The sequence below is a fragment of the Olleya sp. AS48 genome (assembly GCF_038900355.1).
Lineage (GTDB): Bacteria > Bacteroidota > Bacteroidia > Flavobacteriales > Flavobacteriaceae > Olleya.
Map to the genome: position 1 here is coordinate 111,858 of NZ_JBBMRD010000005.1, position 57,671 is coordinate 169,528.

The following is a 57,671-nucleotide window of genomic DNA, read 5'->3' on the forward strand; positions in this document are numbered from 1 at the left end:
TTGTAATGTAAGAGGCAACATTATCTAATATTTTTTTGCTTTCAGCTGTGATTTCAGATTTACTCAATTCAAAATAAATTAAAACAGCTTTTGGTTTAGATGTTATATTTGTTTGATTAATATCAGCTTCAGGAGGACAACCATTATTGGTGTTTAGTCCTTTAACAGAGGGACATTTGTCAAATTTGTCTGGTACACCATCATTATCGGTATCAGGTAAAGGACAACCGTTATTAGTTTTGTCTCCAGCAAAATTTGGACATTTGTCATATGGGTCTGCAACACCATCGTTATCAGCGTCTGGACAACCATTTAAAGTTCCAGCGATATCTGGACAATTATCTTCTTGATCCATTATACCATCTTTATCTGTATCTGGGCAACCATTAAACATTGCTAAACCAAATACATTAGGACAATTATCTTCTTTATTAATTATACCGTCGTTGTCGTTATCTGTTCCACCAAATTTAAAAATTATACCAACAGAATGTTGGAAGTGGCTTATACCATAATCATCCAATGCATGTTTATATATGGATTGACCTGTCAATCCAAAATTATAAGTCAACCAAACATTTAATCCAACACCAGCATTTGCTGTAAGTGATTTACCTAGTGTATCAACCCAAGTTAATCCACCTCCTATAGCAACATAAGGGTTTACATTAAAATTATTTATAACGTTATATTTAGCTAGACCATCTAAAGCTATTAATGAAAACTTTTTGTCAACATCAATATAGTTTTGTTTGATTCCTGTCAATGTTACAGAACCTTCCAAAGATAAATTACCTGTTAGGTGTCTAGAAATTGCGCCTTTAAAACCAGCAGCTTCCCAATTCCAAGTTTTAAAACGTCCTAAATTATTGGGTGCTTTTAATACAGGATTATTAATTGCATTAGTGCTTAAACTGGCTGTCCATGGAGAATACACATCTTGCGCTTGTAAATTTTGAGATACAGATAGTAGCAGGACAACAGTTAGTAGTAAAACTAATCGTTTCATTTTTTTTAGAATATTGGTTAATAGCATGACCAATATAGTTTAAATAATAATAATATTAAAACTAATAAGATTAACGGTTAGCTTAGGCAGATTAACTAGTATAAGTCGTTTGTTAAATCCAATTTTGATAATTATTATAGTTTAAGGTCTTAGGTTTATTTTATAAAAACTAATTTTGCTTTTTAAATTTACTATGTTTTACATTATAGATATTTTAGGAACAATTGCTTTTGCAATTTCAGGTGTGTTGGTAGCGCTAAATAAGCGTATGGATGCTTTTGGTATTTTAATTATCGCATTTGTTACAGCTGTTGGAGGAGGTACTTTAAGAGATGTTTTAATTGGCGAAACACCTGTTAGCTGGATGAAGGATATGACTTTTATTTACGTTGTTATAGCATCTACTATTTTTGCTGTTGTTTTTAGATCTAAAATTGATTATTTACGTAAATCCTTGTTTTTATTTGATACTATTGGTATTGGATTGTATACAGTTGTTGGCGTTGAAAAAGGAATTTCGGCTGGATTACATCCTATTATTTGCATTTTTTTAGGTACAATGAGTGCTTGTTTTGGAGGTGTAATTAGAGATATTTTATGTAATGAAATTCCTGTGATTTTTAGAAAAGAAGTGTATGCAACAGCTTGTATTTTGGGTGGAGCGACCTATTTTGTTGTCATTAAATTACCCATAGCATCAGATTTTGTTTTTGTAATTGCTGGAGCAGTAGTAATAACCGTAAGACTTATTGCTGTAAGGTTTAAAATTAGTTTACCTAATTTATATAAAGACTAATTAGCAACTACTTTTAATCCTACTATAGATATTATTAAAGTGGATATAAAAAATAGTCTCCAAAAAGTTGCAGGCTCATCAAAAACTACAATCCCTAAAATAACTGTCCCAATAGCTCCAATACCTGTCCATACAGCATAGGCTGTCCCTATAGGCAGTTGTTTGGTAGCTTTTAACAGTAATAACATACTTATAGCTAGACATATTATAAATCCAATATACCAATAGGTAGCTATTGTACCACTAGACTCTTTTGCTTTACCAAGACAGGCAGCAAAAGCTACTTCAAATAATCCAGCAATGATTAAAATAATCCAATTCATATATTTAGCAGAGTTATTTAATTTTAACCAAAAATAAAGTATTTAAATAGATTTAATATAACAAAGGATGATTGAATGAGGGAAACAACAATAGAGTTATAAAGTATCAATTCTGTCTTAAAATTTTATCCATTTTACGACCTCTAGCCAATTCATCGACCAATTTATCTAAGTACCTTACTTGCTGTGTTAAAGGAAACGTTATGTCCTCAATACGATAACCACAAATTACACCTTTAATAAGGTTAGCATTTGGGTTAAGTGTCGCCTCTTCAAAAAAGGTTTTAAATGATACTTTTTTGTCAATTAAGGTTTCAATTGTTTTAAAATTGTAGCCTGTCAACCACTGGATGACTTGATGTAATTCCTCAATTGAACGTCCTTTTTTTTCTACTTTAGTAACATAATGTGGATATACGGAAGCAAAAGTCATTTTAGCAATTCTTTCATCTTGTTTAGCAGTAACTATCATATTGTTAAAATGTTTGAAAGCTTCAATAGGTATCTTTAAAAAAATAATAACCCTATAAATAAGTTTTAGAAATTATAAATAGGGCTATTTTATTAAACTATAATAAATTATTAATTTGTTGTAACCGGAAAACCTCTATCACGCATTAAAGCTTCAATTTTAGCACCTCGACCTCTAAATAAATTATAAGCTTCGGCTGGATCCATACTATTTCTTGGTGCAAATAAGTACTTAACTAATTTATCTGCTAAAGCTTTATCATAAAAGCCATCAGGCGCATCTTTAAATGCTTCTGAAGCATCGCTAGTTAGGACATCTGCCCACATATAACCATAATAAGCTGTAGCATACCCTTCGCCAGAAAACACGTGACCAAAATGTGGTGTTCTGTGACGCATTGGTAACTCTTTTGGCATGTTAAGTGACGCTAAAGTTTCTGTTTCAAACTTAGCAATATCAATATCTGTTGGGTCTGCTAAATGTAATTTCATATCCATTAAGGCAGATGCTAGATATTCTGTAGTAGCAAAACCTTGATTAAATGTTGCTGCTTTTTTGATTTTAGCAACAAGTGTCTCAGGAATTGGTTCTCCTGTTTTATAATGCACTAAAAACTGATTAATAACTTCATCTGTAGATAACCAACGTTCTAATAATTGACTCTGAAACTCAGTATAATCTCTAACACCTCCATTTAATGTTGGGTATTTTACATTAGATGAAAAGAAGTGTAATGCGTGTCCAAATTCATGAAAGAAAGTTTCGGCATCATCCCAAGATATTAAAACAGCTTCGCCTGGAGCAGCTTTTACAAAGTTAGAGTTGTTAGATGCTAATACTGTTTTTGGACCATCAAAAGTGGTATGACTTCTATAGGTTGTAGCCCACGCACCAGATCGTTTTCCTGGTCTAGCAAATGGATCTAAATACCATAGTCCAATGTGTTTTCCAGAATCTAAATCAGTAACTTCCCAAACTTTAACGTCTTCATGAAAAACAGGTACTTTTCCTTCTTCCACTGGAGTGAATTTATAATTAAATAAACGTCCAGCTGTATAAAATAAGGCTTGTGTTAATTTGTCTAATTGTAAGTATTGTTTGACCTGGTCACTATCTAAATCGTATTTTTTTTGACGTACTTTTTCAGCGTAAAAACGATAATCCCAAGGTGCAATTTCTATATTTTTACCAGCAGCATCAGCTACAGCTTGCATATCTGCAACTTCTTCTTTTACTCTTGCAATAGCTGCAGGCCACACAGCTTCCATTAATGCCATAGCGTTTTCTGGTGTTTTTGCCATACGATCTTGCAAACGCCATTCGGCATAATTAGAGTAGCCTAATAATTTTACACGCTCTCTTCTAAGTTTTAAAATTTCTGCGATAAGCGCTTTATTATCATAAGCATCTCCATTATCTCCTCTAGAGTAGTAGTTGGTCCAAACTTGCTCGCGCAATTGACGTTTAGTACTATAAGTCAAAAATGGATCCATTGAAGATCTTGTATTTGTGATAGCATACATGCCATCCTTACCATTATCTGTTGCTATTTTTGCTGCAGATTTTATAAAACCATCACTTAATCCGTCAAGTTGGTCTTTAGTTAAATATGTGATATAGTTTTCTTCGTCATGTAAAACGTTATCTCCAAATTTGTTATATAGTGTGGATAATTCTTTATTTATTTCAGCATAACGTTTTTTCTTAGCGTCGTCTAATTCGGCTCCATTCATCTCAAAACGCTTGTAAACCAGTTCTGTAACACGTTGCTGGTCTGCAGGAAGCGGGTTGGTTTGTGAGGCATCATAAACAGCTTTTACACGTTTAAATAAAGCTTCGTTTTGATTAATTTTAGTAGTATAATCAGATAATTTAGGAGCTAAAGCACTTTGCACATCTCTAAATTCTGGACTACTCATATTGCTACTAAAAATACCATAATACGTAAATACATTATCTAGGCTATGACCTGCACGTTCCATAGCTTCAATAGTATTTTTAAAAGATGGTGCTTCCTTATTATTTGCAATAGTCTCAATATCAATTAGACCTTCTTCAATGCCTTCTAAAACAGCAGGTTGGATTTGGTCAACTTTCATTTGGTCAAAAGCAGGAACACCACCATAAGGTCCTGTAAAGTCTTTAAGTAATAGGTTGTCACTCATAGGTTTAGAATTGTTGTTGGTTGTAGCATCTTTTTTACAACTAGTACTTAGTAAAATGATAGTACAAGTTAGGATGCAGTAAATTGCATTTGTTTTCATAGTTTAGTTAATTATAGCTTAAAAATACTTAAAAGTAAGTCACTATTCTAGAATTTTGACTGTTTTAATATAGATATTGGTAAGTGGCCAATCAGACTCGTCAACAGTTACTGCATTAATCTTATCAACAACATCCAAACCATTGATGACTTCTCCAAAAATAGTAAAGTCACCATCTAAATGAAACGCATCTTGTTGAGTAATAAAAAACTCGTAAGGAGAGGCTAATTTATGTGGATTTTCAATATCACTACTAGGCATAGAGATTACACCTCTTTTATGTGTAAATCCACGTTTGGTATCTGTTGGTAATAGATAGTGACCAATTTTACCACGTTTGGCAGCAACTTTTACATTGTCTGTATTACCACCTTGAATGATAAAGTTTTTAACCACACGATGAAATTGCGTATTGTCAAACGCACCTTGTTTAGTCAGAAAAATAAAATTGGCACGATGAAACTTTGTAATGTCATGCAATAAAATATCAATATTACCCATGCTTGTTACCAACCGCACTTTGTTTTCTTTGTTTTTAGTCTCGTATTCTAAAAAAAAGTCCATTGCGTTATCCTCTGTCAAGTAAGGATATTTACGCGTTGGAGTGGTGTCTTTCTTTATAGTATCAATAGTTGTTTTAGATAAGTTTGTTGTCGATTTAGATTTGGATTGTTTATCTTCACAATTAAGAAAGATTAAACAAAAACCAACCAATAATAATACGCGCATTTTTAAAATGAATTTTAATGAATTTGTCATAGCGTTACCAAAAATAAAAAATATACCATTGCCAGCCGAAGCATCACAGCTTAAAATGGTGCCACCATACAGGCAAGATTTAGTCAAGCAACAAGGTGATAATATCAAAAATGCCAGACAAAGTGCAGTTTTAGCCTTGTTTTATCCGGATTTGGAAGCGCAAACTAAACTTATTTTAATTTTAAGAAAAACGTATAAAGGAGTTCACTCAGGACAAGTTGGTTTTCCGGGTGGAAAAGTAGAGTTAGAGGATAAGGATTTGATGCATACAGCATTACGCGAAACGCATGAAGAAGTTGGTGTACATCCAGAATTAGTTACGGTCTATAAAAAACTAACACAAGTTTACATTCCGCCAAGTAATTTTTATGTTCAACCGTTTATTGGATTGGCTTCTCAAACACCAATATTTACTAAACAAGATACAGAAGTAGAGGATTTGTTAGAGGTTTATCTAACGGATTTGTTAAGCGATGGTAATTTAACTTCCAAAAAAGTTAAGACTAGTTATGGTGCTGAGGTTGAGGTGCCTGCCTTTAATTTGAGTAATCATTTGGTTTGGGGAGCAACAGCTATGATGCTTAGCGAAGTCAAAGACTTGTTAAAAGCAACCCTTTAACGTAAAGGTTTTTCTATATTTGTATTTACTAAATGTAAAATAAAACTATGGGTTTATTTAAAAAAAATCCTTTCGGACATATACTTTTTGTTAAAAAATGGTTGATTAGAATCCTTGGTGTCTTAACACATAGACGTTATAGAGGGTTTAATGAGTTACAAATTGAAGGGTCTGATATTATAAGAAACTTACCAGATACAAATGTATTATTTATATCTAATCACCAAACGTACTTTGCAGATGTAATTGCAATGTTTCATGTCTTTAATGCAGCATTAAGTGATAGACAGGACACGATTAAAAATGTGGGTTATTTATGGAATCCAAAATTAAATTTTTATTACGTTGCAGCTAAAGAGACAATGAAGGCTGGATTATTACCTAAAATATTTGCATACACAGGATCTATTAGTATTGAGCGTACTTGGCGTAGCGAAGGTAAAGACGTTAATAGACAAGTTAAAATGTCTGACATTTCGGCTATTAAAAAAGCATTGGATGATGGATGGGTAGTTACATTCCCACAAGGGACAACCACACCCTTTAAACCAATTCGTAAAGGAACAGCACACATTATAAAACGTCATAAACCAATAGTCGTACCTATAGTAATTGATGGGTTTAGACGTAGTTTTGACAAAAAAGGATTACGTATTAAAAAGAAAAATGTTTATCAATCTTTTGAGATTAAAGAACCCTTAAAAATTGATTACGAAAACGACTCTATTGCTGATATTGTAGAGCAAATTGAATATGCTATTGAGCAACATCCATCGTTTTTAAAAGTGATACCTCAAGCAGAATTATTAGCACAGGAAGAGCTAAATAAACAACGTGAATTTTTAGGGTAATAGTAGTTAGGTTAAATACAGCTTTCAGACGTTTTTACATCCATAACCTGACCTTCAGCTTTTGCTTTTTTGTCCTTTTCGGATCCTAAAGCCATACCAATTACCATACCTATTAGTAGCCCAAAAGTTAAGCTTAATGGTCCTAAAGCCATACCAAACACTAATCCAAGACACATACCTATTGGCATGTAGGTGTTGGCGTAATGACCAATAGTAATTAAATTAAATTTCTGTTTTAAATAAGCTAATAACTGTTGTAATTTTTTAGACAAAACCTTAGTGTTTGTGTCAGATTGTAAGTTAATTAGCTCCAGCTCATTATGTATCGATTTTAATTCTGCATCGTTAAAATCACGCAGATTTAAATCGTTAAATACTCTAATAAAGTTGTCGTATATACGACGTTCCTTTTTTGTAGATAATTCAGTTTTTAAGCCTTTAAAAAAAGTAATGTAGTTATCAAAAGTCTGCATTATACTTCTATTTTTTTAAGCTCGTTGTAGTTTCTATTTAATCGTTTTAATAAAATACCATAGATTAATTTATAAAACAACCAGATTATAGTAACAAAAATAACTGTAACTAAAGTAAACACACCAACCATGACCATAAATTGCGTATTATTAAAATGCTCAATTTTTTCAACTAATTTGGGATCATGTTTACTAGAGTAATAAAAACCAAATATCATAGATACAGATGCCATGATTAGATTGTACAGCACATAATACTTAATTACCTTTCTAGTTTTAATAATGCTTTTCATTAAACGTCTAGCATTATCAGTCACAGATATAGATTTGTATGACTTATATAATAAATACACAAATAGTATAATAATAGCGTAGGATAGGACACTTAAAATTATAAACAAATTACTGCTATATAATTCTTCATGTTTAGCACGATACGTATCAGACATTACAAACGGTAACGCATTTATAACAATCCAAAAAACTAGTTCGGCAACACTTATATAAAATAGCGTCTTAACAATACTAGACGACTTTTTTAACAACATAGGGTAGATTTGCGAGGCAGATTTTTTTTCAAATTTAGCATCACTTTTAACCCAATCCTTCTTCAATAATTCTAATTCATCCATAGGTTACGGATTTAAAATGGTTTTTAATTTAGTTTTCACTCGGTTCATTTTCACTCTAGCATTAACTTCAGTAATACCCATTGTTTCACTTATTTCTTTATAATTTTTGTCCTCTAGATATAAAAAAACTAATGCTTTTTCAATATCATTTAGTTGGTGGACAGCATTATATAATAATTTTAATTGGTCCTCTTCTGTACTGTCATACTCTTCAGCACTAATTTTAAACTGTACAGTATCAAATTGCTGAGTATTAATAGTCCGTTTAGACTTGCGATATAGCGTAATTGCAGTATTTAATCCCACACGATACATCCAAGTACTAAACTTACTATCACCTCTAAATTTCGGGAAAGCCTTCCATAATTGGATGGTTATTTCCTGAAACAAATCATTGTGCGCATCATAATTATTGGTATAAAGTCTACAAACTTTATGCACAATGTTTTGATGCTGCTCAAGCAATTCGACAAAATTTTGTTCTAGTGGTTTACTCAATGGTTATTTGGTTGGTTTAACTATTAGTAGTTAAAAATATAAAGATGTTACACAAATTTAAAATTATTTTTTTGGGCGTTACCACAAGGGTCGCGTTTTCCGTTTAAATCTTTTTTTTGCCATATATGGCAGCAAAAAAAAGGATACCACTACAACCGCTAACGCAACTCATCCTTAAAAATCAACACTTCGGGATTATTTTATTTTAAATCAAGAGCCATCCAGACATCTTTGTACCATCAAACAATCAAAACTCGAACTAAATATTATGAAACCTTTTATTACCATAGTAATCCTATTAATCAGTTTAATCACGCAAGCACAAACCACAATTTTTGGTACAGTAACAGATGTAAACAAACAACCCATACTTGGAGCTAATGTCTACCTAAAAGGCACTTATGATGGAGCCAGCACATTGGCAGATGGTAGTTTTAGTTTTACAACAAGTAACACAGGACAGCAAAGTTTAGTCATCTCTTTTGTGTCTTTTGAGACGTTTATTATAACCAAAGAGGTTGCAGCATTACAAGATTTAAAAATTGTATTAAAAGACGATGTTAATACTTTGGACGCTGTAGTACTATCTGCAGGTACCTTTGCTGCAGGAGATAATAGTAAAATATCAGTATTAAAACCATTAGATGTAGTTACTACTGCAAGTGCATTAGGCGATTTTGTTGGCGCATTACAAACACTTCCAGGCACAACAACAGTGTCAGAAGATGGACGCTTATTTGTGCGTGGTGGAGACGCGGAAGAGACTCAAATATTTATCGATGGTATTCGTGTGTTTACACCATACGCTCCAACCACAAATAATATTCCAACACGTGGTCGCTATTCCCCGTTTTTGTTTGACGGAATTACATTTTCTACAGGAGGTTATAGTGCAGAATATGGACAAGCTTTATCAAGTGTATTAGAGCTTAATACTATTAATCAACCAGATCAAGAAAAAACAGATATTGGTATCATGAGTGTTGGAGCTAGTTTAGGAAATACCCAAATTTGGGGTAAAAATAGCCTAAGCGTTAATGCGTCTTACATTAATTTATCGCCTTATTTACAAGTGTTTGATGATCGTAACGATTGGAAAAAACCTTTCGAAACCTTTTCTGGAGAAGCGGTTTTTAGACATAAAACAGACAATGGATTACTTAAACTTTATGGTGCATTTGATACTTCAGATTTTAGTCTAAATCAAGAAGATATAAATCTTGAGGATGGTTTACCATTAACTTTAAATAACAAGAATTTTTATTTTAATGGTTCATATAACCAAGTTTTAAATAGCAATTGGACATTAGCCAGTGGGTTTAGTTATACGTACGCAAAAGGAAAAATTAATATTTTAGATAGTAAAATTCAGTCAACTGAAAATTCCGTACACGCAAAAATCAAACTTAAACACCATATTAGTAATCGGTTTAAATTAAATTTTGGTGCAGAACAGTTTGCGTCGCAATTCAGCGAAGACTATAACGATGCGATAATTAATAACGTCACTTATGGTTATAACAATAACCTAACTGCAGCCTATACTGAGGCTGATATTTTCTTCTCTAAAAATTTAGCATTAAAAGCAGGTTTTCGTGCAGAGTATAGTGCCTTATTTGATAAAGCTACATTATCTCCAAGAGCGTCCTTAGCTTATAAAACAGGCAGTAAAAGTCAGTTGTCATTAGCGTATGGTAACTTTTTTCAGCAACCAAATAGTGCTATTTTAAAGTTTAATCAAAACCTAGAAGCACAACAAGCCCAACATTATATTTTAAATTATCAGTTTAATGCAGATGGTAAAATATTTAGAGCCGAAACCTATTACAAAAAGTATAGTGATTTGGTAAAATATGATACTGACTTTACAACTTTTGAAACTAACTTTAATAACTCTGGTAGTGGATATGCTAAAGGTTTAGACTTATTTTTTAGAGATAATAAAAGTATCAAAAATATTGATTATTGGGTAAGTTATTCTTTATTGGATACTAAACGAGATTATAAAAATTTTCCAACAGCTGCACAACCTAATTTTGCTAACACACATAATCTGTCTGTAGTTGGAAAGTATTGGATTGACAGCTGGAAAAGTCAAGTAGGACTTAGTTATAATTTTGCTTCAGGTAGATCGTATACAGATCCAAATCTGATAGGTTTTTTAAACCAAAAAACAAAAGCTTATAATAGTTTAAGTGTTAATTGGGCTTACCTTTTAAGTCCTCAAAAAATCCTGTATTTTTCAGTTAATAATGCCTTAGGGTTTACAAATGTTAATGGTTATCAATATTCAAATACACCAAATATAAATGGTCAGTTTAATAGACGTGCCTTGCGTCCAGCTGCAGATCAGTTTTTCTTTGTAGGTTTCTTTTGGACAATAAGTGAAAAAGGTACAGATAATCAGTTAGATAATTTGTAGGTATATCACATCGGTTCCAGTGCTTCGACTTTAGAAGAAATGTATTAAGAATTGTAACAGTGTGAATAACTTCTCGATAAAATTTGTTCGTACATCACTAACCACTCGAAGTGATGTTGAGGAAGTGTGATATTTTAGTTAGTATTTTTTTTATTAATTTACAGCATGAAATTATTTGTCAAACTATTTATCATTCTATTTATTATAGATATAGCATTAGGGTTTTCAATAAGTTATCTAGCAGAACACGTCTTGCAACCCAATAGTATTATAATACGCTTAATTGATGAAGCTATTTCGTTTCCGTTAACCTTATTTAATCGTTTGTTTCCAGAACATGGCATTTATAGATCAAGCACAAACTCGTTTTGGCTGGTTGTAATAGTTAACGCATTAATGCAAGCCTTAATAGCGTTTATAGTTATTAAATTAATAAAAAAAGCACGCGCTTAGTTACGTTTTGTAATCTAAAATAAAGGTAGAGACTCAAACTGAGCAATTAAAAACAATTTACCACACGCTCTAGCGTCTGACAAAGCATCATGATGCTTTAAAGGAATATTGTGCACTTTACAACAAGCATCTAATTTAGCAGGTTTATAACCTTTATTGCGATATAGTTTTAAAGTACATTCCCAACGCTGTTCCATGACTAAATCAGCATGCGGAATATTATAATCGCTCATCGTTTTTAGTAAAACCGTTCTGTCAAAAGACTCGTTGTGAGCTACAGTTGTAATTCCCGAAATTCTTTTTTTAATCTCAGGATAAATAGCTTTGAATTTAGGCGAAAATCTAGTGTCATCCTCTGTAATACCATGTACTTGTACGTTGTGGTAGTTGTATTCGTTTTTAGGCGGTTGTATTAATGCATGAAACTCTTCTATAATTTCACCATCTTTAAACGTTACAATTCCAACAGAACAAATATGATGACTTTTAGCAGTTTCAAAATCTATTGCAGCAAAGGTCATGTATTAGGTTTTTTGTAAAGTTAAATTATATAATTTAATTTATTTACTCAAAGCTTTTAAAATGCGTTCTTCATTAATAACAATGTCTCTAAACAAGACATGAGGAAACTCTTTGTGTTTTGATGTTTTAAAAAAGTCGAAGATATTTGATAAAGTAGAAGCTGTAATCAATGATAAATTCATTTCAGTATCCATTTCACAATCTGTAACAAAATCATCACTAAACTCAGGAGCGACAAGTAATATTTTGACAATTCTTAAATTATTTTTAAGAGCTAAATTTTGATAAGATTTAAGTTGTCTAGAAACAGAGCTAAATTTATTGTATCCTCTTTCTTTACTGGTTTTACATTCAACAATAATGATTTCGTCATTACCTAAGTTTAAAAGAATATCCATCATATCCTTTTTGGTATTCAATTTATTTTTGAAAGTATCATCTGCATTAAAACCTAAACTAGTGAAAATTGTTTTAGTTAATTCTTCAAATTTTTGACCTAGTTCACTTTCCTTAATAATAATTCCATTTTCTTTCAACAAGTTTAAGTTTCTATAGGCTACATTTTCATAATTTTCTAAATATAAATTTTCGACATCTTTATAATGTTCTAAAATATTTAAAATGTCATCTCCTCGCTGTTTAACTCCATTGTCTTTAATAAACTTAGTCAAATCATCTTTGATAATTAAATCTAAAATGTCTCTAGGTTTTATATTATAATCTAGTAAAAAGTCTGCTTTTAAAACATACTCTTCTTGTAATTCAAATTGATCTTTTATTTGTTTATTTAATTTAGGTAATGACTGATTTAATTCTGATAATAACTTATCAAACCCATCTAACGAAATACCAACTTTTTCATCACGTTCAACATTATCAAAATATTCAATTAAACTGCTTATTTTTTCATCTAAAGTACTTCCTTTTAAACTACTAATATTTAAACCTTTTTCACATAGTTCGTTTAAGGTTTTTTTCTTTTCAGTTAATGTGCTTCCTGTTTTGTAAATCCCTTCTAAAAGGAGATTAGTAAACGAGACGCCTTCTTTAATTATTTCTTCAATAATTATTTCTTCAATTTTTTCAGAGTAATTAAGCTTTCTATCAATATTATGGTCTCTACAAATTTGATTTATGATTGGTTCTCTTAATAATTTTAATGTTCTTCTGTAAAATTTTTCGCCTACTTCTTTTTCTCTTATATTTCTTAATATTCTGACCATTTCATCAGCAACATAAATAGTGTTTTCTTTATTTGAAAAAAAGATAACACCAATATTTTTCAACCCTTTGATTACATCTTGTATATCAAGCTTTTTGATTGGTAGAATAGAGTAATTTATTAATTTAATTTCTTCTTGAGAAAGTCCAAGTTGTTTTGAAAGTGTCAGTATGATTGAAAGTTCATCCGAAGAAACTTTTGCTTCTCTATTATTAGCTATATCATTGTTATACGCTGTATGTAAACAAGATTTGTAGATTTTATAATCCCTTTTTCTAAGAATACTCAATTCAGATTTATCATCTTCAAAATCTGCATTTAATCCTTTAATTTTAGTTTTTAATTGCTTGACTTCAGTTTCGTAAAGACGGGAAAACCAATCTTGTTTCATTATACAGTTACCATCTCTAATAATTATATCAATTAAAATATCTAATTGAGAAGTGATTTCTTGAAATTCACATTTAATATATTCTTGAAATTCATTTTCAGTTAATGCAAAAATCTTCGATATATTTTGATTGTCTACAGATTTTAACCCTTTGTCTGTGGAACTTAGAATTGTGTTAATCTCTTTTATTTGTTTAGGATTTTTAGATATAATGGTATCTATTATCTTAATAAACGAGTTCTTTTCTATCGAACCCATTCTGTCTAATATGTTTTCTAATTTCATAATTAAGGTAACTGAGGTTAAAAGTTTACTTTCTTATATCAAAACAAAGCTTTTTTTACCAAAAAGATTACGGGAAACCGTAACCTCATTTAACCTTATCTTAAAGTATAAACTTACGACTATAAGCTATTATATAAAATACGTAGAACTACGTAAATTACACGCATTACAATTCAGCCTAAAAATATAACAGTTGGGTGATTCCCTTTTTTAAAAGATGGGTTTATACAAGATATTTGTCCTGTAACAATAAAACACTTTAAAATGTATAAACTAGCCATTATTATCGCATTATTAGTATCAAGTATGCTTCAAGCACAAACCACTTATGAAAGCGGAATGACCAATGCATTTCAGCTTTGGAAACAAGGTGAAATCGCGCAAGCCTCAAACATGTTTGAGCGTATTGCAACTGCTGAAACAGACAATTGGTTGCCATCCTATTATGCTGCACAAGTATTAATCTTGGATGGATTTTCTAAACTAAAGCAAAAGGATGTTTTAGAGGCTCAGTTAAAAAAAGCACAGGGTTTTGTGGATGATGCCAACGCAATATCTAAAGATAATCCCGAAATAATGGTATTGCAAGCCATGTTGCATATGGTTTATGTGGTTAGCGATGGTGCAACTTATGGAATGACCTTATCAGGTAAAATAAACACATTATACGCACAAGCATATAAATTAGCTCCTGATAATCCTAGAGTTATGCTAAGTAAGGCAGAATGGGATATGGGAACTGCCAAATATTTTGGAAAAGATACTAAGCCATTTTGTGAGCAAATAGAAAAATCTCTGCAACTTTTTGCTAACTTTAAACCAGAAACTGCGTTTGATCCAAATTGGGGACAAGAGCGTGCAGAACAATTAACTAAAGACTGTAACGAATAATAATGTCAAAATTTTTTAAAGAATTAGGTAAAGCATTTATAGTAGGTGTGCTTGTGTTTTTGGTTAGAATCGTGATTATGTATCTTAACGGTTCTACAATTCAAGCCAATCAAGAGTTGCTACTAGATTTTGTGTACAATCAAATGTATGCTTTAGTGTTGCACTTGTCTAACGCTTATTTTGTAACGTATATGCTGCAAAAGCATAAAGCAAATCTGTTTAAAATTAAAAACTTAATTCTAGCAGCTTTAGCGTCTGTAGTTATATCTGTTGTTGCCATTTTCTTTTTAAGATTATTTATTAATGTTGTCATATATGGTGGAGCATTAATGGACTTTTTAAAGGAAGATAAGTTAGTGTATTATTGGTTTTCGTTAACCATAGCTATAACAGTAACTGCAGGATATTACATCTTTTTTTACTTAAAGCATTTGCAAGAAAATAAAGTAAAAGAACAAAAAGTAATTGCAGGTACTGCAAGCGCAAAGTTTGATGCATTAAAAAACCAATTAGATCCTCATTTTTTGTTTAATAGCTTAAATGTATTAACTAGTTTAATTGAAGAAAACCCAAATAGCGCTCAAAAGTTTACCACTAGTTTATCTAAAGTTTACCGTTACGTTTTAGAACAAAAAAACAAAGAATTAGTAACCGTTGATGAAGAGTTGCAATTTGCTAAAACCTATATGTCTTTGCTTAAAATGCGATTTGAAGACAGTATTATTTTTGATATACCAGATCAAGCTAAGGATCCAGAAAGTAAAGTCGTACCACTAGCATTGCAGTTATTGCTAGAAAATGCAGTAAAACATAATATTGTAACTAGTAGTAAACCGTTACATATTAAAATTTATGAAACCGATCAAAACCTAGTTGTAGAAAACAATTTACAACCTAAACAAATAGTAAAAAAGAGTAGTGGTGTGGGATTAGAAAACATCAAACAACGCTACCAATTATTAACCAATAAACGCGTAAGTATTAGCCAGAATACAGCTAGCTTTATAGTAGCAATACCTATGCTAAGTAAAGAAGTATCAGTTATGAAACCAATACCAAAACAACAATTAGACGACTCATATGTAAGAGCACGTAAACATGTGGAAGAGTTAAAAGAATTTTATTACAACCTAATTTCATATTGTATAGTCATCCCGTTTTTAATATTTATAAATTATAAAACCAGTTGGGACTACAAATGGTTTTTCTTTCCAATGTTTGGTTGGGCAGTAGGACTATCATTTCATGCTTATAAAGTCTTTGTAAACGATGGTGTGTTAGGTAAATCTTGGGAAGACAAAAAGATTAAAAAGTTTATGGAAGAAGACAACCAACAACGTTGGAACTAAAATATATTACAATGAAAAATGATATTGATACGTATCTAGAAGAAAACCAACAGGCTAGATATGAAAAGGAAGAAGCTTACTTAAGAGCAAAGAAAAAAGTAGAAAAAATTGTTGGCTTTTATTGGCATTTAGCCATTTATATTGTGGTTAATATTTTTATAATGTTACTAATATATAAGCAATCTGGGCAACCGTTTTTAAGTATGGCAGTTTGGTCTACTCCAATATTTTGGGGAATTGGTTTAATATTTCATTTTTTAGGTGTTTTTGGTACAGATTATTTGTTTGGTAAAAACTGGGAACAACGTAAAATTGAAAAGTATATGAACAAAGAAAAAGAAAATAAACGTTGGGAATAACCAATTATTAGTCAATAAACAACACTTAATATCAACTAACCAACCAAATTATAGTACCAATGAAAGTGATAATTATAGAAGACGAAAAACCATCTGCAAGACGTTTAAAACGTATGCTAGAAAGTATTGATATTACTACCGAAACGATGTTGCATTCCGTAGAAGAATCGATCCAATGGTTTAATACCAATCCACATCCTGATTTAATATTTTTGGACATACAGCTTAGCGATGGGTTGTCTTTTGAAATCTTTGATCAAGTTGAGGTAAAGTCGGCTATTATTTTTACAACTGCCTATGACGAGTATGCTTTGCAAGCGTTTAAGTTAAACAGTATTGATTACTTGTTAAAACCTATTGATGATGAGGATTTAGAAACTGCTGTTGCAAAATATAAAACTAGGCTTCCGCAGAAAACTAATATCGCCTTAGACTTTGAGGATATCAAAAAACTATTGGTTAATCCAATTGATAGGGTTTACAAAAAACGATTTTCTGTTAAAGTAGGACAACATTTAAAATTGGTGAACATTGATGATGTAGAGTGCTTTTACAGCGAAAACAAAGGAACCTATTTATATACTACTGAAGGTCGAAATTACCTTTTAGATACAACCCTTGAGGCATTAGAAAACGAATTAGAACCTGAGACCTTTTTTAGGACAAACCGAAAGTTTTTTATAAATATTAATGCTATTAAAGACATTATTAGCTACACCAACTCGCGTTTACAAATTAAACTTAATCACTATAATGAAGATGAGGTTATTGTAGCCAGAGAGCGTGTAAAGGATTTTAAAGATTGGTTGGAGTAGTGGTTACTCTTCTTCGTCTTCAATCCTATTATCATCAAAAGCGCTTGGTAATAATTTAGGGATAAATTTAACGACTAAAGGCAACAGTAGTGCACCACCAGGTAATATAAAAATGGCTAGACTTGGTATAGATTTAAAAACATCTAAAAGTTGATCTTGTACTTTTTTTTGTTCGTCCTTAGTCAAATCTCTTACTGTAGACTGTGTAAGTAAAATTAGTAATTCTTTACTTTCTAAAAGCTCTTGTGTTAGTTTTTTACTGTTTCGTTTAATTAACTTTAATACCATATTGGTAGAGTTATCATAAAACGTTTTTACGATATTTTTAGAGCCTAAAAGTGGTACTTTCTCTCGGTAGTTTTTGTAAAAGTCTTCAATAGTTTTTGAAGCTTCATCTGTTTGATGTTGTGTTAAATTAAGTTTTTCACCTAAAGTATTTAAAAAAGATTCTTCCTCATTATCTAATTTGGCATCAGTCCACGTAGCCATAGCAGCTAGATCCAAACAGTAGCGTGCAAATAAATTGGTATCGACTAAGTTTGTAGCTTCACTATAAAGTAAGACACTGTCGCGTTGGTAACGCAAAGACTGCTCAAACAAATTAATTAAACTTTTATCGTAATCGGATTTTACTTTTTTACTATTTAAAGTGTTTAAAACAATACTTTCTATAATCGCTTCATATTGTTTAATAACATCATCATCAACTTTTCCAGTTTTTAAATAGGTTCTAAAAGCCAAAACGTCAACAAATAGTAAGGCATTAGTTATAAAGTAATTAAAACTTTTGTCTATTAGATTATCATCTATTTGTACGCGTTTATTTATAATACGTTCTGCTTGATCTTTTACATCCTTAGATCCAATAATTCCTTGTAAAAAAGAGATTCTTTCTTTATTAATAGTATTATAAAAATTAGCAACTTCGGTATAAAAATCGTTGGTCGTATTGTGGTTAGTGTAGGTAATTAATAAAGCAATAACCAAATTTATTTTACAAATTTCGTCGGAACTATAATCTTTATTTTTAGTCCAATTATTTACAACAGTTACATTACTTCCGTATATAAAACCACAGTCTCTAAAGTGTCTGTAATACACTTCTAAGTCGTTGTCTTTAAAGAGCTCATGAGGTTTTAGCTCGTTAATAAGTTTTTTAATCCAGCCTGAAGCAGATGGGTTCATGGTTCTATTTAATTATGGTGCCAAAGATACTTTTTTAAAATTATTTTATGTCTTTTTTTCTCTTTTACAGAAAATTTATAAAACCAACATTACAAAAGTTGCGTAAGTGTCTGCGAGAACCAAAAATAATAATTAACAAAAAATCTCAAAAACATTATGAAAAATTTCAAATTTATTTTAGGAGTAGGTGTATTTGCAGCAGCAAGTTTCTTCTTCTTATCAGCGGATCACATTGATGCTCCAGCTGTACAAGGTGGTACAAGTGATATCACAGATTTTTACGCTTTTCAGGGAGAAAACACAGACAACTTAGTATTTGTTGCCAATGTACAAGGTCTTTTAAGTCCAGCAGCAACAGGAAGTGCTAGTTTTGACGAAAACGTAATGATTGAATTTAACATTGACAACACAGGAGACAATGTTGAAGATTTAGTAATCCAAGCTTTACCAAGAGATGGTAAAATGTACTTTTTTGGACCAGTTGCTCCAGGTACAACAGGATTAAGTAGTACAGTTATTGGATCAGGACCACAAACAATAGTAGATATTACATCTTACGGTACGTCTCCAATAGTGCAAACTACTGCAGGGATTTCTGCTTTTGCAGGACCAAGAGATGACCCATTTTTCTTCGATTTTAATCAGTACACAGCAATTATTGGTGGTACAGCTCCAGGATTTAATAATCCAGGAACAGACACATTTGCTGGAACTAATGTAATGTCAATTGTAGTTGAGGTACCAAAATCTATGATTGGTGGATCAGGAACAATTAATACTTGGGTAGAATCTAAGTCTAAATAATAACAAACTTTTAAAACTTACAAATTATGAAAAATTTAAAAAATATATTTACTGTGCTTCTTGTAACCTTAGTAGCCTTTAATTGCTCTAATGATGACGATGCTGCTGTAGTAGGACCAACAGGACCTTCTGGACCTGACTTTACAGGAGTTTACACTCAACAAGATCAAATGGGACGTCCTGCTGTAAATACAGTATTTGTGTCTTCAGGATCTAAAGATATGTTTAACACAACAGTACCAAGTAGCCAAAATGCAGCGTTTCAAAGTATGTTTGAGACTAACTTAACAGGATTAAGTCCAGCTTATGCTAACCCAGGAGATGCAAATGCACTAGGTTTAGATGCACCATCTTTTACAGGTTTACTTGCAACAGATGTACTTAATGTGTCTTTAGACGGAACAACAACTTTTTATGATGGTACAAATGTTTTAACAGGACGTACTTTAGCAGATGATGTTATTACTGTAGAATTATTATTAATCTTTGGTGGTGAGGATTTTAGTGAAAACCCAACACTATCTAATGATAATGTAGATGCAAATGATAAAGCATTTTCTACATCTTTCCCTTATTTAGCGTCTCCTTGGTAGACTAAAATTTAACCTAGAGTATTATAAATAGTACTCTAGGTTTTTTATTTTCGCCAATTCCCTTTTCAAACAAACAAAACAATAAAACAACACGATTATGAACACTAAACTATACATGCTGCTACTTGTTATAATTATGGCAACTAGTTGTTCAGAAAAAACAAAAACAATAACTAATCCAGAGGATTACAATCAGTTTTTAACTTTACAAACTAATACAGAAACCGTTAATGCAACTTCAGATTATAATTTCTGGACTAAAAAATTAGAGGCTACTCCAAATCAATTCTCTTACTTATCTCAAATTGCAGGAGCAGAATCAAGATTGTTTAAATCTACAGGAAACATCAAACATTTAAAATCTGCAGAGCAATCACTAATTGCATTAAATGAACAAACACAATATAATTCGGCTGGACATTTAAGAGCCTTAGCACGTAATTATATTTCACAACATAAATTTAAGCAAGCTTTAGAATTGCTTATTAAAGCTGAAGAAAACGGTCAAAATCTAAATGGTACTAAAAAAATGCTTTTTGATGTACATATGGAGTTAGGAGATTTTGGTATCGCCAAAAATTATCTAGAGGACGTTAAGGATTTAAACGATTTTGGATACCTAATCAGATTGTCAAAATGGAGCGATTATAAAGGCGACTTAGCTTCAGCAATTAATTATTTAGAGCGTGCAACGTTAAAAGCAGAGTCTTCTAAATTGGATAATTTAATGGAATGGTCTTATACTAACCTTGCCGATTTTTATGGTCATGATGGTCAAATAGAAAAATCGTATAACTATTATTTAAAATCTTTAGCCTTAAATCCTGATGATGCTTATGCTAAAAAAGGTATTGCTTGGATTGTGTATTCTCACGAAAAAAATGCTTCAGAAGCTAACCGTATTTTAGATGCTATCACGCAATTACATAATGCTCCAGACTATTTATTGTTTAAAGCAGAAATTGCAGAATATGAAAATAATATAGACGCTAAAAACAAGTATTTAGCTAGTTATTTTGAAGCTATTGATAATAAGGATTATGGCGATATGTATAATGTGTATTCTTCAAAAATATTAGCAGATACTAAAAACGAAAAAGCCATTACTTTAGCTAAAATTGAAGTAGAAAATAGACCAACGCCATTATCTTATGATCTACTAGCTTGGAGTTATTATAACAATGGTGACGTTAAAAAAGCATTAACAATAGCAGAGCAATACGTTTTAGGACAAACTTTTGAGCCAGAAGCACAATACCATATTGCAGCAATATATAAAGCTAATGGTAAATTAAAAGAAGTAGCTGAACTTAAAAAAGAATTACAAGAAAGTAGTTATGAGTTAGGTCCATTAACCACCAAAGTAGTAAACCAATTATAGTATTTAGATAATGAAAAGTATAATCACTTATTTAGCATTTTTAGGTGTTGTTTTAACAGCAAATGCACAAACAGTTAAAGGGTATGTTATGGATAATAACCAACCTTTAGAAACTGCTTATGTGTATAATCAAACCTCAAAAGAACACGCACATACCAATCAATTTGGACAGTTTGTAATCAATAAAACAAAAGTAGGTGATAGCCTAATGGTTGGTTTACTAGGTTATCAAAAGAAAACACTTGTTTTAACGCAATCACTTTTAGACAATACATTTACAATAAATTTAGAGGCTAAAGCATTTGTTTTAGACGAGTTAGTTTTGTCAGAGCCAATAGATGTAATGAATAGTATGATTAAAATAGATTTGGCAACAAGTCCAATTAACTCATCACAAGAAATTTTAAGAAAAGTACCAGGTTTAATCATTGGTCAACATGCAGGTGGTGGTAAAGCAGAACAAATATTTTTAAGAGGTTTTGATGTCGACCATGGTACAGATGTTGGTTTGTCAGTAGATGGTATGCCAGTAAACATGGTATCTCATGCACATGGTCAAGGCTATAGTGACTTGCATTTTTTAATTCCAGAAACTATAAACACCATCAATTTTGGTAAAGGTCCATATTATGCAAATCATGGTGATTTTAATACAGCTGGATTTGTAGATTTTAAAACAAAAGATAAGTTAGAGGATAACTTAATTAGTTTTTCAGCAGGTCAATTTAATTCGTTAAGAACTTTAGGAATGTTTAATCTTCTAGAAAACAAATCCTCTCAGAATGCATATGTAGCTGTAGAGTATATTGAGACTGATGGACCTTTTGAATCGCCTCAAAATTTTGATAGATTAAATATTGTAAGTAAGTATAATGCCTATTTAAATAATGATTCTAAAATAGGAGTAACCCTTAGTCACTTTACAAGTCAATGGGATGCTTCAGGTCAAATCCCTCAACGATTAGTGGATAACGGAACGCTTTCCAATTTTGGAGCTGTGGACGATACAGAAGGAGGTAACACCAATCGTACTAACCTTAATGTGCAATACAGTACAATATTAGATAACGACGTGTCTATGCAGACTAATGCTTTTTACTCTAACTACAATTTTGAGCTATATTCTAACTTCACTTTCTTTTTAGAAGACCCAATAAATGGAGATCAAATAAAGCAAAAAGAAGCGCGTAATATTTTTGGATTTAATACACAGTTTAAAAAAAATAAAAACTACGATACGTTTGATATTACTTATAATTCTGGTGTTGGTTTAAGATATGACGATGTTAGTGATATTGAGTTATCGCGTACTTTAAATAGAAAACAAACCTTAGAAAATATTCAATTGGGTAATGTTAATCAACGTAATTTATATGGGTTTTTTAATGCTGAAATTGATTTAGGTAAAGTTAAAATTACACCAGCTTTACGTCTAGAATATATTAAATTTCAGTACCAAGACCAATTAAGTCCAACATACTCTAACCTTACTGATAGTGAAGTCGCTATTTTACCAAAATTAAGTATTGAGTATAATCAAAATAATAATGTGCAATGGTTTGTTAAATCCGGAATTGGATTTCACTCAAACGATTCTAGAGTGGTTTTAAATCAAGAAATAGATAACGCTTTACCAAAAGCTTATGGATTAGATTTAGGAAACATTTGGAAACCAACAGAAAAGTTAGTTATTAATACAGCTTTATGGTACTTGTTTTCTGAAGAAGAATTTGTTTACGTTGGAGATGCAGGAATTATTGAGCCTAGCGGAAAATCTGAACGTTATGGAGTAGATTTTGGGGTTAGATACCAATTAACAGATAATATTTACTTTAATACAGACGCTACACTTACCAGAGCAAGAAGTTTGGAAGAAGACAACGGAAACGATTATATACCATTAGCACCAGATTTTACATTAGTAGGAGGTTTATCTTTTAAAGATTTAAATAATTTTTCAGGAGGAATTAACTACAGATACGTAGATGATAGACCTGCAAATGAAGATAATAGTGTGCAAGCAGAAGGCTATTTTGTAACAGATTTAAATGTTAACTATGCGTTTAACAAACACTGGAGATTAGGTGTTAGTATTGAAAATGTATTGGATACAGATTGGAAAGAAACTCAATTTTTAACCGAGTCAAGATTACAAAATGAAGTTGATCCAGTGGAAGAGATTCACTTTACACCTGGAACACCTTTTAACTTTAAAACGACATTAAGTTACACGTTTTAAAAATAAATAAAACCTTACTCATAAAAATTACGTAAGTATAGTTGCAATCAGTTTAAGGGAAACAATTAATTGCACAACTAACATTAATTTAAATGCTATGAAAAAGTAAGGTTTGTTTTTTGTTAGTTTGTTTTGAAAGCGTTTGATAATTTATTATCAAACGCTTTCTTTTTTATATCATGTTTATAATTCATCTAAATAGAACATTATGTTTAAAGTATTAGGGATTACTAATTACTAGAGTAGTGGTTTACGTAATTCATTATTAAAAGTAATAGATTATGCCTAAACTGTAAGCAATGTTACTTAGACATAGATTTATCACATTAAGGCTTTATATTTAATTATTAAACATTGAAATTAGGCGCTTATTTAGGGCATTTAAAATCACAAAAGCTTATATCTGTTTGCTTATGTTTCATTAGATTATTATTTATTAGCAAATGGCTATCATTTTTAAATAACAAACAAGCTCAAGTGTATGATACTGTATAAATTAGTTTGATATAGTAAAGCAAAAAAAAAGACACCTAATAGGTGTCTTTTTTGTAAGTGATTTATAATCTTATAAGGATGCCAAAGCACCTAAAGTATATAACTGCTCTAATGTTGGAGAAGGACTTCCTCCAGCTGGCTCTAACGTTATACCAAATGCTTGTGATTGATTAGCATTTTTAAGTTTAAAAATCTTATTGTCATCTTGTATAAAATCGTCAATAGTACCTAAACTAGTTGGTGTTAGAGGATTTAAAGTTAAAGACCAGACTTGGTATACTTTACCTTCTGGAGGCTCTGGTAAACCTTGTAAGTCTAAATAGACTGTGTCATCTTTTTTGTCCCAATACACATTAGCAAAAGCTCCAGGAGCTGCAGCTTGACCTTCTAATGGTATATTAATAATGCTCTTATCTCTAATTATATTTAATAAGTTTTTAGTTTCTGCTAAATCAGTTTTAGAAGTTTCCATTTGGATTTCTAAAAAGTCTTTTTCAGTGTTAACCGTTTGTATTTGGTTTTCTAAATCAGATTTTTGATTTATTGTCCAAATTAATCCACCTGCTAAAACAACAGCAGCTGCCCAACCAGAATAATTTAACCATTGGGTTTTAGGTCTGTTTAAACTAATAACCTTACTATCTGTATTGTTGTTTAATCTACCTTTTATAGTATTAAAAGCGATATCTTTTTTTGGAGAGACACTTGCAGTTAATTTAACTATAGCAGCCTCTATCTCTAAAACTTCTTTTAGGACTTCGGGATGTTTCAACATTAGATCATATACTTCACTACTTTCTTTTTCAGAAAGCTGTCCAGCAACGTACAGTTCTAATATTCCTGAGTTTATATAGTCGTTAATGTTCATATTATAGTACAGCTTCTCTTAATTCTTTAATACAATTTCTATTCCTAGTCTTAATCGTCCCAATTGGCATGTCTAACTCTTCTGAGGCTTCTTTTTGTGTAAACCCTTTAAAGTATAATAGCTCAATCACTTCAATGCACTTTTTAGCTAATTTATCTACAAATTTCTTGATGCCTATAGCATCAGTACTATCGTCTAAACTATCATGCGACTGGATAATATCTACGAAAAAATCAGAGTTAAGGTTTTTACCCGAGTTTTTAAAGGACTTAGATCTAGTTTTATCTATTGCTGCATTTCTAGCAATATTTATTAACCAAGTAAAGAAACGACCTTTTTTAACGTCATAACTATCGGCTTTATGCCAAGCTTTGATAAATACGTCTTGCATGATTTCTTCCGCAATGTCATTATCTCTAACTATATTATAAATTACACCATGCATACTATCTTTGTACATATCGTATAATTTTTCAAAAGCCTTTTCGTCTTTCTTCTTAAATTGAACTACTAAATTATCTATATCCATATAAAAATATCTTGAACTAAAGTATAATAAAAAACATAAAAAAATCGCTTAAAAGCGATTTTTTTTAATCTATTGCTATTGTGGATTACTTAATGATCCCTCCACAACTTACACGTCCACCAGCATCTCCTGTTGGTTGTGTTGTAAAGTCATCTGTACCAGCATGTACAATTATTGCTTTACCTAATATGTCTTTGTTCTCGTCACCACATCCAATACACCACTCATCTGTTTTTAGCATTATTGTTGCATGACCATTAGCGTCTGCTTGTAAATTACCAATGTCGCCTTTATGGTATCCAGCTTTACTTCCCCATTTTCCGTGAGGTGCTCCTGTAGGATTCCAGTGTCCACCTGTAGATTTTCCGTCATCCGAAGAACAATCTGCTTTTTCATGAATATGGATAGCGTGTATTCCTGGCTCTAAACCACTAAGCATTGCGGTAAATTTAATTTGGTCATCTTCTTCTGTAAATACAGCATTACCTGTAACATTGCTTCCGCTTTTAGATTCTAATTTTAGTTTAACCTTTTTTGCTGTTTCGGCTACGGTTTTTTCAGTTTCAGGTTGTGTTTTGTCTTCTTTACAGCTTATAAATACTGCAAAAGTTAACACTAATAGTAGTAATGATATTTTTTTCATTTTATTTAGATTTTTAAGTTAAGTAGCTCTGTCAAACTGCTTTTTTACTAATATAATAAAATACTATTAGTTTTTTCTTAAAAAAGTGTTGATTTCTATTGAAACGTCTTCCCATGTTTTACTAACACCATCTGCACCTTTGTGTAAATCAAAACAAACTTTATTTAAAATACTTAAAGCACCTAAGGCATCCCAATCTTTTAATTGCATTGTCGCAGACATGGCTACACGTCTTTCATCCGTGATTTTTACTTCTAATGGTAAGTCATTAGTGACACCATTCATGGTAATAGAAGCAATGTATTTGTTATCTATATGTTTAATCGTTCCTTTTATAAATTCAGGATTTAACATCTCTCCAAAAAATGAAGTTTTTAACTTTAAATCTCTTGCGTCGTTGTCTGTAAATAATCCACTAATTGGAATAGAAAAGTTTAAATTGTTTAATGCATCCTGTGGAGAATCTCCAGCTTTTTCATCAAAATTTAAAGTGACAAACTGTCCACCAACAGGAACTTTTTCAGTCGTTTTGTAAGCAGTCCATTTTACTGTTGTTCCTTCTGGTTTTACAACAAATTTTTCAGTTTTTGCTACAGACTCAGTTGTTTCTTTTTTAGTATCAGAAGTTTTAGTGTCGTCTATACAACTTACAGCAAAAACAAGAGATAATGCCAATACTAATTTTGTTATTTTTTTCATTTTAAAAATTTATTTTTTTCGTAATTATTATAATGTCAGATACATAATTTTACTGTTGTAATTTACAAACAATTAATCTAAACTAAAGGTTTTAATTTCATCTATCCCTTTGGTCATATTAATTTTAATAATGCTTTGATAATAAGGTTTAAAGTTAGTATTAAAAAAGGTGTTTGTTTTTTCTAACGCTAATTTTAAATCTTCTTTAGCATGTTGTAACAAGGTGGTTTCTGTACTAGTTAAACCATTTTGTCTTGTTGCTATATACCAAGATGCAGTACCTATTCTGTTATTTACACTAACATCTAAAGTTTTAGTTATTCCTTGGCGTTTATCTTGTTTGCCAATGTAAATATCTAATAATTCATCAATTTGTTTAATTATGTCTTTGGAGGCTTTTATTTCATCTTTATATTTTTCTTTATCTAAATCTGTTAATTCTGCTTTGTATTTTTCAGCTAACTTTTTATTTTCGGCTAATTGCTTAGTGGCATCAGCAGCTATTTGACGGATATTTTCAATCTCTTTTAAAGCAGCATAGACAGCATCTGTATTTTTGGTAGAAACTTCTAGTCTTGGATCTGACGCTACAGTAATCATGGTTTCTGAAGTTTGGTCACCATATTCTAAAATAGCTTTGTAGTTACCTGGTTTTACATCTACACCTCCAGATTCTCTAGAGCTTTTTCTAACGGTTCTTGATGGTCTGTCGCCACCTTTTTCGTCCATATACCAAGTCCATTTATGTAATCCTTTACCTTCTGGAACCTTACGTTTTAAGGTTCTAATTAACTTATCTCCATTGTATATTTTTAATGAAATAGAATCCCATTTAATTTCATTTTTATCGTCATCAGCATCAGAATCATTTGCTTTATCATCATCGTCTTCATTTTTCTCTTCTTTTGAAGCTTTTACAGGATTAACCAAATACGTAAATTGCGCACCACGACCTCTGTTATCTCCATTAAACATAGCATCTGCACCAAATCGACTTCCTGTTGGTTGTTGGTAAGCTGCTTGATAGGCAATAGGAGGAGAGAATAGGGTTATTTTACTGTCTATAACTTGTTTGTTTTTTGCTATAGCACGTAATGGTCTAATATCGTCCAAAACCCAAGCAGCACGTCCAAAAGTCCCAATTACTAAATCATGCTCTCTAGGATGGATTACTAAGTCTTTTACAGAAACAGTAGGGAAACCTTCCGTCCATTTAGTCCAATTATTACCTGCGTTTATAGATACGTATAAACCATCATCTGTACCTAAAAATAGTAAGTTTGGTTCTTCTAGATCTTCAATAATTGATAAGGTGTAACTTTTAACATCATTTTCGTCTACAATACGCTCCCATGTTTTACCGTAGTTAGTTGTTTTATAAGCGTAAGGTGTGTAGTTAAAACGTCTGTAATCATTCGCGATAAGCAAAGCTTCACCTTTATTTTTATTACTAGCTTTTATTTGTGCAATCCAACTACCTTTAGGTAATCCTTTTAGATTATTTGACACGTCGTTATAGCTTTCTCCTCCATTTGTGGTAACATGCACGCGACCATCATCTGTACCAACCCAAAAGACATCTTTTTCTGCAGGAGAAGGTTCTATTACTAAAATAGTACAGTGGTTTTCTGCTCCTGTAGCATCCATAGTTAAGCCACCACTTTCATGTTGTTTTAATTTTTCAGGATCGTTAGTAGTTAAATCAGGTGAGATGACTTTCCATGTTAATCCTTTGTCTGTAGATTTATGTACAAACTGACTTCCAAAATAAATAGTATTATTGCTAAAAGGGTCAATATTTATTGCGCTATTCCAATTAAATCTTAAGGTAACATCTTTATCTGGATGTGTTGGTTGTATAGTATAATTATTACCTGTTTGCCAATCATATCTGCTAACAGAGCCTTGTTGACTCATGGTCCAACCGTAACGCGAATCGTCTTTATCTGGTACCACATCAAAACCATCTCCAAAACTAATCTCTTGCCAATAGCTGTTACGTATACCTTGTGCACGCCAAACATAAGCAGGACCTCTCCATGATCCGTTATCTTGCATACCTCCATACACATTATATGGATATTCATTATCTACATTAATATGGTAAAATTGAGCAACAGGAAGGTTACCAACAAAACGCCAGTTTTTACCACCATCTTTAGTAATATTTAATCCACCATCATTACCATCAATCATAAAATTACCATTTGTAGGATGTATCCACCAAGCATGATGGTCAGGATGGACTCCATTGTTTGCACCATAAGCAGGCATTAACTGTGTAAAGTTTTTACCACCATCTTCACTAACATTAATATAAGTGTAAACGGAATATACTCTGTTTTCGTTTTGTGGATCAACATATATTTCAGAATAGTAAAAGGGTCTATTACCAATATCACTTTTATCATTTATTTTTTTCCATTTAAACCCACCATCATCACTTCTGTAAAGTGCATTTTTTTTTGCTTCAACCAAGGCATAGATAATATTAGGTTTGTTAGCAGCTATTGCGACACCAATACGCCCTAATTCCCCTTTAGGGAAACCTTCTTTTTCTGTAACTTTAGTCCAATTTTCTCCACCATCGTGTGTAATATGCAATCCAGATCCTGTTCCTCCAGATTTAAAAAACCAAGGCTCACGTTTATGCTCCCAAAGTGTAGCAATTAATTTGTTTGGATTGGTTGGATCCATAACAAGATCTGCAGCTCCTGTTTTGTTATTGGCAAATAATATTTTTTTCCATGATTTACCACCATCTGTAGTTTTAAAAATACCACGTTCTGGATGTTCTCCCCATGGACTACCAATTGCAGCAGCATACACTATATTAGGATTTGTAGGATCTATAACCACACGATGTATGTGTCTGGTGTTTTCTAAACCCATAAGCATCCATGATTTTCCAGCGTCTAAAGATTTATAGATTCCATAACCACCATTTAAGCTATTTCTAGGATTACCTTCTCCAGTACCTACCCAAATCACACTTGGATTAGATTGTTGTATGGCAACTGCACCAACAGATGCTGTGACTTCTTTTTCAAATATAGGTTCCCATTTTATACCTCCAGAAGTCGATTTCCATAAACCACCAGAAGCAGTACCAACATACATAATATCTGGATTAGCGTGAACAGCATCTATTGCTGTAACACGACCAGACATTCCGCCTGGACCAATGTTTCTTGGTTTCATGTTTTTAACTAAATCCATAGAGAATTCTTGCGAAAACGCTGTAATACAGAAGAGTAATAAGAGGGTAAAGGATAGTTTTTTCATTTTTGGTCGATTAGTTTGCATAAAGTTAAACAACATAATCTTAAAAAGCTGTTAAGACGTTTATTTTGATGTTAAAATGTCGTATTTTTATACTGCATGAAAAACAAAAATAACAACAGAAAAGGCTTTGTATTTAAACCATACGAAGCACCTTCGCAATCCCCTTTTGAGAAGCTTTTTGATATTTTTAAAGAATTAATTACGCATACTTCTGGAGATTTTGACGAAGCTATAGATTGGCTTCGCGAATTAGATAAAGAATATAAATTAACCACTCCAGAATATTCAATTGACGATTTTATTGAAGATCTTAAAGAAAAAGGTTACATACGTGAAGAAATTAAACCAGATGGAAACAAAGGGAATGCTATTACAGCAAAGACTGAGCGTGCCATTAGACAATCTGCATTGGATCAAATATTTGGTAACATCAAACGTAGTGGTTCTGGAAACCATAAAAGTAAAGGTGTTGGAATAGGAGATGAGCATACAGGCGATTTTAGAAACTACCAATTTGGCGACAGTTTGGATAAAGTCTCTATGACGGAAAGTCTAAGAAACGCACAAATTAACAACGGAATTGGCGATTTTAATTTAACCGAAGACGATTTAGTGGTCGAAGAAACCACACATAAGTCACAAATGAGTACGGTTTTAATGATAGACATTAGCCACAGTATGATTTTGTATGGAGAGGACAGAATAACACCTGCTAAAAAAGTAGCGATGGCTTTAGCCGAATTAATTACAACACGCTACCCAAAAGATACCTTAGACATATTAGTTTTCGGTAACGATGCTTGGCCAATAAAAATTAAAGATTTACCCTATTTAAACGTTGGTCCATATCATACAAATACGGTTGCTGGACTACAATTAGCAATGGATTTATTGCGTCGTAAACGTAATACTAATAAGCAAATTTTTATGATAACAGATGGTAAACCAAGTTGCTTGCGTTTGCCAGACGGAACCTATTATAAAGATAGTAATGGTTTAAACCCATACATTACTAATAAATGCTATGCACAAGCACAACAAGCCAGAAAATTGCATATTCCTATTACAACTTTTATGATTGCTCAAGACCCTTATTTAATGCAATTTGTAGAAGAATTTACGCATGCCAATCAAGGAAAAGCTTTTTATACAGGCTTGAAAGGACTAGGTGAAATGATTTTTGAAGATTACGAAACAAATAGAAAAAAAAGAATTAAAGGATAAAAAAAGCTAAGAGTTATAAGTGAAAAATTTTCACGCTCGAATGAAAAAGATTTAAAAGAACTATGGAAATAAAAAATATTAAAACTTTAGGCGAATTAAAAAAAGCTGGATACAAAAGCAAGTCTATTAAAGATGAATTAAGAGATAATTTAATTGAAAAAATAAAAAATAAAACAACCGTTTTTGAAGGCGTACATGGTTACGAAAACACTGTGATTCCAGAGTTAGAACGTGCCATTTTATCACGTCATAATATCAACTTTTTAGGATTACGTGGTCAAGCAAAAACACGTTTAGCACGTTTAATGCTTAATTTGTTAGACGAGTATATTCCTGTGGTTGATGGTTCCGAAATTAATGACGATCCTTTACAACCCATTTCACGTTTTGCAACCGAATTGATTACAGAAAAAGGAGACGACACACCAATTACTTGGATGCATAGAAGCGAGCGTTTTGCCGAAAAATTAGCAACTCCAGATGTTACTGTTGCAGATATTATTGGTGATGTGGATCCAATAAAAGCAGCAAACTTAAAGTTGAGTTATGCAGATGACAGAGTAATACATTACGGAATGATTCCGCGTGTAAACCGTTGTATTTTTGTTATTAATGAATTACCAGATTTACAAGCTAGAATACAAGTGGCTTTATTTAATATTTTACAAGAAGGTGATATACAGATTAGAGGATTTAAATTACGTTTACCTTTAGATATGCAGTTTATTTTTACTGCAAACCCTGAAGATTATACTAATAGAGGAAGCATTGTAACACCTTTAAAAGATAGAATTGGATCGCAAATTTTAACGCATTATCCAACAGATATTGAAACAGCAAAAACCATTACGCAACAAGAAGCGAAATCCGATGGACGCCAAAAAGAAAGTATTCATGTGCCGGAATTAGCAAAAGATTTGTTAGAACAAATTGTATTTGAAGCACGTGATAGTGATTTTATTGACGAAAAAAGTGGCGTAAGTGCACGTTTAAGTATTACCGCATTTGAAAACTTATTAAGTACAGCAGAGCTTAGAGGATTAAAAAATGGAGATGATACTACAACTATTAGATTATCAGACTTTTTAGGAATTATTCCTGCTATTACTGGTAAAGTTGAGTTGGTTTATGAAGGTGAACAAGAAGGTGCTGCACAAGTGGCTTATAACTTAATAGGTGAAGCGGTTAAAAGTTTATTTCCTGAGTTTTTCCCTAAGATAGAAAAATTAAAAAAACAAGAAGATGTAAGTCCTTATGATGACATTGTCTCTTGGTTTTTCAATGCTTCTGAAGGTTTTGAGTTATTAGACGGTTTACGAGACAAGGAGTATAAAAATCTATTAGATGCAGTTTCTCCTTTAGATGATTTATTAGCAGAACACCAACCAAAATTAACAAAACAAGAAAGTTATTTTGTAAAAGAGTTTGTGCTTTGGGCTTTAGTGGAATATAAACAATTAAGTAAACACAGATTTACTGAAGGGATTCAGTTTAAAGATCCTTACGGAAGTTTTATTAGTGGTTTATAATTTTGAAACTTAAAACAATAAAAAAGCGCATCATTTTAATGATGCGCTTTTTTATTTAAACCAGTGTGGTAGCCACTTCTATATCGCTATGTAACGTTTTATGCACTGGACATTTATCTGCAATTTGAAGAATACGTTGTATCTGTTTTTCGTCTAAATTACCTTTTAGTTTAATCTCTCTATTAAACGTGTCTACTTTCATTTCTTTTTGTTCGCCATTTTCAACAACTTGTTTTGATACTTTAGTATGTGAAGTGTGGACTTCAATATTTTGTAAATCCCATCCTTTTCGTTTAACATACATTTGAACAGTCATTGCAGTACAAGCAGATAATCCAGCTGAGACAAACTCATATGGCGAAGGTCCAAAATCATTGCCACCAAAATTTGTAGGCTCATCAGCCATCATAGTATGACTTCCAACAGTCATTTGTGTGGTAAAACCATCTTTAGCATCTAAACTTGCAACTGCTTGATGTGTTGTCTTTACTATTTCTGTTCTAGGTATGGTAATATAGCGTTTTGCCCAAGTAGCAATCACACTTCCTACGTAAACAGAATCCTCTTTTTTCATTAATAAATGATCCGCTCCATCTAGCGTTACAAAACTTTTTGGATGTCTTGCTGCGATATAAATTTCTTCAGCATTTTCAATACCTACGGTTGTGTCTTGAGGCGAATGCATGACTAATAAGGCTTTCCGTAAATTTTTAGCAACGTCTGGTAGTGACTTAGTTTCAATATCTTCTAAAAATTGTTTTTTAATTGTAAATGGTCTTCCTCCAATATTCACATTTGCTTTTCCTGTTGCCTTAATTTCTTCAACACTACTTTGTATTAAATGCTTGACGTGTTTTGGATTAGAAGGTGCTCCAATGGTTGCAACCGCTTTAACAGATTCTATTGTAGAGGCAGCAAATATAACAGCAGCTCCACCTAAGGAATGTCCAATTAATAGGGAAGGAGCAGTATAGTTTTCTTTCAAATAATTAGAAGCGCTAATTAAATCTTCTACATTTCCTGAAAAATTGGTGTTTTCAAAATCACCTTCACTTTCCCCTAAACCAGTAAAATCAAAACGTAATACTCCAAAGCCATTTGATGTTAATTCGCGAGAAATATTTTTTACTGCAGATAAGTTTTTATTACAAGTAAAACAATGTGCGAAAATGGCAAAATTATGAGGATGTTGATTTATTGGCAGCTCTAAACGACCAACTAATTGTTGACCTTCTGCATTAGTGAAATTTATTTTTTGAATATTCATTGTGTTGAGGTTTTATATTAAGTCGAAAAAAAGTGAAAGCCTTTCAATATTTAGTCATTACCACGTATCTCTAGACTTAATATTGGCTTCGCAAAATTTAATAATCTCTGTAATTCTCTTTTCTTTTGTAGCTTCCCGTTTGGCTTGGTTTAGCCAATACAAATAACTTTTTCTGTATGAAGGCGCAAAATTGTTATAGTTTTTAAAAGCTTTCGGGTTTGCATTAAAGGCTAATTGTAATGCTTCGGGAATTATACCTTTTTCAACGTCATCTAAAGCAGTCCAACTTCCGTTTTGCTTTCCTGTTTTAATTATTTCTAAACCTTTTGGATGCATTAAGTCTTCTGCAAGTAAAGCTTTAACGTGTCTTTTGTTAAGTGCGCTCCAAACACTTTTTGGATTACGTTTACAAAAATATTGTCTGCGTTTTCCATCTCCTAAACTTTTAACAGTACTATCGATCCAACCATAACACAAGGCTACTTTTACAGCTTCTTCCCAACGCATACTTTCGTTTTTGTGGTCTACTTTGTAAAAGATGAGGTAGACACCATCATCGCTGTCGTGATTGATGTGTAACCATTCTCGCCATTCAGTGTCAGATTTAAAATAGTACTCGTCAGTAGTCATTTTAAAGCGCTTTTACATTTACATAAAAATTACTATCTACTTTTATTTTGGCATCTTTAAATTTTAATTTAAGCGTTTGATTGTTTTTTGAAGGTGTAATCCATTGATTAACACCATTGACTTCAATTTGAATTGGCATTATAAAGTCATCAACTATATTAGTCCATTTGTAGTGTAATTTTTTACCTTCCACTTGATATTCTAAAACAGGAATTTTAGTAGTACGCAAATATTGATTAAAAATCCCTTTTAAATCCAAACCAGATTCTTCAGCTAAACAGTTTTCAATTTGTTGTGTTGTTACGGTTTGATGATAGAATTTTGAATTTAAAGTACGTAATATTTGTCTCCATTTTTCGTCATCTTTAACCAATTGACGAATGGTATGAAGCATGTTTGCACCTTTGTAATACATGTCGCCAGAACCTTCATTATTAACATTATAATGTCCAATTAACGGTCTGTCATTTTGAATACCTCTTCTTGTACCAATAACGTATTCTGATGAGGCTTGTTTACCGTAATAATAATCTAAAAATAAGCTTTCAGAATAAGCAGTAAAACTTTCGTGAATCCACATATCTGCAATATCTACATTGGTAATATTGTTTGCAAACCACTCGTGTCCAGCTTCGTGAATAATAATAAAATCAAATTTTAAACCCCAACCTGTTCCAGATAAATCGCTACCCAAATAGCCATTCATATATTTGTTTCCGTAAGTTACAGAACTTTGGTGTTCCATACCTAAATAAGGAACTTCTACCAGTTTAAAACTATCTTCGTAAAACGGATAAGGACCAAACCAATGTTCAAAAGCTTTCATCATTTTTGGTGCATCTTTAAAATGGGTTTTTGCTTTTCCAAGGTTGTCTTTTAAGACGTAATAATTCATGTCTAAATCGCCTTTTTCGCCTTTAAAAACTTCAGAAAAGTTAGCATAATCACCAATATTAATATTTACACCATAGTTGTTAATTGGGTTTGCTACATGCCAATTAGTTGTAATTGTTTCATCTTTATTATCAATAATATTTTTAAGTCTTCCGTTAGACACATTCATTAGCCCTTTTGGGATAGTAACGCTAATATCCATACTATCTACTTCGTCATACATGTGGTCTTTATTAGGCCACCAAACACTTGCGCCAAGTCCTTGACAGGATGAAGCTATGAAATGATTTCCGTTTTTGTCTTTTTTCCAAGAAATTCCGCCATCCCAAGGTGCTCTAACAGCTTCACGAGGTTTCCCTTCGTAATAAGCAATTACACTATTTGTTTCACCTATATATTGTTGATCTTTAAGCATTACAAAGTGTGCATTTCCATCGTGTTTTATTTCTAGTTCTTTATTGTTTTGAGTCACTTTAGTCAATACTAATGGTTCTTGCAAATCAATTTGTAATACTTGGTTTGGTTTTAAAACGGTATACTGAATTGTATTTGTTCCAGAAATTGTTTTATGTTCTGGATTAACTTTAATATCTAAATGATAATAGGTTAAATCCCACCATTCGCGCTCTGGAGTGATACTACCACGAAGCGTGTCTTGTCTAGTAAAGTTGTTTTTTTCTTGTAGTAAACCTTGGGCTTTTAAGTTTGAATATCCAGTTAGAATTAATATTAAACTTGCTATTAGAGTTTTATTCATTTTTTATTCTTTTAAAATTAAAGTCCCAAAAACAGAAGCATCAATCCAGCCTCTATTTTTATCTTCTCCTTCAATAATTTCTGATCCTATAAAATTTTCGCGTTCAGTACTTGAATCATTATCACAATATGCTATGGCAAATCCTATCTTTTTATTAGAGAACAAATTAGTAGGTGAGTTATGTCCTCCATCAATATAATTAGCTTTATAAATATGTATTTTTAGTTCCCAAATAGAAGTGTTACCCGAAGTAATTCTCTTAGATTCTACGTGGTTGTTATAAAGAGTTGGTTTTTCGCCAGGAGCAATATCAACGACGTTTCCATCTAGTGCAACATGATAAGCAAATGCGTTGTGATTATATTGATGCTCACCACCACTATTATCCTCGTCAATAAAGACTTCAACACAATCATCATCCCACCATAATTTTAATGGGTCTTTATATTGATCATAAAGTGAATCGTCTTGAATTTTGACTAAAGCAAAAAGAGCTTGTTCGTTCCAAGTTAGTTTGTATTGTCCTTTAAAGTCTTCATCATTATAATTCTCTCCTAACCAATTTTGGTCTATGGCATGCCATTTGGCATTAATCCAAGCATCTTCAGTTGCTCTACCGTCTACTAATATTTGATCTTGTGCTTTTAATACTACAGTCGGTGGTTTTTCGGGTTTAAAAATTTGTTTCTGATTATTATTACAGCTTAAAAGTAGCAAAGCGCTAGTAAAAAATAGGAAGTGTTTAATCATTTACTTTTAATTTTTTACTAAAGTAACAAAATTAAAAAAGCTGTTTCATTACAAAACAGCTTTTTAGGGTAATTAAAACTAAAACTTAATTTTTAGAAGCAGTATTTTCCTTCTGCTTTTACTTTTTCTGCAATCTCGATACGTAAATCTACGATATCTGGATAATTAGCATATTTTGTAAAACGCTTAAGACCCATTAACATCATGCGTTGTTCGTCTCCTTCAGCAAAAGAAATAATACTTTCTTTTCCTTTTTCTTCAACGATATCTACAGCGTGATATAAATATAATTTAGCCATTGCGATTTGAGCAGATTGCTCAGCTTCGCTAGTACGCTTAACGTTTTTCTCTGTTCTTAAAATTGCAGACTCTGCCATATAGATTTCAATTAAGATATCTGCAGCTGCAATTAATAATTGTTGGTGATCTTCTAATTGAGGACCATATTTTTGAACAGCACCACCTGCAACCATTAAGAATGTCTTTTTAAGTTTCTTAATCATTTCTTTTTCTTCTGAAAATAACTCAGAGTAATCTGGTGTTTCAAAAGATGGTATTCCCATTAATTCTTCTTGTACTTTAGAAGCAGGACCTAATAAGTCAACATGACCTTTCATTGCCTTTTTAACTAACATACCAACCGCTAACATTCTGTTAATCTCGTTAGTTCCTTCGTATATACGTGCAATTCTAGCATCTCTCCAAGCAGATTCCATAGGAGTTTCTTCAGAGAATCCCATTCCACCAAAAATTTGGATTCCTTCATCTGCACAATTTTGTACATCTTCAGATACCGCAACTTTTAATATAGAACATTCAATTGCATATTCTTCAACACCTTTAAGCTCTGCTTCTTGGTGTGTATTTCCAGCAGCTTCACGCATCGCGATTCTGTCTTCAATATTTTTAGCAGCTCTATAAGTAGCAGATTCACCAGCATAAGCACTTGCAGCCATTTCGGCTAACTTTACTTTAATTGCTCCAAAATCTGCAATAGGTGTTTTAAATTGCTTACGTTCTTTAGCATAGTTTACAGCAGTAGTTAAGATACGTCTTTGAGAATCTAAGCATGCAGCAGCTAATTTAATACGACCAACGTTAAGAGCATTCATCGCAATTTTAAAACCTTCACCACGACCAGCTAACATATTTTCAGCAGGAACAACAGTGTCGTTAAAAAATACTTGACGCGTAGAAGACGCACGAATACCTAATTTATGTTCTTCTTCACCTAAAGTAATTCCGTTAGGATTTTCACCATCATATTCAACGATAAATCCAGTAATGTTTTTATCATCTTCAATACGAGCAAAAACAATCATCACACTACAGAATCCTGCATTTGAGATCCACATTTTTTGACCGTTAATTTTGTATGATTTTCCATCTGCAGAAAGCTCAGCAGTTGTTTTTCCAGAATTTGCATCAGATCCAGCTCCAGGCTCTGTTAAACAGTAAGCTCCAAACCACTCTCCAGAAGCTAATTTTGGTACGTATTTTTGTTTTTGTTCATCAGTACCATAAAGAGTAATTGGCATAGTACCAATACCTGTATGTGCACCAAAAGCAGTACTAAATGATCCTGTTCCAGAAGAAATGTAATCACATGTTAATACTGTCGAAACAAATCCCATTCCCATTCCGCCAAAAGCTTCAGGTACAGCTACACTTAAAAAACCCATATCTCCAGCTTTACGCATAACTTCCTCAGTTAGTGCATAGTCTTTAGCTTCAAAACGTGCTTTATGTGGTATAATTTCACGGTCATTAAATTCCATTACAGAATCTTTCATCATTGCTTGTTCTTCTGAAAAATCTTCAGGAGTAAACACATCGTCACAATTTGTTTCTTTTACTAAGAATTGACCACCTCTTAAGATGTCTTTTTCTAAATCTGCCATTTTATAGTATTGTATTAAGTTCTTTGATTAATTTAAAAATTCGAATATTCCACAAGCACCTTGACCTGTACCAACACACATAGTAACTGCACCATATTTACCTTTCATGTCTTGCTTACGCATTTCATCAAAAAGTTGTACAGATAGTTTTGCTCCTGTACATCCTAATGGATGACCCAATGCAATTGCACCACCATTTACGTTAATAATATCTGGATTAAGGTTTAATTCTCTGATTACTGCTAAAGATTGAGAAGCAAAAGCTTCATTTAACTCAATTAAAGCTAAATCGTCTTGTTTTAATCCTGCTTGTTTTAAAGCTTTTGGAATCGCTTTTACTGGTCCAATACCCATGATACGAGGCTCAACACCTGCTGCAGCATAGTTTACCATTCTTGCAATTGGCTCTAAACCTAGCTCTTTAACCATGTCTTCACTCATAACCATTACAAAAGCAGCACCATCACTCATTTGTGACGAGTTACCAGCTGTAACACTTCCTCCAGCAGCAAATACTGCTCTAAGTTTTGCTAAAGCTTCTTTACTAGTTCCTGCACGAGGTCCTTCGTCTTTAGTTACTGTGTAAGATTTTGTCGCTTTCTTTCCGTTAGCATCAATGTAAGTTTGTTCCACTTCAATTGGTACTATTTGATCTTGAAAACGATTTTCAGCTTGCGCTCTTAAGGCTTTCATGTGCGAATTAAATGCAAATTCATCTTGGTCTTCACGAGATACTTTAAACTGTTTTGCAACAGCTTCTGCAGTATTTCCCATTCCCCAATAATAATCTTCATGACCAGATTTTACGATATCGTAGTTCAATTCTGGTTTAAAACCAGTCATTGGTACGCTACTCATACTTTCTGCTCCACCAGCAATAATACAATCTGCCATTCCAGCTTGTATTTTTGCAGTTGCCATACCAATAGTTTCTACTCCAGAAGAGCAAAAACGGTTGACTGTTACACCAGGAACATCAACAATATCTAATCCCATTAAAGAGATTAAACGTGCCATATTTAATCCTTGAGAACCTTCAGGCATTGCGTTACCAACAATAACATCGTCGATACGCTTTGGGTCTAAACCTGGCAATTCCTTCATCATATACTTGATGGTTTCGGCTGCCAATTCATCTGTTCTTTTAAAACGGAACACGCCTTTTGGAGCTTTACCAACTGCGGTTCTATATGCTTTTACTATATATGCTGTTTTCATTTTTTTAGTTTCTTAAAGGTTTACCTTTTGTTAACATGTGCTGAATACGTTCTAAAGTTTTACGTTCTGTACATAAACTTAAGAAAGCTTCACGCTCTAAATCCAATAAATATTGTTCTGTTACGCGTGTTGGCTCTGATAAATCTCCACCAGCCATAACGTAAGCTAATTTATTAGCGATTTTCATATCGTGTTCAGAAATGTAATTAGAGTCTTCCATAGAGTCTGTTCCTACTAAAAACATACCTAATGCTTGTTTACCAAGAACTAAAACGTCATCTCTTTTTACGGGTTGTGTGTAACCAGAATTAGCCATTAACATAGCATGTTGTTTTGCAACAGCTATTTGACGGTCTTTGTTTACTACAACGACATCTTTTCCTTTTTGTAGTAAGTTTAAGTCAAACGCTTCATAAGCAGAAGTCGATACTTTAGCCATACCAATAGTTAAGAAATGCTCTTGTAACACGTTAAGTTGTACGTCTCCTTTTTGGAAAAGATCTTGTGCTCTTAAAGCCATTTCTTTAGAACCTCCTCCACCAGGAATAACACCAACACCAAACTCTACAAGTCCCATATAAGTCTCTGCTGCTGCAACTACTTTATCTGCGTGTAATGATAACTCACATCCACCACCTAAAGCCATTCCGTGAGGCGCAGAAATAGTTGGGATAGATGAATAACGCATACGCATCATACTATCTTGGAAGTATTTGATAGCCATGTTAAGCTCATCATATTCTTGCTCTGCAGCCATCATGAAAATCATTCCGATGTTTGCGCCAACTGAGAAGTTTGCAGCTTGGTTACCAACGACTAAACCAGCAAAATCTTTTTCGGCTAAATCAATAGCTTTATTTAATCCCGCTAAAACGTCACCACCAATAGTATTCATTTTAGATTGAAATTCTAGGTTAAGTATTCCGTCCCCTAAATCTTCAACTACAACGCCAGAATTTTTAAATACTTCGTTTGTTTTTCTAATATTATCTAAAATAATGAAGCTATCTTGTCCAGGTATTTTAGTTTGTTTTTTAGAAGGAATATCATAGTAATATGTTGCACCTTCTTTTACTGTGTAAAAAGATGTATTACCTGCAGCAACCATGTCATTAACCCAAGCAGCAGGCTGTAAACCTTCAGCTTTCATTAACTCGATTCCTTTTTCTACTCCAATAGCATCCCAAATTTGAAATGGTCCGTGTTCCCAACCAAAACCAGCTTTCATAGCATCGTCAATTTTATAAACATCGTCTGAAATTTCTGGAATACGATTAGATACGTAAGCAAATAATGCAGTGAAGCTTTTTCTGTAAAACTCACCAGCTTTATCTTTTCCTTTTACTAATACTTTAAAACGGTCAACTACTTTATCAATAGTCTTTGTTAATTCTAAAGTCGCGAATTTTGCGCGTTTGTTTGGTCTGTATTCTAAAGTGTTTAGGTCTAAAGATAGAATGTCTTTAGTACCATCTGCATTTCTTACTAACTTATAAAAACCTTGTCCTGTTTTGCTTCCTAACCATTTGTTTTCCATCATTGTATTGATGAAGTCAGGTAATTCAAATAACTCTAAACGTTCGTCATTAGGGCAATTTTCTCTAATTCCGTTTGCAACGTGAACCAAAGTATCTAAACCAACAACATCAACCGTACGGAAGGTTGCCGATTTTGGACGACCAATTACTGGTCCTGATAATTTATCAACTTCCTCGATCGTTAAATCTAAGTCTTTAACTGCGTGAAATAAACTTTGTATGCTGAAGATTCCAACTCTGTTTCCTATAAAAGCAGGAGTGTCTTTAGCAACAACAGAAGTTTTTCCTAAGAATTTTTCGCCATATTCATTTAAAAACTCTAATACAGAAGGATCAGTATTTGGTCCTGGAATTATTTCGAATAATTTTAAGTAACGTGCTGGGTTAAAAAAGTGTGTACCACAGAAATGCTTTTGGAAATCTTCGCTACGACCTTCATTCATGAATTTTATTGGAATTCCTGAAGTGTTTGAAGTAATTAAAGTTCCTGGCGTTCTGTATTTTTCTAGTTTTTCAAAAACTTGTTGTTTAATGTCAAGTCTTTCTACTACAACTTCCATAATCCAGTCTACATCTGCTACTTTAGCAATGTCGTCTTCTAAGTTACCTGTAGTAATACGACTAGCAAATGCTTGACTGTAAATAGGAGAGGGTTTAGATTTTAAAGATGCGGTTAATGCATCGTTTACTAATCTGTTTCTTACGACTTTGTCTTCTAAGGTTAATCCTTTAGCTTTTTCTTTGTCGTTTAGTTCTCTAGGAACGATGTCTAATAATAATACATCTACACCAATATTGGCGAAGTGACAAGCAATACCAGATCCCATAATTCCGGAACCAATAATCGCTACTTTTTTAATTCTACGTTTGCTCATATTATTTTAATGTGTGTTCTTTTTGATTGTATATTTTTTTGTTTGAGATCAATTCATTAATTGTATCCGAAACTTCGTAAAAGCTTTTTAATTTTTCATCAGATACGTGTTCTCTAATTGCTTCGTTAAAAACTAAAACACGCTCTTTGGCATCTTTACGTTTTTCTTTACCAAAAGGTGTTAGATAAATTAATACACCACGACCATCATTTGGGTTTGGTCGACGTACTATTAAATCTAATTCTTCCATACGTTTTAGGATTCTGGAAAGACTAGTTGCTTCCATACCCATAATTGGACCTAATGAGGTGGAAGGTGTTCCTTCTTCTTGATCAATACTTAATAAAGTAAAACCAGTAGCCATAGTTGTACCAAATTTAGCAGCTTCTTCGTTGTACATTTTATTAACCGCTAACCATGTGGTTCTAAGGACGTAATCTATGGTTTTGTCTTTCATATTGGAATCATTATAAATGGTTATCTTTTCAAAGATAGTAAAAATTTATTATGCATGCATAATAAATTTAAAATTAGTGCATAAAAAAAAGCTACCTAAATTTAGATAGCTTTTTTGCAGATAAGATTTATTTTAAAGTATTAATAACCATAAATATCGTTGTATAATGCTTTATATTTTTCTTTAATTATTTTACGCTTAAGTTTTAAAGTAGGAGTTAAGTGTCCACCTTCTACAGTCCAAGCTTCGGCTGTTAATCTAAATTGTTTAATTTTTTCCCACTTAGCAAATTTAGTGTTTGCTGTGTCTATCTCTTCTTGTATACGAGCTATTACTTCTGGATTAGCAACTAACGCTTCGTTAGTACCTAATGTTTTGTTATGTATTTTGGCCCAATTTCTGATAAATTCAAAATCTGGTTGTATAATCGCTGCTGGCATTTTTTCGCCTTCACCAATAACCATTATTTGATCTATAAATCTAGATTGTTTACATCTGTTTTCTAATAATTGTGGTGCTACATATTTACCACCAGAGGTTTTAAACATTTCCTTTTTACGATCGGTAATTTTTAAAAAGCCTTCGTCGTCAATAACACCTATATCTCCAGTGTGGAAATAGCCATCTTTAATAACTTCGGCAGTTTTGGCTTCGTCTTTGTAATATCCCATCATGACCTGAGGTCCTTTTACACAAATTTCTCCGTCTTCGGCAATTTTAACTTCAGTACGATCTAATAATTTGCCGACAGTACCTATTTTAAATCCTCCGTTGCGCATATCATTTACAGATACTACAGGAGAGGTTTCGGTTAATCCATAACCTTCCATAACACCAAATCCTGCAGCATTAAATACACGTGCTAATCTAGGTTGCAAAGCAGCACTACCAGATGCCATTACTTTAACTTCTCCTCCAAGTGCAGCTTTCCATTTGCTAAATATTAATTTATTAGCAAGATTTAGTTTTTGTGTGTACCACCAACCATTTTCGCCATAAGGTTTGTATTGTAGCCCAACGTCTACAGCCCAGAAAAATAATTTTTTCTTAATTCCTGTTAACTCAGCACCTTTAGCAATGATTTTGTCATATACTTTTTCTAGTAATCTAGGTACAGCAGTCATTACTTGTGGTTTAACCTCTTGTGCGTATTCGCTTATTTGGTCAATAGGAGCGTAGTGTATTGAGGCACCACAGTATTGGTATAAATATATAAGCATGCGCTCATAGACGTGGCATAATGGTAAAAAACTTAAGGCTTTAGCTGTTCCTAATCCGATAGGTATTCTTTTAAAACTCTCTAAAGCATTGCTAACTAAATTATCGTGCGATAGCATTACACCCTTAGGTTTTCCAGTAGTTCCGGAAGTATATATTAAAGTAGCTAGGTCACTAGCTTTTACATTATCTTTTAACTTTTCAACTTCATTTTGGTTAGATTGATCTTTTCCTAACTCTAATACTTCGTTCCAATTTTTGCAATTTTCTAATTGATCAAAGCAATAAACTTCTATTAACGATGGTACTTCTGCTTTTATTTTTATGACTTTATTATAAACTTCTTGACATGATATAAAACAATATTTGGCTTCTGCATGATTTAAGACGTATGCATAATCCTCTTCGGATATTGTAGGATATACAGGGACATTTTGTGCACCAAGTTGTAAAATACCAATATCCATTATATTCCATTCTGTGCGATTGGTTGAGGATATTACTGCTATTTTATCGTTTTTTGAAACACCTAATCTTAGTAGTCCTCTACTAATTGTATTAGCTTGTTCTAAGTATTTTTTTGTAGAAATTGATACCCATTTACCATCATATTTTGTTGATAATGAATTTTCAAGATTGTATTTTTCAAGTTGATAGTATGGGAAATCGAAGAGTCTAGTTATTTCTATCATTAGATTATTTGCGAAGTTGTTAAGAGTTGCAAAGTATGAAATTTTATTTCCATTTCAAATAGCAGTAAAAAAAAGGAGCTGTAATTAAACAGCTCCTATGCTAACTGATTGATAGCGTGAATATATGCTTTTTTGATTTTTATTTAATAACTAACTATTTTTAAATGAATCCCTTAACTTTCATTTAAATTAAATAAAACACATAAATTCGAAGCTAAATTATGTAAAATCTTTTGTTTAAATGATGTAAAAAATCGTAAAAATTAGAGTTTTAAATAATTATTTAAGAAAATATTCTCAGATTTGAAGTAATCTGAGGGCTTTTGGTTCATAAATAATTTAAAGTCTTTAGTAAAATGAGACAGGTCATAATAAGCATAATACTCTATTAATTGTGTTATTGATGCTTTTTTAGATTCGTATTGCCTCATTAAACTTAAAAATTTATAAAGTTTTATAAATTTTAAAGGTGTTAATCCTATGGTTTTTTTAAACTGTACTTCTAGATGTTTTTGCGAAATTGGAAATATTTTAAGAAGTTCTTCTACATTAATTTTACCTTCTTTTTTATAAATCACCTTAATCGCTTCGTCCACTAATTTTGTGTTTTTACTTTCATAAATTTGAAGGTTTGATAGTTGGCTTTCAATACGTTGTGCTAATGCTGTTCCGTGAAGGTTTTCTTTAAAAACAGGATATAATAACTCATATAATTTAGTATCTATTTTAGATAGGTTAATATGTTTATCTGTTAATTTAGAAATATCTGTTTTTAAAATTTTGTATAGCGCAGTTGGATGCAAATTAATCCCGAAATTAAAATAGGGGTTTTGTGCCTTCATCGTGTAAGATTTATAGGATTGCCCAAATACAACGATTCCTTTATTCTTATAAATTTTATTTCTTACGCCTGTTTCTAGTGGTGATTTTGATTTAAAAAATAATATATGCGATTGTGCAGTTGGTATTACCTTAGAAATTAAAGGTATACTGGTTTGCTCAACAGTAAGCTCAAAAAAGTTTTGTACCAACTGGTTAGTGTTGGTACATTCTATATATCTAAAATTCATTAATAGCTTTATGTTCTGAATTATTACAGCATAAACCTAAGAAATTTATTAAAAAAAATATGAATTATCTTACTTTTTATTTTCAATCCATTGCTTCGCATTGGTAAACGCTTCTAACCATGGAGATACTTCATCTTGTCTATTATCTGGATAGTTAGCCCAATTCCATTGAAAAGTAGAACGCTCTATATGTGGCATCATTACTAAATGACGACCAGTTTTATCACATAGCATTGCCGTATTAAAATCTGATCCATTTGGATTTGCAGGATAACTATCGTAACCATACTTTGCAACGATGTTATACTCTTGCTCTGACTTAGGAAGATTAAATTTACCTTCTCCATGACTTATCCAAACACCTAAAGTTGTGTCTTTTAATGATGAAAGCATTACCGAGTTATTGTCTTGAACTGTTACTGAAGTAAATGCGCTTTCATGTTTTTTAGAGTCATTATGAAGCATTTTTCCATGCACCTCATGTTCTGGATTAATCAACTCTAATTCCATAAATAATTGACAACCATTACAAATACCAATGGATAAAGTATCTTCTCTTTTAAAGAAGTTATTTATGGCTTTATTAGCGTTTTCATTGTATTTTATTGCTCCAGCCCAACCTTTTGCTGACCCTAAAACATCACTGTTAGAAAAACCACCAACAGCTCCTAAAAACTGAATATCTTCTAAAGTTTCGCGACCAGAAATTAAATCTGTCATGTGTACATCTTTAACATCAAAACCAGCTAAATACATTGCATTAGCCATTTCGCGTTCAGAATTGCTTCCTTTTTCACGTAAAATTGCAGCTTTTGGTCTTGGTTTAGCGCTATCTATCGTTGGAAGTTTTCCTGTAAAATGTTTAGGGAAACTATACTGTAAATCTTGTTTTTTATAGTTGTCAAAACGTGTTTTAGCTAAACCATTTGCAGTTTGTTTTTGGTCTAATAAAAAAGATGTTTTGTACCACATGTCTCTTAATCTAGAGACAGTCATAGTAAAGACTTCAATACCATTTATAACACTTAATGTATCACTATCAGTAACTTTACCAATGTTATAAAAAGCAATATTAGCGTCTGTAAGTACTTTTTCTATAGCATCATCTTTAGATTGAAAAACAATCCCTGAATTTTCAGAAAATAAGACTTTACAAGAGTCCTTTTGGTTTAAAGCAGTAATATCTATTTCTGCACCTAAATTTACATCAGCAAAGCATAACTCTAATAATGTAGTAATTAGTCCACCAGAAGCGATATCATGTCCAGCTATAATTTGATTATCCTTAATTAATTTTTGGATAGTATTAAATACTGTTTTTACATACTTAGCGTCTTTAGTGTTTGGAGTGTTGTTACCAACTTTGTTTAATATTTGCGCAAAGCTACTTCCTCCTAATTTAAAGTCGTCTTGAGATAAGTTTATATAATATATATCACCACCTTGTCTTTTAAAAACAGGCTCGATAACATTTTTAATATTATTACAGTTTGCTGCAGCAGAAATAATTACAGTTCCAGGAGAAATAACTTCCTCGTTAGGATACTTTTGCTTCATTGACAAAGAGTCTTTTCCTGTCGGAACATTGATTCCTAAGTCAATTGCATATTCTGAAATAGCTTGTACTGCTTCGTACAAACGTGCGTCTTCACCTTCATTTTTACAAGGCCACATCCAATTGGCAGATAATGATACAGATTCTAGTCCATCTTTTAATGGAGCCCAAATAATGTTAGTAAGTGCTTCTGTAATACTGTTTCTACTTCCAGCAACAGGATCAATTAATCCAGAGATAGGAGAGTGTCCTATAGACGTAGCAATCCCTTCGACACCATTATAATCCAAAGCCATTACACCCATATTATTTAATGGGATTTGTAATGGACCAACACATTGTTGTTTGGCAACTTTACCACCAACACAACGGTCCACTTTATTTGTTAACCAATCTTTACATGCCACAGCTTCAAGTTGTAATACTTGGTCTAGATAATCGTAAAATAAATTTGGGTCATAAGAGATACCACCATAATTTCTGTCAATTGTGGTGTCTGTCATTATTGTTTTTGGCGAACTTCCAAACATATCCTCTAAAGCTAAATCCATTGGTATATCACCTTTGGTTTTAGATTTAAATGTAAATCTATTGTTTTCTGTTACGTCACCAACAGTATAAATCGGAGAACGTTCTCTTTCTGCAATTCTATTTAAGTGATCTAAATGTTTTTCGGCAATAACTAATCCCATTCGTTCTTGAGATTCGTTACCTATAATTTCTTTGGCAGAAAGGGTTGGATCACCAACAGGTAAGGCATCTAAATCTATAGTTCCACCTGTGTCTTCAACTAATTCTGATAAGCAGTTTAAGTGTCCACCTGCACCATGATCATGTATAGAGACTATAAAATTCTCGTCACTTTCTACCATTCCACGCACAGCATTGGCAGCACGTTTTTGCATTTCTGGGTTAGAACGTTGTACAGCATTAAGCTCTATACCAGAAGTAAACTCTCCTGTATCTGCAGAGGATACTGCAGCTCCACCCATTCCAATGCGATAGTTCTCTCCACCTAATATTACTATTTTATCACCTTTTTTAGGTGTATCTTTTAATGCTTGATCTGCTTTACCGTAACCAATACCTCCTGCTTGCATGATTACTTTATCGTAACCAATTTTTCTGTTGGTTCTTTTTTCTCCATTAATAATCGTGCTTTTTGCTTCGTCGTGTTCAAACGTTAAGACAGATCCACAAATTAAAGGTTGCCCAAACTTGTTACCAAAGTCTGATGCACCATTACTAGCTTTTATTAAAATATCCATTGGTGTTTGGTATAGCCAAGGACGTGCTTCCATAGCTTGTTCCCATGGTCTATTTTCTTCTAATCTAGAATAAGATGTCATGTAAACAGCAGTTCCTGCTAATGGTAACGATCCTTTTCCACCAGCTAATCTGTCTCTAATTTCTCCTCCAGATCCTGTTGCAGCTCCATTAAATGGCTCTACGGTTGTTGGAAAGTTATGTGTTTCCGCTTTAAGCGAAATAACAGAGTCGTAATCTTTTTTTACATAGAAATCAGGAACATCTGCACGTTTTGGCGCAAATTGCTCCACTTTAGGACCTTTTATAAAAGCAACATTATCTTTATATGCCGAAACGATAGTGTTTGGATGTTGCTTGGAGGTTTCTTTAATTAGTTTAAAAAGCGATGTTGGTTTTTCTTTTCCATCAATGACAAATGTCCCATTAAATATTTTATGACGACAATGTTCTGAGTTGACTTGAGAAAACCCAAAGACTTCTGAATCTGTTAATGGACGACCTATTTTTTTTGATACGCCTTCGAGGTATTCAATTTCTTCATCATTTAAAGCTAAACCTTCTTGTTGATTATAAGACGCTATATCCTCAATATTTAATATTGGTTCTGGTTGGATATTTATTGTAAAAGACTCTTGGTTTAATCCATTATATTTTTCTGAAATCATTGGATCAAAACCTGTAAAGTCTTTTTGGCAAGCTTCAAATTCTTCAATTCTGATGATGCCATCAATACCCATATTTTGGGTGATTTCTACTGCATTAGTACTCCAAGGTGTAATCATTGCAGCTCTAGGACCAACAAAAAAAGCATCTAATGATGCTTGTTCTATTTTTGGCTGGTTGCCAAATAACCAAATCAATTTAGAAATGGTTTGCGTTGATAATTCTTTTGTTGCTTGAACAGCAAAAAGGTTACTGTTTTGGTTTCCGAAGAAATGAATCATTATATTTTAGTTTGAGTGTTGTTTTTTATAAAGACACAAATTTAGGTTTTTTAGGGTTAATTATAGATAATAATTGCTGCTTAATTTAAGAGTTATTCACTAGGTTTTAAACAAAAAAAAGCGACTTAATTAAGTCGCTTTTTAAATTATAGATTAAGATTTACTTATTCTTTAATCAGTTTTTTAGTAATACTACCGTTTTTGTTTTGTAATCTTAATATGTAGACACCTTTACTTAAGCTAGATAGACTAACTTTATTGTTTTTAGAAGTCACATTACCTTTTAAGATCTTTTTACCTAAAATGTCATAGATTTCAAAGCTAGAGTTTTCATTAACCTCAATAGTTAATAAGTTAGATTTAATAGGGTTTGGGTATATTTTTATTTCTTGTTTATTAAAGTCTGTTGTGCTTAATGTTTGATTATGTTGTCCTAAGTTGGTACATGTATCAGATGGAGATTCGGTCCATTCATTTAGGTTAAAGGTGCTATTTCCTCCAGAAATATTTGAATTTCTTACCAAAGTAGTGTTTGCAGCATAAATCGTATTATCTCCTAAAGTACCAATTATGTCAATTAGGATTCCGTTTTTAAATAATCCTATAGCATCATTACCATTAAATCCTGTAATGGTATTATTTGAATCATCTACAGCAGCTGTACATACTGATAAATTACTATTTCCTATAACATACACGTCATTATTATTGATTGATGCACCACTAGGAAAGTTGTATGTTGCTGTCCATCCCGAGTTACCGTTAGAGCTTAATCTTAGTTCATAACCTGTTAGGTCTGTTATAGCTGCTCCAGTAAAGTTTGCAATTTCCAAAGCTTTATTGTTACTAGAACCTTCTATATATTCTGAAAAGTACAAATCGTTACTTGTACCTGTACTTCCAGCTAATGTAGTTTCAGTAGCTGTTGTACTTAATGCAGAGGTGTTGTCTTCTGCGTCTCTTGCTCTTACAGATAGCGTGTAAGTCGTTTCTGGTGTTAATCCTGAAATAGTATAAGTCGTTGCGTTTGATCCTGTATTTACGTAATTGCTACCATCAAAAACATCGTAACTTACAACAGCTGTGTTGTCAGTAGATGCTGACCAAGATAAATCAATTGTAGTTGATGTTGGATTAGAAGCTACTATATTTGCAGGCACTGTTGGAGCTTGTGTATCTGTAGGTCCAGGATTCCATATAGCATTTGCGTATTCTGGATGACTAATAAATGGATTAGCGTTACCTTGAAAATTGTAAGCTGAGTTATTACGTTGTATATCTCTGGCATCTACTGGATCAACATTATTGTGCCAATCTAATAACAAACTAATAGCCCAACCCTGAAATACTTGGTCATTAGTACCATTAAACATATCAAAACTGGTGTAACCATCAACTGTGTTTTCATAACGTGTCGCAAAGTATAACAAAGCTCTTGCAACATCACCTTTAAACTCGTCAATTGGTTCAAAAACAGTTCCTGAATATCCAGGAACAGCACTTGTTCCTTTTTTAGATCCGTTAGAATATGTATTACTAGCAGAACCCACAATACCAAATGCAAAGCTTCCGCGTCCACCATTAACATAGCCATCTGTTGGATACACGTGATGTATGTCATTTTTCATTGGAGAGGCTTCTCCAAATGATGATTGAGGCACTAAATGTTCTCTGTTATAACAAACACCTTCAGCATTGTAATTTCCGCATTGATCAGAGTTGTATGTATAGCTGTATTGGTCTGTAGCAGTAGGTTTTTCAGAATAAATATCTAAAATTGTATTATCGTTTTCATAATAAAGGTCTCTATCTGTGGTTTCATATCCCAACCATAAACCTGAATAGCCTTGATCAGAATGTCCATTAGTAATAATACTTCTTAATTCTGATTTAAGAGCATAACCAGTTAATCCAGTAGCACTATCATAATAATTAGCTGGAACTTGAGCAAAACTAGTTAGTGTTAGTAGTAAGGTTAATGATAATAAGTAAAATTGTTTCATTGTTAAATATTAAAGGGTATTACGATATGTTAATTAAATTTATACATGTTATTTGTAACTAAAATAATTGATTTTAAAAATGTTAACTTTTTAAATACAATTATTTAAGTTGAAATACAATTATTTTCTTTCTAAAAGCGCCATATAAAAGCCATCATAGCCTGATTGGTGAGATAAAATTTTATTATCCTTGATTAAAGAAAACTCTTTACCACTTTCTGAAGCTAAAAATTTGGTTACTTGATCTTGATTCTCTGATGGTAAAATAGAACATGTAGCATATACTAATTTTCCTCCAGACTTAACCATTCTAGAATATGAGCTTAATATTTCGGCTTGTGTTTTTTTGATTTTTTCAATAAATTCTGGTTGCATTTTCCATTTAGCATCTGGATTTCTTCTTAAAACGCCTAATCCAGAACATGGTGCATCAATTAATACACGATCTGCTTTATCATAAAGTTTTTTAATAACTTTAGTCGAGTCTATGTGTCTTGGCTCAATATTATGAGCTCCAGCACGTTTAGCACGACGTTTTAACTCTTTTAATTTATTATCGTAAATGTCTAGTGCAATTATTTGACCTTTATTTTCCATCAAACTTGCAAGGTGCAATGTTTTTCCTCCTGCACCAGCGCATGTATCTACAACACGCATTCCAGGTTCTACTTGTAAATATTCTGCAACTAATTGAGAAGAGGCATCTTGCACTTCAAAATGACCATTTTTAAAAGCCTCTGTAGTAAATACATTACCACGTTCGGCTAATTTTAATGCATTTGGGTATTTTTCTAATGCTTCAGTTTCAATATCTAAATCAAATAAATCGGATTTAAGTTTTTCTCTAGTTGTTTTAAGTGTATTTACTCTTAAAATAACATCTGCTTGCTCATTTAAGGCAGCAGCTTCTTTAGTCCAAACAGCTTCGCCTAAAGCTTCAGCAGCTAACTCATCCATCCAATCTGGAAACGACTCTTTTATTTTTCTAATTTTAGAAAATTCGTCAAAACGACCTTTAATTTTTCTTGTCGGTGTATTTTCAAAATATTTCCAATCAGGAAGTGTGATACCTTTTAGTGTAGCCCAAACCGCAAACATACGCCAGATTTCATCTCTGTTAAATGGTTCTTTTACTTCAGCAATTTCTGCATAAAGCCTTTTCCATCGTACGATATCGTATGTGGTTTCTGCAACAAAACCTCTATCACGACTTCCCCAACGTTTGTCGCGTTTAAGTAATTGTTGAACAACTTTATCTGCATAATGACCGTCGTTAAAGATTAATAATAAACCATCAACTGTGGCAAAGCATAAATTTTTGTGTAAGCGCATTTTTTTGTATTTAATAACATGCAAAGTTACTTAAATAACACCAATTTGTATTACTTTTTAGTATTAAGATATTATAGATTTGTCATTTAAAAAATAATTTTAAATAAATGCACAAGTTTTTTAAAAGTATTGCATCTAAACTTATTAATAGAATATCTAACATTTTTGACAGAAACAGATTTTATACACCAGCTTAAGGCTAAAAGTAGCGCCTCTTATAGTAAGCTTTTGGAGGATTTTCAGCACAAAGTGTTTGGGACTTGTCTGTCATTTGTACCAAATAGGGAAGATGCAGAGGATATCGCTCAAGAGGTTTTTGTGGAGGTTTTTAATTCTATTCATAAATTTAAGCAAGAATCTAAGTTATCCACATGGATTTATAGGATTACAACCAATAAATGTTTAGAATTTATTAGAAAAAAAAATGCTAAAAAACGTTTTGCTTTTTTAGAGTCATTGTCAAGTAATGATTATAATCTAGATAAAGCTAGTTACTTTACAGAGATTAATCATCCAGGATTAGTTTTAGAACAAAAAGAAACTAGTGAAATCTTGTTTTTAGCTATTAACAAATTGCCTGAAGTACAACGTATAGTTTTTACGCTAAATAAAATTGATGATAAAAGCTATAAAGAAATTAGTGAAATTACTAATAAAAGTGTTGGGTCTATTGAGTCTTTGCTGTTTAGAGCTAAAAAGAATTTACAAAAAACACTAGAAAATTTTTATAAAAATCAAGAGTAACACAAGTTTTTTAAGACTATTACATCTAAATTAATATGAACACAAATAATAACATTCAAGATAAAATAGATAGCACATTAAATGCTTTAGATACTTTAAATAGTGTCCAAGTTTCTCCTTTTTTTAAGGATAAAACTATGCAAAAAATGTTTGCAGAAAAACAGGTAACTTCTAAATCTTGGAGTTGGTTTACACCGCAATTACAATTAGCAACGTTAGTTTGTGTTGTAATTGTTAACGTATATGCTATCCGCCAAATTAATAGCACAAAATATAACGACGCTATTTCTAGTTTTGCCTCAGATTATGGATTGAACTCAGATTCAGAATCTTCATTTTTAAAATTATAATCATGAAAAAACACACCGTTTTATATCTTTTACTTATTGTTTTAATTATAATGAATGGCTTTTTTCTATTCAATTATATAGGTCGTCCAGATCAGAATGGACCAAAAGCATCAGGAGATTTTATTGTAACTGAGTTAAAATTTAATGACCAACAATTAGCACAATTTAAAAGTTTAGAAGCTAAACATCACAATAATATGCGTGCAGTTGGTGATGCTATTAAGTCTTTAAAAGACCAGTTGTTTAGTAATATTACTGCAGCTTCAATTGATCAACAAGAGATAGATAATTTAATAGCAAATATTGCAGACAAAACAATTACAAGAGAACACGAATTGTTTAAAAGATTAAGGGCAATTTATAATTTGTCTGATGATAAACAAAAAGAACAATTTAAATCTATAATAAAAAAAGCACGAAGATTTGATAATCAAGGACCAGAACATCCTAATAGACCAGATTAAAACACAATGTTATTAAAAAATATAAAAAGACCTTCGGTAAATTAAAGGTCTTTTTTTTTGTGTTTTATTTAACATAATTGGCCACAAGTTATTTTAAAACTAGACATCTAAACACCATAACAAATAAATTTTTAGTCATGAAAAACAACATATTAAGTACAGCAGTATTAGTGTTTGGTTTAACAGTTTTAAGTGTAACTAGTGTTAGCGCTCAATCTAGCGATAAGCAGAAAAAAGAACCACCAACATTTAGTCAGTTATTAAAAGAATTGGATAAAGATGAAGACGGTAAATTATCTAAATCCGAAATCAAAGGACCTTTAAAAGAAAATTTTGATAAAATTGATACAGATGAAGACGGATTTATATCTGAAGCTGAATTTAAAAAAGCACCAAAACCAAAAAAAAGAGAACGTAACTAATTAGATAACATAACCAATAAACCATAAATAATATGAAGTATATAAAAAGCAAATTAAACCTTTTATTAATAGCAGTTGTATTTGGTATAACGCTTACAGTCTTTACTTCTTGTAATGACGATGATAGTGTTACAACAACAGAAATAGAGGATGAAGACGTTGTCGTAATTGACGATACTGATTTTGAAGCCACAGATTGGACTTCTGAGACGCACAGTAAAGATGCAGATCCTAATTTTGAAGAAGTATTTGAAGATAACGCTGTAAAAAGATTAGATATAGTAATTACCGAAGCACGTTGGCAATCTATGCTTGATAACATGACAAGCCTTTACGGAACTTTTGGAGCTGGTGCAGGTGGTCCAGGAGGAGCTGGTGGTGGTGTTTTAACAGAAACTGATGAAGATCCAATTTTTGTACCTGCCGAAGTATTTTATAATGGTATTGAATGGTATCGCGTTGGTGTTAGATTTAAAGGTAATTCTAGTTTACAAACTAGCTGGCAAAATGGAATTTTAAAACTATCGCTTAAATTAGATTTTGATGAGTTTGAAGATGATTATCCACAAATAGACAACCAACGTTTTTATGGTTTTAAAAAGTTAAGTCTTAAAAATAACTTTGATGATAAGTCTATGTTGCGCGAAAAAGTAGCGACAGATGTTTTTAGAAACTCAGGATTAGTAGCCTCACATACCGCATTTTATACCGTTTATGTAGACCATGGTGATGGACCACAATATTTTGGACTGTACACTATGGTGGAAGAAGTGGATGATACCGTTTTAGATACACAATTTTCTGATGATGATGGTAATTTATACAAGCCAGATGGTGTTGCTGCTAGTTTTGCTATGGGAACTTATAATGAAAGTGAATACGTTAAAAAAACTAACGAAGATGAAGGCGATTTTGATGATGTTGCTAGTTTATTAGCTGTAATAAATGATGGTTCAAGAACTACAGACCCAGAATCATGGAGAGCAAATCTTGACGCTGTGTTTGATACAGATGTTTTTATAAAATACTTAGCAGTTAATACAGTCGTTCAAAATTGGGATACTTATGGAAGGATGACACATAATTATTTTTTATATAACAATCCCGATACTAGTAAACTAACATGGATACCATGGGATAATAACGAAGCTTTGCAAACAGGAAAAATGGGAGGCTCATTACCATTGGATTTTTCCGGTTTAAACAACTCTGAATGGCCATTAATTGGCTATTTGTATCAAGACTCGGTTTACAAAGCGCAATATGACACCTATGTACAAGACGTTGTAGATAATGCTTTTAATGTTAGCACAATTCAGTCTCTGTACGCAAATTACGCAGCATTAATACAACCTTATGCAACATCAGAAGTTGCAGGTTATAGTTTTTTAGAAAATGGTTCGGATTTCCAAAATGCAGTTAACCTTTTAAATACACATGTATCATCTCGTGCAACAGCAGTTAGTGATTACTTAGATTAAAAATAATTAATTAGTTTTTTAATAGCAGTTAAAGGCTTCATTATGTAAAACTTATGAGGCCTTTATAATAACGATATACTATTAAGACGAAATAACTTCAATATAAAACATTTTATCACAAGTTTTATAGAATAAAAGCATCTAAAGCTTATAAACAGTATTTAAAAATGAAAAATAACCAATTAAAAACAGTATTAACAGTCTTTTCAATGCTATTATGTTTTAGCGTTTTTGCTCAAGGACCTCCAGGTGGAGGTGGACAAGGCGGAAGAGGAGGCGGAAGAGGTCAGCAACGTGGAGGCACACCAGATGCGTCTGAAATTCTTTTAAAATTAGACATTAATAAAGATCAAGTGATTGATAAAGATGAAGCAGCTAGCGATGAAAGAGGGAAAATATCAGAAGATTTTGATGTCATTGACACTAACGAAGATGGAGTGATTGATTTGGATGAATTAAAAGTGTCTTTAGATGATAGTAAGCCTAGAAAAATTTCAGCTAAAAAAATAATCAAAGCTGTTGATGATAATGGTGACGGAACATTAAATGAATTAGAAGTAGCTGCTAAAAAGAAAATTGAATTATCTGATAATTTTATTAAGATAGATACTAATAGTGATGGTGAGTTAGATTTGGAAGAATTAAAGGCGTTTTTTGAAACTGACGATAAGCCTAAACGTAGAAAAAGAGACTGATTTTAAACAAGAATAGCCAAACAAATGAAAAATATATTTAAAATTATTACACTAGTGATTATTGGACTTTTGTTAGGTTGTAATAGTCAAAAAAAATCTACGTCTCATAGTCATGATGGATCCGAAAATCATTCCCATGACACAGAAAATAACGTAAATTCTACAACCAATTATTACGGGAATTACGACCTAGAGGATGCTACTTTTGGGACTAAAACTAAAGTTAGTATTGTTGGAGATACACGTATTATGGTGACCAATTCATT

General features: G+C 32.2%; 51 protein-coding genes (2 of these 51 cut by a window edge). 22 read left to right on the forward strand and 29 right to left on the reverse strand.

The features are described 5' to 3' along the window. Positions 1-1,009, reverse strand: the 5' portion of a protein-coding gene (locus WNY60_RS07965; protein WP_342862049.1) for an OmpA family protein. Its footprint begins 239 nt before the window's first position; the window shows 1,009 of its 1,248 coding nt (coding positions 1-1,009); the start codon lies at positions 1,007-1,009; the stop codon falls past the left edge of the window. A gap of 193 nt (positions 1,010-1,202) precedes the next feature. On the opposite strand from WNY60_RS07965, the gene WNY60_RS07970 reads away from it, so the two are divergent. Beyond that, positions 1,203-1,805, forward strand: coding sequence for a trimeric intracellular cation channel family protein (locus tag WNY60_RS07970; protein WP_339808580.1), 603 nt, complete (start codon positions 1,203-1,205; stop codon positions 1,803-1,805). On the opposite strand, the gene WNY60_RS07975 is transcribed toward WNY60_RS07970, so the two are convergent. The 4 genes from WNY60_RS07975 to WNY60_RS07990 all read right to left on the reverse strand — a co-directional run bounded on the left by WNY60_RS07975 (position 1,802) and on the right by WNY60_RS07990 (position 5,593). Beyond that, positions 1,802-2,128: a multidrug efflux SMR transporter gene (locus WNY60_RS07975; RefSeq protein ID WP_145002257.1), complete on the reverse strand. Its 327-nt coding sequence runs from the start codon at positions 2,126-2,128 to the stop codon at positions 1,802-1,804. The two genes, WNY60_RS07970 and WNY60_RS07975, sit on opposite strands and share 4 nt — an antisense overlap. A 106-nt stretch (positions 2,129-2,234) precedes the next feature. Further along, on the reverse strand, positions 2,235-2,600 hold the full coding sequence (locus WNY60_RS07980) for a DUF2200 domain-containing protein (RefSeq protein ID WP_342862050.1): 366 nt from the start codon (positions 2,598-2,600) through the stop codon (positions 2,235-2,237). A 110-nt stretch (positions 2,601-2,710) separates the two neighbouring features. Next, on the reverse strand, positions 2,711-4,864 hold the full coding sequence (locus WNY60_RS07985; protein WP_342862051.1) for a M3 family metallopeptidase: 2,154 nt from the start codon (positions 4,862-4,864) through the stop codon (positions 2,711-2,713). 42 nt (positions 4,865-4,906) lie between these two features. Next, positions 4,907-5,593, reverse strand: a complete 687-nt coding sequence (locus tag WNY60_RS07990) for a peptidylprolyl isomerase (RefSeq protein WP_342862052.1) — start codon at positions 5,591-5,593, stop codon at positions 4,907-4,909. 7 nt (positions 5,594-5,600) lie between these two features. Between WNY60_RS07990 and WNY60_RS07995 the strand changes: the two genes are divergently transcribed. Both WNY60_RS07995 and WNY60_RS08000 read left to right on the forward strand, forming a co-directional pair. Beyond that, a complete protein-coding gene (locus WNY60_RS07995; protein ID WP_145002250.1) occupies positions 5,601-6,242 on the forward strand; it encodes a CoA pyrophosphatase in 642 nt (213 codons plus the stop codon). 47 nt (positions 6,243-6,289) lie between these two features. Next, entirely contained in the window at positions 6,290-7,093 is an 804-nt protein-coding gene (locus tag WNY60_RS08000) for a lysophospholipid acyltransferase family protein (RefSeq protein ID WP_145002248.1), read from the forward strand. A gap of 11 nt (positions 7,094-7,104) precedes the next feature. Here the strand turns inward: WNY60_RS08000 and WNY60_RS08005 are convergent, their stop codons facing one another. The 3 genes from WNY60_RS08005 to WNY60_RS08015 are packed head-to-tail and all read right to left on the reverse strand — an operon-like array spanning position 7,105 to position 8,696. Next, positions 7,105-7,566 (reverse strand): hypothetical protein, encoded by a 462-nt coding sequence (locus WNY60_RS08005; RefSeq protein ID WP_342862053.1) that lies wholly within the window; start codon positions 7,564-7,566, stop codon positions 7,105-7,107. Next, a complete protein-coding gene (locus WNY60_RS08010) occupies positions 7,566-8,198 on the reverse strand; it encodes a hypothetical protein (RefSeq protein WP_145002244.1) in 633 nt (210 codons plus the stop codon). Before WNY60_RS08010 ends, WNY60_RS08005 begins: the two co-directional genes overlap by 1 nt. 3 nt (positions 8,199-8,201) lie before the next feature. Further along, entirely contained in the window at positions 8,202-8,696 is a 495-nt protein-coding gene (locus WNY60_RS08015; RefSeq protein ID WP_028281693.1) for an RNA polymerase sigma factor, read from the reverse strand. A gap of 268 nt (positions 8,697-8,964) precedes the next feature. Between WNY60_RS08015 and WNY60_RS08020 the strand changes: the two genes are divergently transcribed. Together WNY60_RS08020 and WNY60_RS08025 are read left to right on the forward strand one after the other, a co-directional pair. Beyond that, positions 8,965-11,118: a TonB-dependent receptor gene (locus WNY60_RS08020; protein ID WP_342862054.1), complete on the forward strand. Its 2,154-nt coding sequence runs from the start codon at positions 8,965-8,967 to the stop codon at positions 11,116-11,118. Positions 11,119-11,283: 165 nt separating this feature from the next. After that, a complete protein-coding gene (locus tag WNY60_RS08025; RefSeq protein ID WP_145002240.1) occupies positions 11,284-11,571 on the forward strand; it encodes a hypothetical protein in 288 nt (95 codons plus the stop codon). A gap of 14 nt (positions 11,572-11,585) precedes the next feature. On the opposite strand, the gene WNY60_RS08030 is transcribed toward WNY60_RS08025, so the two are convergent. Both WNY60_RS08030 and WNY60_RS08035 read right to left on the reverse strand, forming a co-directional pair. Then, a complete protein-coding gene (locus WNY60_RS08030) occupies positions 11,586-12,092 on the reverse strand; it encodes a 3'-5' exonuclease (protein ID WP_342862055.1) in 507 nt (168 codons plus the stop codon). Between the two features lie 39 nt (positions 12,093-12,131). Beyond that, complete coding sequence (locus tag WNY60_RS08035; protein WP_342862056.1) at positions 12,132-13,991, reverse strand: hypothetical protein; 1,860 nt, start codon at positions 13,989-13,991, stop codon at positions 12,132-12,134. Between the two features lie 264 nt (positions 13,992-14,255). On the opposite strand from WNY60_RS08035, the gene WNY60_RS08040 reads away from it, so the two are divergent. Genes WNY60_RS08040 through WNY60_RS08055 form a run of 4 tightly spaced genes read left to right on the forward strand, consistent with a single transcriptional unit; the run spans position 14,256 to position 17,405 of the window. Continuing rightward, positions 14,256-14,882, forward strand: coding sequence for a hypothetical protein (locus WNY60_RS08040; protein WP_342862057.1), 627 nt, complete (start codon positions 14,256-14,258; stop codon positions 14,880-14,882). A gap of 2 nt (positions 14,883-14,884) precedes the next feature. After that, complete coding sequence (locus tag WNY60_RS08045; protein ID WP_342862058.1) at positions 14,885-16,231, forward strand: 2TM domain-containing protein; 1,347 nt, start codon at positions 14,885-14,887, stop codon at positions 16,229-16,231. Between the two features lie 11 nt (positions 16,232-16,242). Next, positions 16,243-16,590 (forward strand): 2TM domain-containing protein, encoded by a 348-nt coding sequence (locus tag WNY60_RS08050; protein ID WP_145002231.1) that lies wholly within the window; start codon positions 16,243-16,245, stop codon positions 16,588-16,590. Between the two features lie 59 nt (positions 16,591-16,649). Further along, complete coding sequence (locus WNY60_RS08055) at positions 16,650-17,405, forward strand: LytTR family DNA-binding domain-containing protein (protein ID WP_339808588.1); 756 nt, start codon at positions 16,650-16,652, stop codon at positions 17,403-17,405. Positions 17,406-17,408: 3 nt separating this feature from the next. Here WNY60_RS08055 and WNY60_RS08060 read toward each other — a convergent pair whose 3' ends face one another. After that, a complete protein-coding gene (locus WNY60_RS08060) occupies positions 17,409-18,590 on the reverse strand; it encodes an LETM1-related biofilm-associated protein (RefSeq protein ID WP_342862059.1) in 1,182 nt (393 codons plus the stop codon). 156 nt (positions 18,591-18,746) lie between these two features. Here WNY60_RS08060 and WNY60_RS08065 point away from each other — a divergent pair, with 156 nt between their 5' ends. The 4 genes from WNY60_RS08065 to WNY60_RS08080 all read left to right on the forward strand — a co-directional run bounded on the left by WNY60_RS08065 (position 18,747) and on the right by WNY60_RS08080 (position 23,607). Further along, positions 18,747-19,394, forward strand: a complete 648-nt coding sequence (locus WNY60_RS08065; RefSeq protein ID WP_145002225.1) for a DUF4331 family protein — start codon at positions 18,747-18,749, stop codon at positions 19,392-19,394. A gap of 26 nt (positions 19,395-19,420) precedes the next feature. Continuing rightward, positions 19,421-19,987, forward strand: coding sequence for a DUF4331 family protein (locus WNY60_RS08070; protein ID WP_145002223.1), 567 nt, complete (start codon positions 19,421-19,423; stop codon positions 19,985-19,987). Positions 19,988-20,084: 97 nt separating this feature from the next. Further along, the gene (locus WNY60_RS08075; RefSeq protein ID WP_342862060.1) at positions 20,085-21,368 is read left to right on the forward strand and encodes a cell surface protein; all 1,284 of its coding nucleotides are present in this window, start codon (positions 20,085-20,087) and stop codon (positions 21,366-21,368) included. Between the two features lie 10 nt (positions 21,369-21,378). Further along, a complete protein-coding gene (locus WNY60_RS08080; protein WP_342862061.1) occupies positions 21,379-23,607 on the forward strand; it encodes a TonB-dependent receptor in 2,229 nt (742 codons plus the stop codon). Between the two features lie 565 nt (positions 23,608-24,172). Here the strand turns inward: WNY60_RS08080 and WNY60_RS08085 are convergent. The 5 genes from WNY60_RS08085 to WNY60_RS08105 all read right to left on the reverse strand — a co-directional run bounded on the left by WNY60_RS08085 (position 24,173) and on the right by WNY60_RS08105 (position 30,126). Beyond that, positions 24,173-24,970 (reverse strand): anti-sigma factor, encoded by a 798-nt coding sequence (locus WNY60_RS08085; protein WP_339808592.1) that lies wholly within the window; start codon positions 24,968-24,970, stop codon positions 24,173-24,175. Between the two features lies 1 nt (position 24,971). Then, positions 24,972-25,499, reverse strand: a complete 528-nt coding sequence (locus WNY60_RS08090) for a sigma-70 family RNA polymerase sigma factor (RefSeq protein ID WP_292946439.1) — start codon at positions 25,497-25,499, stop codon at positions 24,972-24,974. 85 nt (positions 25,500-25,584) lie between these two features. Then, the gene (locus WNY60_RS08095; RefSeq protein ID WP_339808593.1) at positions 25,585-26,142 is read right to left on the reverse strand and encodes a superoxide dismutase family protein; all 558 of its coding nucleotides are present in this window, start codon (positions 26,140-26,142) and stop codon (positions 25,585-25,587) included. Positions 26,143-26,208: 66 nt separating this feature from the next. Further along, positions 26,209-26,841: a YceI family protein gene (locus WNY60_RS08100; protein WP_342862062.1), complete on the reverse strand. Its 633-nt coding sequence runs from the start codon at positions 26,839-26,841 to the stop codon at positions 26,209-26,211. A 72-nt stretch (positions 26,842-26,913) separates the two neighbouring features. Further along, the gene (locus tag WNY60_RS08105; RefSeq protein ID WP_342862063.1) at positions 26,914-30,126 is read right to left on the reverse strand and encodes a hypothetical protein; all 3,213 of its coding nucleotides are present in this window, start codon (positions 30,124-30,126) and stop codon (positions 26,914-26,916) included. A gap of 96 nt (positions 30,127-30,222) precedes the next feature. On the opposite strand from WNY60_RS08105, the gene WNY60_RS08110 reads away from it, so the two are divergent. Together WNY60_RS08110 and WNY60_RS08115 are read left to right on the forward strand one after the other, a co-directional pair. Beyond that, positions 30,223-31,350 carry a VWA domain-containing protein gene (locus tag WNY60_RS08110; RefSeq protein WP_145002207.1) on the forward strand — a complete coding sequence of 376 codons (1,128 nt, stop codon included), beginning with the start codon at positions 30,223-30,225 and terminating at the stop codon, positions 31,348-31,350. Positions 31,351-31,412: 62 nt separating this feature from the next. Then, positions 31,413-32,879, forward strand: coding sequence for a magnesium chelatase (locus WNY60_RS08115; protein ID WP_342862064.1), 1,467 nt, complete (start codon positions 31,413-31,415; stop codon positions 32,877-32,879). Positions 32,880-32,934: 55 nt separating this feature from the next. On the opposite strand, the gene WNY60_RS08120 is transcribed toward WNY60_RS08115, so the two are convergent. The 13 genes from WNY60_RS08120 to WNY60_RS08180 form a co-directional block, all read right to left on the reverse strand. Then, complete coding sequence (locus WNY60_RS08120; RefSeq protein WP_342862065.1) at positions 32,935-34,146, reverse strand: bifunctional alpha/beta hydrolase/OsmC family protein; 1,212 nt, start codon at positions 34,144-34,146, stop codon at positions 32,935-32,937. 57 nt (positions 34,147-34,203) lie between these two features. Beyond that, positions 34,204-34,776 carry a YdeI/OmpD-associated family protein gene (locus WNY60_RS08125; RefSeq protein WP_342862066.1) on the reverse strand — a complete coding sequence of 191 codons (573 nt, stop codon included), beginning with the start codon at positions 34,774-34,776 and terminating at the stop codon, positions 34,204-34,206. Between the two features lies 1 nt (position 34,777). Then, positions 34,778-36,427, reverse strand: a complete 1,650-nt coding sequence (locus tag WNY60_RS08130; RefSeq protein ID WP_342862067.1) for a M1 family metallopeptidase — start codon at positions 36,425-36,427, stop codon at positions 34,778-34,780. A 3-nt stretch (positions 36,428-36,430) separates the two neighbouring features. Continuing rightward, entirely contained in the window at positions 36,431-37,177 is a 747-nt protein-coding gene (locus WNY60_RS08135; protein WP_342862068.1) for a sugar-binding protein, read from the reverse strand. A 92-nt stretch (positions 37,178-37,269) separates the two neighbouring features. Next, on the reverse strand, positions 37,270-39,078 hold the full coding sequence (locus tag WNY60_RS08140) for an acyl-CoA dehydrogenase family protein (protein WP_342862069.1): 1,809 nt from the start codon (positions 39,076-39,078) through the stop codon (positions 37,270-37,272). A gap of 27 nt (positions 39,079-39,105) precedes the next feature. Next, positions 39,106-40,296: an acetyl-CoA C-acyltransferase gene (locus WNY60_RS08145; protein WP_341587052.1), complete on the reverse strand. Its 1,191-nt coding sequence runs from the start codon at positions 40,294-40,296 to the stop codon at positions 39,106-39,108. Positions 40,297-40,300: 4 nt separating this feature from the next. Next, positions 40,301-42,709 carry a 3-hydroxyacyl-CoA dehydrogenase NAD-binding domain-containing protein gene (locus WNY60_RS08150; RefSeq protein ID WP_145002187.1) on the reverse strand — a complete coding sequence of 803 codons (2,409 nt, stop codon included), beginning with the start codon at positions 42,707-42,709 and terminating at the stop codon, positions 40,301-40,303. Position 42,710: 1 nt separating this feature from the next. Beyond that, complete coding sequence (locus WNY60_RS08155; RefSeq protein ID WP_145002185.1) at positions 42,711-43,166, reverse strand: MarR family transcriptional regulator; 456 nt, start codon at positions 43,164-43,166, stop codon at positions 42,711-42,713. Positions 43,167-43,306: 140 nt separating this feature from the next. Continuing rightward, positions 43,307-45,076 (reverse strand): AMP-dependent synthetase/ligase, encoded by a 1,770-nt coding sequence (locus tag WNY60_RS08160; protein ID WP_145002183.1) that lies wholly within the window; start codon positions 45,074-45,076, stop codon positions 43,307-43,309. Positions 45,077-45,339: 263 nt separating this feature from the next. Next, entirely contained in the window at positions 45,340-46,146 is an 807-nt protein-coding gene (locus WNY60_RS08165; RefSeq protein ID WP_339808789.1) for a helix-turn-helix domain-containing protein, read from the reverse strand. Between the two features lie 69 nt (positions 46,147-46,215). After that, the gene (gene purL / locus WNY60_RS08170; RefSeq protein WP_342862070.1) at positions 46,216-49,914 is read right to left on the reverse strand and encodes a phosphoribosylformylglycinamidine synthase; all 3,699 of its coding nucleotides are present in this window, start codon (positions 49,912-49,914) and stop codon (positions 46,216-46,218) included. A gap of 164 nt (positions 49,915-50,078) precedes the next feature. Further along, positions 50,079-51,917 carry an endonuclease gene (locus WNY60_RS08175; protein ID WP_339808791.1) on the reverse strand — a complete coding sequence of 613 codons (1,839 nt, stop codon included), beginning with the start codon at positions 51,915-51,917 and terminating at the stop codon, positions 50,079-50,081. 120 nt (positions 51,918-52,037) lie between these two features. Further along, positions 52,038-53,249, reverse strand: coding sequence for a methyltransferase domain-containing protein (locus tag WNY60_RS08180; protein ID WP_145002175.1), 1,212 nt, complete (start codon positions 53,247-53,249; stop codon positions 52,038-52,040). Positions 53,250-53,414: 165 nt separating this feature from the next. On the opposite strand from WNY60_RS08180, the gene WNY60_RS08185 reads away from it, so the two are divergent. From WNY60_RS08185 to WNY60_RS08215, 7 genes are all read left to right on the forward strand, one after another. After that, positions 53,415-53,993 (forward strand): RNA polymerase sigma factor, encoded by a 579-nt coding sequence (locus WNY60_RS08185; protein WP_342862071.1) that lies wholly within the window; start codon positions 53,415-53,417, stop codon positions 53,991-53,993. A gap of 35 nt (positions 53,994-54,028) precedes the next feature. Beyond that, on the forward strand, positions 54,029-54,343 hold the full coding sequence (locus WNY60_RS08190) for a hypothetical protein (protein WP_145002171.1): 315 nt from the start codon (positions 54,029-54,031) through the stop codon (positions 54,341-54,343). Positions 54,344-54,345: 2 nt separating this feature from the next. After that, on the forward strand, positions 54,346-54,807 hold the full coding sequence (locus tag WNY60_RS08195; protein ID WP_342862072.1) for a Spy/CpxP family protein refolding chaperone: 462 nt from the start codon (positions 54,346-54,348) through the stop codon (positions 54,805-54,807). A gap of 137 nt (positions 54,808-54,944) precedes the next feature. After that, the gene (locus WNY60_RS08200) at positions 54,945-55,229 is read left to right on the forward strand and encodes an EF-hand domain-containing protein (RefSeq protein WP_145002167.1); all 285 of its coding nucleotides are present in this window, start codon (positions 54,945-54,947) and stop codon (positions 55,227-55,229) included. 32 nt (positions 55,230-55,261) lie between these two features. Continuing rightward, the gene (locus tag WNY60_RS08205) at positions 55,262-56,710 is read left to right on the forward strand and encodes a CotH kinase family protein (protein WP_339808794.1); all 1,449 of its coding nucleotides are present in this window, start codon (positions 55,262-55,264) and stop codon (positions 56,708-56,710) included. A 167-nt stretch (positions 56,711-56,877) separates the two neighbouring features. Then, positions 56,878-57,405 carry a hypothetical protein gene (locus WNY60_RS08210; protein ID WP_342862073.1) on the forward strand — a complete coding sequence of 176 codons (528 nt, stop codon included), beginning with the start codon at positions 56,878-56,880 and terminating at the stop codon, positions 57,403-57,405. A 24-nt stretch (positions 57,406-57,429) separates the two neighbouring features. Continuing rightward, on the forward strand, positions 57,430-57,671 hold the beginning of the coding sequence (locus WNY60_RS08215) for a YHYH protein (protein ID WP_342862074.1). Its footprint extends 901 nt past the window's final position; only the first 242 of its 1,143 coding nucleotides appear in the window; the start codon lies at positions 57,430-57,432; the stop codon falls past the right edge of the window.

Coding starts and splice junctions, on each gene's coding strand:
- WNY60_RS08045 (WP_342862058.1), top strand. CDS start 14,885: ATGTCAAAATTTTTTAAAGAATTAGGTAAAGCATTTATAGTAGGTGTG.
- WNY60_RS08200 (WP_145002167.1), top strand. CDS start 54,945: ATGAAAAACAACATATTAAGTACAGCAGTATTAGTGTTTGGTTTAACA.
- WNY60_RS08020 (WP_342862054.1), top strand. CDS start 8,965: ATGAAACCTTTTATTACCATAGTAATCCTATTAATCAGTTTAATCACG.
- WNY60_RS08130 (WP_342862067.1), bottom strand. CDS start 36,427: ATGAATAAAACTCTAATAGCAAGTTTAATATTAATTCTAACTGGATAT.
- WNY60_RS08060 (WP_342862059.1), bottom strand. CDS start 18,590: ATGAACCCATCTGCTTCAGGCTGGATTAAAAAACTTATTAACGAGCTA.
- WNY60_RS08085 (WP_339808592.1), bottom strand. CDS start 24,970: ATGAACATTAACGACTATATAAACTCAGGAATATTAGAACTGTACGTT.
- WNY60_RS08115 (WP_342862064.1), top strand. CDS start 31,413: ATGGAAATAAAAAATATTAAAACTTTAGGCGAATTAAAAAAAGCTGGA.
- WNY60_RS08180 (WP_145002175.1), bottom strand. CDS start 53,249: ATGCGCTTACACAAAAATTTATGCTTTGCCACAGTTGATGGTTTATTA.
- WNY60_RS08000 (WP_145002248.1), top strand. CDS start 6,290: ATGGGTTTATTTAAAAAAAATCCTTTCGGACATATACTTTTTGTTAAA.
- WNY60_RS08030 (WP_342862055.1), bottom strand. CDS start 12,092: ATGACCTTTGCTGCAATAGATTTTGAAACTGCTAAAAGTCATCATATT.
- WNY60_RS08210 (WP_342862073.1), top strand. CDS start 56,878: ATGAAAAATAACCAATTAAAAACAGTATTAACAGTCTTTTCAATGCTA.
- WNY60_RS07995 (WP_145002250.1), top strand. CDS start 5,601: ATGAATTTTAATGAATTTGTCATAGCGTTACCAAAAATAAAAAATATA.
- WNY60_RS08160 (WP_145002183.1), bottom strand. CDS start 45,076: ATGATAGAAATAACTAGACTCTTCGATTTCCCATACTATCAACTTGAA.
- WNY60_RS08175 (WP_339808791.1), bottom strand. CDS start 51,917: ATGAAACAATTTTACTTATTATCATTAACCTTACTACTAACACTAACT.
- WNY60_RS08125 (WP_342862066.1), bottom strand. CDS start 34,776: ATGACTACTGACGAGTACTATTTTAAATCTGACACTGAATGGCGAGAA.
- WNY60_RS08095 (WP_339808593.1), bottom strand. CDS start 26,142: ATGAAAAAAATATCATTACTACTATTAGTGTTAACTTTTGCAGTATTT.
- WNY60_RS08025 (WP_145002240.1), top strand. CDS start 11,284: ATGAAATTATTTGTCAAACTATTTATCATTCTATTTATTATAGATATA.
- WNY60_RS08165 (WP_339808789.1), bottom strand. CDS start 46,146: ATGAATTTTAGATATATAGAATGTACCAACACTAACCAGTTGGTACAA.
- WNY60_RS08190 (WP_145002171.1), top strand. CDS start 54,029: ATGAACACAAATAATAACATTCAAGATAAAATAGATAGCACATTAAAT.
- WNY60_RS08065 (WP_145002225.1), top strand. CDS start 18,747: ATGAAAAATTTCAAATTTATTTTAGGAGTAGGTGTATTTGCAGCAGCA.
- WNY60_RS08205 (WP_339808794.1), top strand. CDS start 55,262: ATGAAGTATATAAAAAGCAAATTAAACCTTTTATTAATAGCAGTTGTA.
- WNY60_RS08070 (WP_145002223.1), top strand. CDS start 19,421: ATGAAAAATTTAAAAAATATATTTACTGTGCTTCTTGTAACCTTAGTA.
- WNY60_RS08110 (WP_145002207.1), top strand. CDS start 30,223: ATGAAAAACAAAAATAACAACAGAAAAGGCTTTGTATTTAAACCATAC.
- WNY60_RS08155 (WP_145002185.1), bottom strand. CDS start 43,166: ATGAAAGACAAAACCATAGATTACGTCCTTAGAACCACATGGTTAGCG.
- WNY60_RS08105 (WP_342862063.1), bottom strand. CDS start 30,126: ATGAAAAAACTATCCTTTACCCTCTTATTACTCTTCTGTATTACAGCG.
- WNY60_RS08075 (WP_342862060.1), top strand. CDS start 20,085: ATGAACACTAAACTATACATGCTGCTACTTGTTATAATTATGGCAACT.
- WNY60_RS08135 (WP_342862068.1), bottom strand. CDS start 37,177: ATGATTAAACACTTCCTATTTTTTACTAGCGCTTTGCTACTTTTAAGC.
- WNY60_RS07980 (WP_342862050.1), bottom strand. CDS start 2,600: ATGATAGTTACTGCTAAACAAGATGAAAGAATTGCTAAAATGACTTTT.
- WNY60_RS07970 (WP_339808580.1), top strand. CDS start 1,203: ATGTTTTACATTATAGATATTTTAGGAACAATTGCTTTTGCAATTTCA.
- purL (WP_342862070.1), bottom strand. CDS start 49,914: ATGATTCATTTCTTCGGAAACCAAAACAGTAACCTTTTTGCTGTTCAA.
- WNY60_RS08035 (WP_342862056.1), bottom strand. CDS start 13,991: ATGAAATTAGAAAACATATTAGACAGAATGGGTTCGATAGAAAAGAAC.
- WNY60_RS08040 (WP_342862057.1), top strand. CDS start 14,256: ATGTATAAACTAGCCATTATTATCGCATTATTAGTATCAAGTATGCTT.
- WNY60_RS08140 (WP_342862069.1), bottom strand. CDS start 39,078: ATGGCAGATTTAGAAAAAGACATCTTAAGAGGTGGTCAATTCTTAGTA.
- WNY60_RS08120 (WP_342862065.1), bottom strand. CDS start 34,146: ATGAATATTCAAAAAATAAATTTCACTAATGCAGAAGGTCAACAATTA.
- WNY60_RS08100 (WP_342862062.1), bottom strand. CDS start 26,841: ATGAAAAAAATAACAAAATTAGTATTGGCATTATCTCTTGTTTTTGCT.
- WNY60_RS07990 (WP_342862052.1), bottom strand. CDS start 5,593: ATGCGCGTATTATTATTGGTTGGTTTTTGTTTAATCTTTCTTAATTGT.
- WNY60_RS08010 (WP_145002244.1), bottom strand. CDS start 8,198: ATGGATGAATTAGAATTATTGAAGAAGGATTGGGTTAAAAGTGATGCT.
- WNY60_RS07985 (WP_342862051.1), bottom strand. CDS start 4,864: ATGAAAACAAATGCAATTTACTGCATCCTAACTTGTACTATCATTTTA.
- WNY60_RS08080 (WP_342862061.1), top strand. CDS start 21,379: ATGAAAAGTATAATCACTTATTTAGCATTTTTAGGTGTTGTTTTAACA.
- WNY60_RS08050 (WP_145002231.1), top strand. CDS start 16,243: ATGAAAAATGATATTGATACGTATCTAGAAGAAAACCAACAGGCTAGA.
- WNY60_RS08145 (WP_341587052.1), bottom strand. CDS start 40,296: ATGAAAACAGCATATATAGTAAAAGCATATAGAACCGCAGTTGGTAAA.
- WNY60_RS08055 (WP_339808588.1), top strand. CDS start 16,650: ATGAAAGTGATAATTATAGAAGACGAAAAACCATCTGCAAGACGTTTA.
- WNY60_RS08150 (WP_145002187.1), bottom strand. CDS start 42,709: ATGAGCAAACGTAGAATTAAAAAAGTAGCGATTATTGGTTCCGGAATT.
- WNY60_RS08195 (WP_342862072.1), top strand. CDS start 54,346: ATGAAAAAACACACCGTTTTATATCTTTTACTTATTGTTTTAATTATA.
- WNY60_RS07975 (WP_145002257.1), bottom strand. CDS start 2,128: ATGAATTGGATTATTTTAATCATTGCTGGATTATTTGAAGTAGCTTTT.
- WNY60_RS08005 (WP_342862053.1), bottom strand. CDS start 7,566: ATGCAGACTTTTGATAACTACATTACTTTTTTTAAAGGCTTAAAAACT.
- WNY60_RS08090 (WP_292946439.1), bottom strand. CDS start 25,499: ATGGATATAGATAATTTAGTAGTTCAATTTAAGAAGAAAGACGAAAAG.